Source organism: Nocardiopsis sp. FR4 (genome assembly GCF_009830945.1).
GTDB lineage: Bacteria > Actinomycetota > Actinomycetes > Streptosporangiales > Streptosporangiaceae > Nocardiopsis.
Window position 1 is genome coordinate 261,772 of record NZ_ML776455.1, and the last position, 51,517, is coordinate 313,288.

At 70.5% G+C, this 51,517-nt stretch carries 37 protein-coding genes, 3 rRNA genes and 1 pseudogene (1 of these 41 cut by a window edge); 26 read left to right on the plus strand and 15 right to left on the minus strand.

Annotated elements, in window-relative coordinates; genetic code table 11:
• On the minus strand, positions 1-1,067 hold the 5' portion of the coding sequence (locus FYW95_RS03425; RefSeq protein WP_159941517.1) for a S1C family serine protease. It extends 613 nt beyond the left edge of the window; the window shows 1,067 of its 1,680 coding nt (coding positions 1-1,067); the start codon lies at positions 1,065-1,067; the stop codon falls past the left edge of the window.
• A 259-nt stretch (positions 1,068-1,326) separates the two neighbouring features.
• On the opposite strand from FYW95_RS03425, the gene FYW95_RS03430 reads away from it, so the two are divergent.
• A complete protein-coding gene (locus FYW95_RS03430) occupies positions 1,327-1,932 on the plus strand; it encodes a response regulator transcription factor (protein WP_159941518.1) in 606 nt (201 codons plus the stop codon).
• Between the two features lie 42 nt (positions 1,933-1,974).
• Here the strand turns inward: FYW95_RS03430 and FYW95_RS03435 are convergent, their stop codons facing one another.
• On the minus strand, positions 1,975-4,152 hold the full coding sequence (locus FYW95_RS03435) for a SpoIIE family protein phosphatase (protein ID WP_159941562.1): 2,178 nt from the start codon (positions 4,150-4,152) through the stop codon (positions 1,975-1,977).
• Between the two features lie 448 nt (positions 4,153-4,600).
• Here FYW95_RS03435 and FYW95_RS03440 point away from each other — a divergent pair, with 448 nt between their 5' ends.
• On the plus strand, positions 4,601-8,932 hold the full coding sequence (locus tag FYW95_RS03440) for a HAMP domain-containing protein (protein WP_159941519.1): 4,332 nt from the start codon (positions 4,601-4,603) through the stop codon (positions 8,930-8,932).
• A gap of 6 nt (positions 8,933-8,938) precedes the next feature.
• Entirely contained in the window at positions 8,939-9,577 is a 639-nt protein-coding gene (locus FYW95_RS03445; RefSeq protein ID WP_159941520.1) for a response regulator, read from the plus strand.
• 13 nt (positions 9,578-9,590) lie between these two features.
• Here the strand turns inward: FYW95_RS03445 and FYW95_RS03450 are convergent, their stop codons facing one another.
• Entirely contained in the window at positions 9,591-10,763 is a 1,173-nt protein-coding gene (locus tag FYW95_RS03450) for a GAF domain-containing protein (protein ID WP_159941521.1), read from the minus strand.
• Between the two features lie 113 nt (positions 10,764-10,876).
• Here FYW95_RS03450 and FYW95_RS03455 point away from each other — a divergent pair, with 113 nt between their 5' ends.
• A complete protein-coding gene (locus tag FYW95_RS03455; RefSeq protein WP_159941522.1) occupies positions 10,877-11,647 on the plus strand; it encodes a GAF and ANTAR domain-containing protein in 771 nt (256 codons plus the stop codon).
• Between the two features lie 96 nt (positions 11,648-11,743).
• Entirely contained in the window at positions 11,744-12,091 is a 348-nt protein-coding gene (locus tag FYW95_RS03460; RefSeq protein WP_159941523.1) for an STAS domain-containing protein, read from the plus strand.
• Here the strand turns inward: FYW95_RS03460 and FYW95_RS03465 are convergent.
• Complete coding sequence (locus FYW95_RS03465; protein ID WP_159941524.1) at positions 12,081-13,055, minus strand: anti-sigma factor RsbA family regulatory protein; 975 nt, start codon at positions 13,053-13,055, stop codon at positions 12,081-12,083. The genes FYW95_RS03460 and FYW95_RS03465 overlap by 11 nt on opposite strands.
• A gap of 125 nt (positions 13,056-13,180) precedes the next feature.
• Complete coding sequence (locus tag FYW95_RS03470; protein ID WP_159941525.1) at positions 13,181-14,458, minus strand: glycosyltransferase; 1,278 nt, start codon at positions 14,456-14,458, stop codon at positions 13,181-13,183.
• 791 nt (positions 14,459-15,249) lie between these two features.
• Here FYW95_RS03470 and FYW95_RS03475 point away from each other — a divergent pair.
• Positions 15,250-16,011 carry a PP2C family protein-serine/threonine phosphatase gene (locus tag FYW95_RS03475; RefSeq protein WP_159941526.1) on the plus strand — a complete coding sequence of 254 codons (762 nt, stop codon included), beginning with the start codon at positions 15,250-15,252 and terminating at the stop codon, positions 16,009-16,011.
• A gap of 132 nt (positions 16,012-16,143) precedes the next feature.
• On the opposite strand, the gene FYW95_RS03480 is transcribed toward FYW95_RS03475, so the two are convergent.
• From FYW95_RS03480 to FYW95_RS03490, 3 genes are all read right to left on the minus strand, one after another.
• Positions 16,144-16,827: a copper resistance CopC family protein gene (locus tag FYW95_RS03480; RefSeq protein WP_159941527.1), complete on the minus strand. Its 684-nt coding sequence runs from the start codon at positions 16,825-16,827 to the stop codon at positions 16,144-16,146.
• 8 nt (positions 16,828-16,835) lie between these two features.
• Positions 16,836-17,465 (minus strand): copper resistance protein, encoded by a 630-nt coding sequence (locus tag FYW95_RS03485; protein ID WP_236567659.1) that lies wholly within the window; start codon positions 17,463-17,465, stop codon positions 16,836-16,838.
• 112 nt (positions 17,466-17,577) lie between these two features.
• Positions 17,578-17,847: a WhiB family transcriptional regulator gene (locus FYW95_RS03490; RefSeq protein WP_159941528.1), complete on the minus strand. Its 270-nt coding sequence runs from the start codon at positions 17,845-17,847 to the stop codon at positions 17,578-17,580.
• Positions 17,848-18,630: 783 nt separating this feature from the next.
• Here FYW95_RS03490 and ectA point away from each other — a divergent pair.
• From ectA to FYW95_RS03545, 11 genes and pseudogenes are all read left to right on the plus strand, one after another.
• On the plus strand, positions 18,631-19,128 hold the full coding sequence (gene ectA / locus FYW95_RS03495; protein ID WP_159941529.1) for a diaminobutyrate acetyltransferase: 498 nt from the start codon (positions 18,631-18,633) through the stop codon (positions 19,126-19,128).
• Positions 19,129-19,214: 86 nt separating this feature from the next.
• A complete protein-coding gene (gene ectB / locus FYW95_RS03500) occupies positions 19,215-20,480 on the plus strand; it encodes a diaminobutyrate--2-oxoglutarate transaminase (protein WP_160049979.1) in 1,266 nt (421 codons plus the stop codon).
• A gap of 132 nt (positions 20,481-20,612) precedes the next feature.
• Positions 20,613-21,026 (plus strand): ectoine synthase, encoded by a 414-nt coding sequence (locus FYW95_RS03505; protein ID WP_159941531.1) that lies wholly within the window; start codon positions 20,613-20,615, stop codon positions 21,024-21,026.
• Positions 21,027-21,492: 466 nt separating this feature from the next.
• On the plus strand, positions 21,493-22,332 hold the full coding sequence (gene ehuB, locus FYW95_RS03510; protein WP_160049989.1) for an ectoine/hydroxyectoine ABC transporter substrate-binding protein EhuB: 840 nt from the start codon (positions 21,493-21,495) through the stop codon (positions 22,330-22,332).
• Between the two features lie 7 nt (positions 22,333-22,339).
• Positions 22,340-23,068: an ectoine/hydroxyectoine ABC transporter permease subunit EhuC gene (ehuC, locus tag FYW95_RS03515; protein WP_159941532.1), complete on the plus strand. Its 729-nt coding sequence runs from the start codon at positions 22,340-22,342 to the stop codon at positions 23,066-23,068.
• Positions 23,068-23,706: an ectoine/hydroxyectoine ABC transporter permease subunit EhuD gene (gene ehuD / locus FYW95_RS03520; protein ID WP_159941533.1), complete on the plus strand. Its 639-nt coding sequence runs from the start codon at positions 23,068-23,070 to the stop codon at positions 23,704-23,706. Before ehuC ends, ehuD begins: the two co-directional genes overlap by 1 nt.
• The gene (gene ehuA / locus FYW95_RS03525) at positions 23,693-24,529 is read left to right on the plus strand and encodes an ectoine/hydroxyectoine ABC transporter ATP-binding protein EhuA (protein ID WP_159941534.1); all 837 of its coding nucleotides are present in this window, start codon (positions 23,693-23,695) and stop codon (positions 24,527-24,529) included. Before ehuD ends, ehuA begins: the two co-directional genes overlap by 14 nt.
• Before the next feature lie 193 nt (positions 24,530-24,722).
• Positions 24,723-25,661, plus strand: coding sequence for a CPBP family intramembrane glutamic endopeptidase (locus FYW95_RS03530; protein ID WP_236572034.1), 939 nt, complete (start codon positions 24,723-24,725; stop codon positions 25,659-25,661).
• A gap of 179 nt (positions 25,662-25,840) precedes the next feature.
• Positions 25,841-27,946 carry an RNA degradosome polyphosphate kinase gene (locus tag FYW95_RS03535; protein WP_159941535.1) on the plus strand — a complete coding sequence of 702 codons (2,106 nt, stop codon included), beginning with the start codon at positions 25,841-25,843 and terminating at the stop codon, positions 27,944-27,946.
• A 137-nt stretch (positions 27,947-28,083) separates the two neighbouring features.
• Positions 28,084-29,048 (plus strand): annotated as a pseudogene (locus FYW95_RS03540) (NUDIX domain-containing protein).
• A gap of 54 nt (positions 29,049-29,102) precedes the next feature.
• On the plus strand, positions 29,103-29,546 hold the full coding sequence (locus tag FYW95_RS03545; RefSeq protein ID WP_159941536.1) for an SRPBCC family protein: 444 nt from the start codon (positions 29,103-29,105) through the stop codon (positions 29,544-29,546).
• Positions 29,547-29,664: 118 nt separating this feature from the next.
• On the opposite strand, the gene FYW95_RS03550 is transcribed toward FYW95_RS03545, so the two are convergent.
• On the minus strand, positions 29,665-30,201 hold the full coding sequence (locus FYW95_RS03550; protein WP_160049980.1) for a hypothetical protein: 537 nt from the start codon (positions 30,199-30,201) through the stop codon (positions 29,665-29,667).
• A 274-nt stretch (positions 30,202-30,475) separates the two neighbouring features.
• Here FYW95_RS03550 and FYW95_RS03555 point away from each other — a divergent pair, with 274 nt between their 5' ends.
• Positions 30,476-31,171 (plus strand): M50 family metallopeptidase, encoded by a 696-nt coding sequence (locus FYW95_RS03555; RefSeq protein WP_159941538.1) that lies wholly within the window; start codon positions 30,476-30,478, stop codon positions 31,169-31,171.
• A gap of 131 nt (positions 31,172-31,302) precedes the next feature.
• Here FYW95_RS03555 and FYW95_RS03560 read toward each other — a convergent pair whose 3' ends face one another.
• The 3 genes from FYW95_RS03560 to FYW95_RS03570 form a co-directional block, all read right to left on the minus strand.
• Positions 31,303-31,656, minus strand: coding sequence for an STAS domain-containing protein (locus FYW95_RS03560; protein ID WP_159941539.1), 354 nt, complete (start codon positions 31,654-31,656; stop codon positions 31,303-31,305).
• 585 nt (positions 31,657-32,241) lie between these two features.
• The gene (locus FYW95_RS03565) at positions 32,242-34,596 is read right to left on the minus strand and encodes a hypothetical protein (RefSeq protein WP_159941540.1); all 2,355 of its coding nucleotides are present in this window, start codon (positions 34,594-34,596) and stop codon (positions 32,242-32,244) included.
• Positions 34,597-34,767: 171 nt separating this feature from the next.
• A complete protein-coding gene (locus FYW95_RS03570) occupies positions 34,768-35,877 on the minus strand; it encodes a CaiB/BaiF CoA transferase family protein (protein ID WP_159941541.1) in 1,110 nt (369 codons plus the stop codon).
• A 432-nt stretch (positions 35,878-36,309) separates the two neighbouring features.
• Between FYW95_RS03570 and FYW95_RS03575 the strand changes: the two genes are divergently transcribed.
• Together FYW95_RS03575 and rsmA are read left to right on the plus strand one after the other, a co-directional pair.
• Complete coding sequence (locus tag FYW95_RS03575; protein ID WP_159941542.1) at positions 36,310-37,149, plus strand: G5 domain-containing protein; 840 nt, start codon at positions 36,310-36,312, stop codon at positions 37,147-37,149.
• A 78-nt stretch (positions 37,150-37,227) separates the two neighbouring features.
• The gene (gene rsmA / locus FYW95_RS03580) at positions 37,228-38,109 is read left to right on the plus strand and encodes a 16S rRNA (adenine(1518)-N(6)/adenine(1519)-N(6))-dimethyltransferase RsmA (protein ID WP_160049981.1); all 882 of its coding nucleotides are present in this window, start codon (positions 37,228-37,230) and stop codon (positions 38,107-38,109) included.
• Positions 38,110-38,134: 25 nt separating this feature from the next.
• Here the strand turns inward: rsmA and FYW95_RS03585 are convergent, their stop codons facing one another.
• Complete coding sequence (locus FYW95_RS03585) at positions 38,135-38,386, minus strand: hypothetical protein (RefSeq protein ID WP_236567661.1); 252 nt, start codon at positions 38,384-38,386, stop codon at positions 38,135-38,137.
• Entirely contained in the window at positions 38,373-39,845 is a 1,473-nt protein-coding gene (locus tag FYW95_RS03590) for a PspC domain-containing protein (RefSeq protein WP_236572041.1), read from the minus strand. Before FYW95_RS03590 ends, FYW95_RS03585 begins: the two co-directional genes overlap by 14 nt.
• A gap of 219 nt (positions 39,846-40,064) precedes the next feature.
• Here FYW95_RS03590 and FYW95_RS03595 point away from each other — a divergent pair, with 219 nt between their 5' ends.
• Both FYW95_RS03595 and FYW95_RS03600 read left to right on the plus strand, forming a co-directional pair.
• Complete coding sequence (locus FYW95_RS03595; RefSeq protein ID WP_236567663.1) at positions 40,065-41,291, plus strand: ATP-binding protein; 1,227 nt, start codon at positions 40,065-40,067, stop codon at positions 41,289-41,291.
• A gap of 89 nt (positions 41,292-41,380) precedes the next feature.
• Positions 41,381-42,052 carry a response regulator gene (locus tag FYW95_RS03600; protein ID WP_159941545.1) on the plus strand — a complete coding sequence of 224 codons (672 nt, stop codon included), beginning with the start codon at positions 41,381-41,383 and terminating at the stop codon, positions 42,050-42,052.
• A 105-nt stretch (positions 42,053-42,157) separates the two neighbouring features.
• On the opposite strand, the gene FYW95_RS03605 is transcribed toward FYW95_RS03600, so the two are convergent.
• A complete protein-coding gene (locus FYW95_RS03605) occupies positions 42,158-43,087 on the minus strand; it encodes a nucleoside hydrolase (RefSeq protein WP_159941567.1) in 930 nt (309 codons plus the stop codon).
• A 190-nt stretch (positions 43,088-43,277) separates the two neighbouring features.
• On the opposite strand from FYW95_RS03605, the gene pcrA reads away from it, so the two are divergent.
• The 4 genes from pcrA to rrf all read left to right on the plus strand — a co-directional run bounded on the left by pcrA (position 43,278) and on the right by rrf (position 51,473).
• Positions 43,278-45,632: a DNA helicase PcrA gene (pcrA, locus tag FYW95_RS03610; protein ID WP_160049982.1), complete on the plus strand. Its 2,355-nt coding sequence runs from the start codon at positions 43,278-43,280 to the stop codon at positions 45,630-45,632.
• 657 nt (positions 45,633-46,289) lie between these two features.
• A 16S ribosomal RNA gene (locus FYW95_RS03615) occupies positions 46,290-47,824 on the plus strand.
• A gap of 327 nt (positions 47,825-48,151) precedes the next feature.
• Positions 48,152-51,244: ribosomal RNA gene (locus tag FYW95_RS03620) — 23S ribosomal RNA — on the plus strand.
• A 113-nt stretch (positions 51,245-51,357) separates the two neighbouring features.
• Positions 51,358-51,473, plus strand: a 5S ribosomal RNA gene (gene rrf / locus FYW95_RS03625).
• Together the 16S, 23S and 5S rRNA genes form the textbook arrangement of a ribosomal RNA operon.
• The last annotated feature ends 44 nt before the right edge of the window (positions 51,474-51,517 follow it).

Sequence of the window (51,517 nt, forward strand, 5' to 3'; positions counted from 1 at the left end):
CCGATCGCGACCACGTTCGCGCCGACGCCGACCTGGTCGGAGTCGCCGAGCGTGGCCGGGACGAGGTCGCCCCGCCCCTCGGCCTTGATCACCGCGATGTCGGAGACCGGGTCCGAGCCCAGGATCTCGGCGCGCGCGGAGGTCCCGTCGTTGAACAGCACCTCCAGGGCGCCGCCCTGGGCCGCGCCCACCACGTGGGCGTTGGTCAGGATCTGGCCGTCGGAGGAGATGATGACGCCGCTGCCGCTGCCGCTGCCGGTCTCGATGGACACCACGCTGGGCAGGACCGTCTCGGCGACGTCGCCGACGGCGCCCTGGGTGGCAGTGCCGCCCGTCTGCCCGTCGAGTGAGCTGATGGGCCCGCTCAGCCCGTTGGGGAACAGGTAGGCGGTGCCCAGGGCCGTCGCCGGGCCCACGATCAGGCTCGTGATCAGGGCGGTCACCGCGGCCAGGGTCACGACCTTGCCGGAGCCGCGCCCGCGCTCCCGTGCGGGGGGCGGGCCTCCGTAGGGATGACCGCCGAACGGGGGCTGGCCGCCCGTGTCCCCCGGTCCTCCCGGACCACCGGGCCCGCCGTATCCGCCCGCCCCGAAGGCCCCGCCGCCCCCGTAGTGCGGCTGGCCCGGGTAGGCGCCACCGGAACCGCCCGGGGCGCCCGGCCCGTGCGGACCGCCCTGCCCCGGGGGGACGTGGCCGCCCTGGTGGGCGGCGAACTGCTCGTGCTGACCGCTGACCGGGGCGCCGTAACCGGCCCCGGGCGGCGGGAAGGTGTAGGAGGCGCGCTCGGGGTCGTTGGGCCCGGTGGCCCAGCGCGGCGGGTTCTGCGCGGGCGCGAAGCCGGGGCCGGGGCCGGTGCCCGCGGACTCCGGCTCGGCCGCTCCGCCCGGATGGTCGCCGTAAGCGGCCCCGCCTCCGTCCGCGGCCCCCTCGGCGGCGGAGGAGTCCGCCCCGGTGGTGCTGGGCGTGCCCGCCGAACGGTCGGCGGGCTCGGCGGGACGGTGTCCGGGATACCCGTTCCCGGCCGCGGTACCGGGCTCGGTACCTGCACTCGGTTCGTTGGCGTTCAACGCGTCCTCCGGCTGACGGGGCGATGTTCTCAGTGACGTGGTCCATCATGCGCCGCATGGGTTAGAACAGGGTGAGAGCCCGATATACCAGGGTTTCGAGTCCCCTCGGCCCCGGGACGTCCGGCTCCGGGGCCGAACCCCCCGTGCGAAGCCTGGGCCCGTCCTCCCGGCTCGAACCGCCGTCTGCGCGCTATACGGCACAATGTCCGGAAACGATACCGTGTCGACGCCAAAGCGAGACACTGGAGAAGAGCCGACCTTGATCAAGATCGTGCTGGCCGACGACGAACACCTCGTCAGGGGGGCCCTCGCCGCCCTCCTCGGCCTGGAGGAGGACCTGGAGGTCGTGGCCGAGGTCGGCCGCGGGGACGAGGTGGTCGACGCGGTCCTGCGGCACGGCGCCGCCATCGCCGTCCTGGACATCGAGATGCCCGGCGGCACCGGGCTGGAGGTCGCGGCCCGGCTGCGCGAGAGCGCCCCCGACTGCGGTGTCCTCATCCTCACCAGCTTCGGCCGCCCCGGCTACCTGCGCCGGGCGCTGGCCTCGGGCGCGCGCGGCTTCCTCGCCAAGGACGCCCCGGTCGAGCAGCTCGCCGGGGCCGTCCGCCGCGTCCACCGGGGCGGGCGCTACATCGACACCGACCTGGCCGCCGCGGCCATGACCGGCGGGGAGAGCCCGCTCACCGACCGGGAGACCGAGGTGCTGCGCGCCGCCTCCGACGGCGCCACCGTCGCCCGCATCGCCGCGGCCCTCCACCTGACCCAGGGCACCGTGCGCAACTACCTCTCCAACGCCATCAGCAAGACCGGCGCCGACAACCGCATGTCCGCCATCCGCACCGCCCAGGACATGGGCTGGCTCTGAACCGTGCCCTCCCCGGGCGGCCGCCCCGCCCGGACCATCGGGTCAGAGGAAGCGCAGCACCAGCATCGCGGTGTCGTCGCTGCGCCCGCCCGGGGCGTACTCCTCCAGCTCCCGGTCGATCCGGCTGATCACCGCCTGGGCGGTCAGTCCGGCGCACCCGGAGAAGATCCGCTCCAGACCCTCGTCGCCGAGCATGTCGCTGTTGTTGCGCCGCTCGGTCACGCCGTCGGTCACCGCCAGGACCACCTCGCCCGGCCGGATGTCCACGTTCTCGGTCGTGAACCCCACGTCCTCGAACGCGCCCAGCAGCGGCTGCGAGGTGCCGAACGAGGTCACCTCGCCCTTCTGGTTGAGCCGCATCGGCAGCGGGTGCCCGGCGGAGACCATCCGCAGCCGCATCCCGCCCTCGCCGTCGGTGGCCGGGGTCATCTCCCCGTACAGCATCGTCAGGAACCGGGTCGAGGTGTTCTCGTCCAGGATCGCCATGTTCAGCCGCTGCATGATGTGCGAGGGCGTGAAGCCCTCCTTGGCCAGCGCCCGAAGCGTGTGCCGGGCCAGCCCGGTCACGGCCGCCGCCTCCGGGCCCGTGCCGCACACGTCCCCGATCGCGAAGCACCAGCGCCCGCTCGCCGCGAACACGTCGTAGAAGTCCCCGCCGACCACGTTGCGCTCGTCGGCCGGACGGTAGAACACCGCGTGGTCCACCCGTGGGATCACCGGCTCCTTCTCCTTGGCGGGAAGGAGGCTGCGCTGCAGAGCCTCGCTCATCGCCAGCTGCTTCTCGTGCAGCCGGGCGTTCTCCATCGCCGACGCCACCCGGCGGCTGAGGTCGTCGGCGACGTCCACCTCCTCGCGGGTGAAGTCGTCCGTCTCGTTCTTGCCGATCGTCATCCGCCCCAGCGCGCGCCCGTGCGCCACCAGGGGGATGCTGATCGCCGGGCCGCTCGCCAGCTCGCGGATCAGCTGCTCGTCCAGCCCCTCCTTGGCCAGCTCGGCCGGGGACCACAGCGGCTGCGGCTGGCGCTGCTCGCGCGGCGGCAGGCCGGTCAGCAGCGCCCGCAGGATGTCGTTGTAGTTCTCGTCGCTGTGCACCACGTGCGTCAGCTGGGAGGCGCCCATCTCGTTGACGGTCTCGACCGCGCACCAGCGCCCCAGCCGGGAGGTGATCAGCTGCGCGGCCAGCGCACCCGTCATCCGCTCGTCCAGGGTGCCCGCCAGCAGGTCGCTCGCCTCCGCCAGGAAGCTCAGCGAGGCCCGCCTGCTCAGCTCCACCTCCGCCAGGCGGGCGCGCTCCACCGGCAGCGCGATCAGGTCCGCGCCCTCCTGGAGCCGCTTGGCCGCCGAGGGGCCGAAGTGCCGGGCCCGCCGGGAGGCCACCCCCAGCAGGCCGGTCACCCGACCGTCCACGATCAGCGGGGCCGTCACCAGCGAGCGCATCCCCGCGCGGGAGAGCCTGCCCCGGCCCGTGCGGGCCAGCATCAGGTCGTCGTTGATCACCGCGCCCGGCTCCGGCGCCGCCGAGGGGAAGATCTCCTCGGTGCGCACCCGCAGGGAACGCCACTGCGCGCCGCCCGAGGTCAGGCCGACCGCGGCGCGCACCTCCCACATGGTCTCGTCGGGGGTGGCCAGGGTGATGTAGGCGGCGTCCCCGCCCAGCGCCGTGGCGGCGTACTCCACGGTGCGCTCCAGCAGCTGCGGAAGCCGCAGGCGCGCGCTCAGCGCGGCGTCCAGCGGCGCCCACGGAGAGGGGCGGCCGGGGCGCCTGGACCGCGAGGCGTTCCTGCGGGCCGGGGGAGACTCCAACGACGGCCGCTGCCCGGAGGCGTCCTCGATCCGGAACCACACGGCCTTGTCCTCGCGCCCGTAGCTGACGCCCCAGCTCGACGCGATCGCCGACGCCAGGGCCAGGCCCAGGCCGCCGCCGCGCCCGTTCTCCCGGGCCGCGGAGGCCTCCACCGACAGCGGTCCGGCCTGCGGCACCGCCCGCTCGGGCGCGGAGTCGGTCACCATGACCTCGGTGGACCCCTCGCCCCGGCGCACGGCCACCTCCAGGGCCGACCTCGCGTGGATGACGGCGTTGGTCACCAGTTCGCTCACCAGCAGGATCACGTCGTCGAGGGGAGCGGACACACCCCACGACAGAAGGGTGTCGTGAACGAACTCGCGGGCCGCCGCCGCGGTCTCCGGGGCGGGAGGGAACTCTTGTCGAGCGACCTTCAACGCGTCTTGTGCTGGCAAGCCGTCGGTGTCCTTCGTCACTGGGTGCGTGCGCGGGAAGCGGTGGTCAGTGCCACGATACGCGTGCTGTCGAGGTCGGCGCCGCCCGAAGCGGCGTTCGGGCGGCCGGGAGCCGGACGGCCGCGCGACCGGTCCACGGCGGCCCCGGGAGCACCACGGCGCCACCCGGCACCCGCGGGGGCGCCGTACCCGGGCGACCACCGTCTGTGCGACCGTGGGGAACATCGCCAACCCTCCTGTGCAGGTCGGCTTGGCCGGTTAGTGTAAGTCACCGACACATCCGCTTCTTTCGGGTGGTTCCCCGCACGGGTAGCGTGACGGGGTGTCACCAGGGGTACGCGGTCACGACCGCCTACCCCCGTTTCCGTGCCCGCCGACGGGGCCGGACCGAGGGAGCCGAGGTGGCAGAGCAGGCTGAGAAGGGGGTTCGATGCCCGAGGCGGTCAAGGAACTGGTGGCCGACGACCAGCTCGACGAGATTCTGCGTGCCCTGTACCGCATGCGCGACGGCGACTTCAGCGTACGGCTGAGGAAGCGCGGCGGCGGTGTCATGCGCGAGATCGCCTCGGTCTTCAACGAGGTGGTCGACCACAGCGAGCAGCTCAGTGACGAGCTCCAACGCGTGGGCGACGTCGTGCGCAACGAGGGCAGACTCAACGAGAGGGTGGCCGTCAACCCCTCCCGGGGGGCCTGGGGCGAGAGCGCCCACGCCCTCAACATCCTCCTCGACGAGGTCGCCGAACCGGTGACCGACGTGGCCCGGGTGCTGGACTCGGTGGCCGAGGGCCAGCTCAGCCGCCGCGCCTCCACCAGCGGACGGCGCGGCGAGCTCAAGGGCGACCTGCTGCGCCTGGCCACCACCGTCAACCGCATGGCCGACCAGATGAGCGGCTTCGCCGGCGAGGTGACCCGGGTGGCCCGCGAGGTGGGCACCGAGGGCAAGCTCGGCGGCACCGCCCAGGTCGAGGGCGTCTCCGGCGCCTGGCGCGAGGTCACCGAGTCGGTCAACCAGATGTCCTCCCGCCTCACCGACCAGATGCGCGACATCTCCGAGGTGACCACGGCCGTGGCCCGCGGCGACCTGAGCCGCAAGATCACGGTGGACGTGCAGGGCGAGATGCTCGACCTCAAGGACACCGTCAACACGATGGTGGACCAGCTGTCCACCTTCGCGGACGAGGTGACCCGGGTGGCCCGCGAGGTGGGCACCGAGGGCAAGCTCGGCGGGCGCGCCAACGTGCGCGGCGTCCAGGGCATCTGGAAGGACCTCACCGAGAACGTCAACTCCATGGCGGACAACCTCACCAACCAGGTGCGCGACATCTCGCAGGTGACCACCGCCGTGGCCCGGGGCGACCTCACCCAGAAGGTCCAGGTCGACGTCCAGGGTGAGATGCTCGCCCTGAAGAACACCGTGAACACCATGGTCGACCAGCTCGACTCCTTCGCCGACGAGGTCACGCGCGTGGCGCGCGAGGTCGGCACGGAGGGCAAGCTGGGCGGTCGGGCCAACGTCAAGGGCGTCTCGGGCATCTGGAAGGACCTGACCGACAACGTCAACTCGATGGCCAACAGCCTCACCTACCAGGTCCGCAACATCTCGCAGGTGACCACGGCGGTCGCCACCGGTGACCTCACCAAGAAGATCACCGTGGACGCCCAGGGTGAGATGCTCGACCTCAAGGACACCATCAACAAGATGGTCGACCAGCTGGACTCCTTCGCCAGCGAGGTGACCAGGGTGGCCCGCGAGGTCGGTACCGAGGGCAAACTGGCCGGACAGGCCCACGTCCGCGACGTGTCCGGGGTCTGGAAGGACCTGACCGACAACGTCAACTCCATGGCCAACAACCTGACCTACCAGGTGCGGCAGATCTCCATGGTCACGCGCGCGGTGGCCGCGGGCGACCTCACCAAGAAGGTCACGGTCAACGCCAAGGGCGAGATCCTGGAGCTGAAGGACACCATCAACGTCATGGTGGACCAGCTGTCCGCGTTCGCCGACGAGGTCACGCGCGTGGCGCGCGAGGTGGGCACCGAGGGCAAGCTGGGCGGCCGCGCCGACGTCAAGGGCGTCTCGGGCATCTGGAAGGACCTCACCGAGAACGTCAACTCGATGTCGCACAACCTCACCACGCAGGTGCGCAACATCTCCGAGGTGACGACGGCCGTCGCGGCGGGCGACCTGACCAAGAAGATCGACGTCAACGCGCAGGGCGAGATCCTGGAGGTCAAGACCACCGTCAACACGATGGTCGACCAGCTCTCCGCCTTCGCCACCGAGGTCACCCGCGTGGCCCACGAGGTGGGCAGCCAGGGCCAGCTGGGCGGCCAGGCCAAGGTCGAGGGCGTCACCGGAACGTGGAAGCAGCTCACCGACAGCGTGAACGGCCTGGCGGGCAACCTCACCACCCAGGTGCGGGCGATCGCCGAGGTCGCCAACGCCGTCGCCAAGGGCGACCTGACCCGCAACATCCAGGTCGACGCCCGCGGTGAGATGGAGCAGCTCAAGCACAACATCAACCTGATGGTGTCGAACCTGCGCGAGACCACCGCCACCCAGCGCGACGCCGACTGGCTCAAGTCCAACGTGGCCCGCATCTCCGGGCACATCCAGGGCCACCGCGACCTCAAGGAGCTGGCGCGCCTCATCATGACCGAGGTGACGCCCCTCATCGGTGCCCAGCACGGCGCCTGCTACCTGCCCGAGGACCAGGACGACCAGGAGAACTTCCTGTTCTACGCGGGCTTCGGCTTCGAGCCGGACGAGAGCCGCCGCCGGGTGCGCAAGGGCGTCGGACTGGTCGGCGAGGCCCTGGCCCAGCAGGTGGAGCAGCAGGTCGGCAACATCCCGCCGGGGTACGTCAAGGTCGAGTCGGCCCTGGGCGAGGCCTCGCCGCGCAACCTCTACATCCTGCCGATCATCTCCGAGGGCCGTCCCCTGGGCGCGATCGAGTTCGCCTCCTACGACGACTTCCGCGAGATCCACAAGAACTTCCTGCGCCAGCTCGTCGCCCTGCTGGGCACCACGATCAACACGATCCTGGCCAACAACCGCACCGAGGACCTGCTCGAACAGTCCCAGCAGCTCACCAGCCAGCTCAGGGAGCGTTCCAACGAGCTCCAGCGCCAGCAGGAGGAGCTGCGCGGCAAGAACGCCGAGCTGCGCCAGAAGGCCACCCAGCTGGCCAACCAGAACCGGGCCATCGAGCTCCAGAACCAGCAGATCCAGCGCTCCAGGAACGCCCTGGAGGAGCGCGCCCACCAGCTCCAGGTCTCCTCCAAGTACAAGTCGGAGTTCCTGGCGAACATGTCGCACGAGCTGCGCACGCCGCTGAACAGCCTGCTGATCCTGGCCCGCCTGCTCGCCGACAACGCCGAGCAGAACCTGACCCCCAAGCAGGTCGAGTTCGCCCAGACCATCCACAAGGCGGGCAGCGACCTGCTGCTGCTGATCGACGAGATCCTCGACCTGTCCAAGGTCGAGGCCGGACGCGCCGAGGTCCAGCCCAGCGAGGTCTCCATCGCCCAGCTCGTCGACTACGTCGAGGCCACCTTCCGCCCGGTCACCGGCGACCAGGGGCTGGCCTTCACGGTCGACGTGTCCCCGGACATCCCGGGCACCCTGTGGACCGACGAGCAGCGCCTCCAGCAGATCCTGCGCAACCTGCTCTCCAACGCGGTCAAGTTCACCCCGCAGGGCGAGGTGCGGCTGATCATCGAGCCCGCCTGGGCGCTGGAGGACACCGACCTGGAGATGTTCGTGGAGAACGAGGAGGTCATCGCCTTCACCGTCGCCGACACCGGCATCGGGATCGCCGAGGACAAGCTCCAGGTCATCTTCGAGGCCTTCCACCAGGGCGACGGGGGCACCTCGCGGCGCTTCGGCGGCACCGGTCTGGGGCTGTCCATCAGCCGCAACTTCGCCCGCCTGCTCGGCGGGGAGATCCGGGTGCAGAGCGTGCCCAACCAGGGCTCCACCTTCACCCTGCTGCTGCCCGTGCGCCTGCCCGAGGACGCCGGGGAGCGGGCCGAGGACGCCGGCTCCCTGGGCGGCGTGGACTCGCTGCCCGCGCTGGGCTCCGGCCGGAGCACGGACGCCGAGACCCTCGGCTCCTCCGTGCTCGACGACGAGTTCTCCATCCCGGACGAGGACTTCGACGCCGCCGTGGCGGCGCTCACCGACCTGTCCGAGGAGCCGCTGCCCACGGTGCCGGTGCTCAAGGTCCCCGAGCACCCCGCCCCGGGCGGGGCCGAGGAGTCGGAGGAGGCGGCCGAGCCGGAGGCGCGCACCGACCCCGAGCGGCGGGCCGTCCTGAGCGGACAGCGCGTGCTCATCGTCGACGACGACGTGCGCAACGTCTTCGCGCTCACCAGCGCGCTCGAGGCGCAGGGCCTGGAGGTCCTCTACGCTGACAACGGGCACGCCGGAATCGCCAAACTGGAGGCCAACGAGGACATCTCCCTCGTCCTGATGGACGTGATGATGCCCGAGCTGGACGGCAACCAGACCACCCAGCGAATCCGGGAGATGCCGCAGTTCGCCGACCTGCCGATCATCTCGCTCACCGCCAAGGCCATGCAGGGCGACCGCGAGCGCAGCCTCGCGGCGGGGGCCACCGACTACGTGACCAAGCCGGTCGACCTGGACCACCTGCTCGACGTCATGCGACGGTGGCTCACCGCCGGCCACGAGGCGAGTGACGGCGGTCAGAGCGGGGAGACCGACACCAGCAGCACCCCGAACGAGGACGTGGAGTAACCCGAAGTGACCCAGAAGGCCAACATCCTTCTCGTCGACGACCGAGACGAGAACCTGATCGCGCTGGAGGCCGCGCTCACCTCCCTGGACCAGAACCTGATCCGGGCCAACTCGGGTGAGGAGGCACTCAAGCACCTTCTGGGCACCGACTTCGCGGTCATCCTCCTCGACGTCGTCATGCCGGGTATGGACGGCTTCGAGACCGCCGCGCACATCAAGCAGCGCGAGAAGACCAAGGACGTGCCGATCATCTTCCTGACCGCCCAGGAGTTCGACCGGCACCAGGTCTTCCGCGGCTACGCCTCGCGCGCGGTGGACTTCCTCCTCAAGCCCTTCGACCCCTGGGTGCTGCGCTCCAAGGTCGAGGTCTTCGTGGAGCTGCACCACCTCAAGGCGCAGATGCGCGAGCAGGCCCGCGCCCTGCAGCGGGACCTGGGCCAGGAGACCGGTGAGTCCGGAAGGCTCCTGGCCGAGCAGCTGGCGCAGCGCGCCCGGCAGGTCCAGGCCGACCTCGCCGAACTGCGTGAGCACATCGTGGACACGTACCAGGACGTGGACCAGCCCCTGGTGGAGGGCGTGCGCCGGGTGGACGACTCGGTCTCGCGCCTGTCCACCCTGGTGGACACCCTGCACGGCCCCGAGTAACGGCCGCCCGGTCTCACCCGGACGGGCGCGGCGGCAGCGCCAGGCCGATGTGCTCGCCGATCTCCTCGATCAGGCCCAGGTCGGCCAGGCGGAAGCTGCCCCGGTTGCTGCGCCGGATCAGCGTGAGCGCGCCCCGTACGCCCCGGCTGCCGCGCAGGGGCACCGACAGCAGCGAACCCGCGCCCAGCATCGCCAGCAGCGGGGCGCCCGACGCGGCGTGGCCCAGCACGCCCTCGTCCTCGATCAGGGGGAACAGCAGCGACTGGCCCCGGCGCAGCACCTCGCCGGGGATGTCGGAGGCGCCGGGCGCGGCCTCGGTCACCGCCTCCTCCTGCTCCGCGGGCGCGTCGACCGGACCGGCGACCACCGCGCGGCGGGCCGCCTCGGGGCCGGTGGGCAGGTCGCACACGTCGACGACCACCCAGTCGGCGTAGGAGTCGGCCAGCAGCTCGGCGGCGTCGGCCAGCGCGAGCGGCTTCCCGGCCCCGCCCGGACCGGCCGAGCGCAGCAGCAGCCGGGTCATCCGGGTCAGCACGTCCAGCCTGCGCGCGGCCAGCACCACCACCTGGTCCTCCACCTCCGGCTCCAGCGGGGCGGGGCCCTCCTCCTCGGCGCCGTTCATCGGCGGCGACATCGCCACCAGGACCAGGGGGTGGGGCTCGGTGGGCAGCTCCAGCCGGGTCAGGGTCAGGTGCACGTCCTCGGCCCAGCCCCGCTGGGCCAGCCGCGACTCCAGGGAGGTGCTTCCCTCGCCGCGCAGCACCGCCGCCAGCCAGGACCGCATCGCCGCGCGCTTGCGCAGGTCCACGAAGTGCGCGAAGGGCTTGCCGGTGAGGTAGCCCGGGGCGCTGCCCAGCCGGGCGGCGCCCGCGTTGTTGATGCGCCGGATGTAGCCCTCGTGGTCCAGCAGCACCACGGGGACGCTCAGCTCCTGGAACACCGCGCGCAGCAGGGCCCGGTCGCCGCCGTCCTCGCCCTGGCGCCGCGGGCCGGGGTGGGCGTGCGCGCTGGCCAGCTCCGAACCGGCGTCGCCCAGCAGGCGCTCGGCGTACTCCAGCTCGGCCAGGGCCGCCTCCGCCGTGCTCCGGGCGTCGTCGGGATACATGGTGTGCGTGTTGCGCAGAGCGGAGATGCGTTCACCCAGGGCGGTGATCTCACGCTGCAACCCCGCGAGGTTGTCCGACACGCTCAGGTCTCCCGTCGTGGATGGGGTCTGCACCGAAGCTAACGGATGTCCGCGCCCACGGTCCTCCAAGGTTACGGTTAGGGGGGACCCGGACGCGCGAAGGAGGCCGGATCGTGTGGATCGAGCGCCTGGCCCGTGACATCGGCGCGCTGGGGCAGGAGGACGGCACCACCCTGGAACGCGCCCTGGACCAGATGAGCAGGGCGGCGGCCCTGGGCGTGCCCGGCTGCTCGGCCGCCCTGGTGGTGGTCTGGCGTGAGGTCGGGGGCCCCGACGGCTCCGTCCGCCACGTCGTCACCGACTACGGGGCCTCCCACGCCGACCTGTCGGCGGCCTTCGAGCACCAGTACACCAGCGACCAGGGGCCCACGGTCGAGGCCGTCCGCGACATGCGCCAGGTCCGGGTGGGCGACGTCCTGCGCGAACCCCACCGGTGGCCGCGCTACACCAGCATGGCGGTCCAGTGCGGCGACCGCTCCTCCATCACCCTGCCCAGCCCGATGCCCGGCGAGGGGGACGACCGGGTGATCACCTTCGGGGTGCACTCCGGCCGCGCGGACGCCTTCGACGAGGACGTGGTGGCGCCGCTGACCGCCCTGCTGGCCGAGCACGCCGCCGTGTCGCTCTACAGCGCCGGGCGCCAGGCCGACGCGGCCCGCGAGACCGCCCACATGCGCCGGGCCATGTCGGCGCGCACGGTGATCGACCAGGCCAAGGGCATCATCATGCACGCCCGGGGATGCGACGCCGACACCGCCTTCACCGCGCTGCGCGAGGTCGCCCAGCGCAACCGCAAACGGGTGGTGGAGGTGGCCCGCGACCTCGTGGAGGAGAACACCGGGCCGCAGCCGCGGCCGCGTCGCACCGGCGCGCCACGAGAGTGAACACCGGGGCAACACCGGGCGATGAGTCCCCAGCGTGATCGAAACGCGCCATGATGAGGGCTCGGGGCCGCCCCGGAACGACAAGGAGAAGCGACCGTGACGTCAGACATCCCGACCCGGCGCGAGGACGGCGTCGTCGTCGTCACCCCCGTGGGGGACATGGACGCGGTGACCTCTCCCGAACTGGCCGCGGTCCTGGACGGCGTCCTGGCCGCCGCGCCGCCCCGCGGGGTGGTGGTCGACCTGGCCAAGGTCAGCTTCTGCGACTCCCGGTGCATCGGGGTCCTCGTCTCCGCCTACCGGCAGGCCCGCGACCTGGGGGTGGGGCTGGTGGTCACCGAGCCCCAGCAGCAGGTCAACCGCCTCTTCGTGATCGCCGGGATCGACCAGGTCATCCCGATCATGGAGAGCACCGACGCCGCCGTGGACTCCCTCAGGGGCTGAGCGGCGCCGGCCTCCCGGCCTCCTCGGCGGCCCTGCGGGCGCCGATCCGGTCCACGAAGTGCAGCCGCACCAGCGACCCCTCACCGCTGCCGCTGATCTCCAGGAAGTCGCAGCTCTGCCTGGTGATCCACAGCCCGTACCCCCGCGCGCGCAGGCTGTCGGCAGGCCGGTACCCGGCCAGCGGGTCGCGCAGGCCCCCGCGTTCGTCGAAGACGTCGCACACCCACCGGTCCGGGGCGCGCCAGACCTGCACGGTGCCCTTGCCCGCGCCGTGCTCCAGCACGTTGGCGGCCAGCTCGTTGACCGCCACCACCAGGCTGTCGATCCGCTCCGGGGGGAAGCCCACGTCCTCGCCCAGCGCGGCCAGGTCGCCCCGCAGCCGGGGCAGGGACATCCCGATGTCCAGCCGGTGCACGGCACCGGCCACCGGCAGCGGGTCCGGCGCGACCGGACGGGCGCCGAAGGCCGCCGTGCCCCGGTACCGGGGGTTGGGGAGCGGCCCCGCGGGCCCCAGCAGCACCGGGTGGGTGGCGACCACCGCGGAGCGCGTGCGCGGGGTCAGGTCCCGCTCGTCGTGGGCGCACAGCAGCCGCAGCCGCTGCGGGGCCAGGGCCGTGCACAGCACCGATTCCAGGCGGTGCCACTCGCGCAGCTCCGTCTCGGAGGACAGGGGCAGCGGGGGCTCCGCCACCAGGACCACCGGGCCGGGGGCGTGGGTGAGCGCCAGGCGGTGCAGGGCCGCCAGGGCGCGCCCCGGCGCGTCGTAGAGCGAGTCCCGGTCCGCGACGCGCACGTGCGCGCGCTCAGCCGGGGCCAGGCCCGCGAGGAGCGCCTCGGCGCGGTCCGCCCTGACCGCGAGCACCGCGTGGGCGTTCTCGCGTACGGCGGACCGCAACCGCTGCCTGGCCACCTCGTGGAACCGCCGCTCACGGCCGAAGAGCAGTCCCTGGTGCTGGAAGGTCATGTGTGTGTGGTGTCCGCGCTCGGATCCGGCCCGGTGCCGTCCGAGCGCCACGGTCTGTGTACCCCTTTCGGCCCTTCCGCAACGGGGTCGAAGGGCCGGAGATAACGGCGCGGCACTGACACGGCTCAGTTCGAGAGCCCGGACAGCAGCAGGCCGTCCGTCTCGTCCTCGTCGGCCGTGCCGTCCTCGGCCTGCTGGGGCCGGGACCGCTCGTAGGCCAGCTCGGTCTCCACGGCGATCCGCTGCCACGTGAACCGGGAACGGGCGCGGTCCACCGCGGCGATGCCGTAGGCGGTGCTCATGGTGGGCGTGTTGAGGACCGCGCGCACCGCGCGGGCCACCTCGTCGGGACGGCCGAAGCGCATCAGCACGCCGCTGGTGCGGTGCAGGACCGCCCCGGGGGTCGCGCCGGTGGCGGTGGCCACCACGGGCAGGCCGCAGGCCATGGCCTCCAGGACGGCGCCGCCGTAGGGGTCGTAGGAGGCGGCGGAGACGTACACGTCCGCCGACCGCAGCAGGCGGGGCAGCTCCTTGCGCTCGACCGGCCCGGTCAGGTGGACGCGGTCGTTCACCCCGGCCTCCTTGGCCAGCAGCTCGACGCGGCGGGCGTTCTCGTCCAGGGCCACCTCGACGTCCTCGGCGGTGGAGACGAGCAGCAGCTCGGCCTCGGGCAGGCGGACCATCGCCTCCACGAGCCGCTCGGCGCCGCCCGCCTCGGTGAACGAGGTGACCGACACCAGGCGGGCGCGCTCCTCGCGGCGGGAGTTCCAGTGCTCGGCGGAGGCGCTGCCCTCCACGCTGAAGTGGTCGGGGTCCACGCCGAAGGGCACCACGCTCACGTGGTGGCGGGGCACGCCCAGCCGGGCCAGCTCGCCCTGCTGGTCGGTGGAGTTGACCAGGACGTGGTCGGCCCGGGAGGCCAGGATCGTCTCCATGCGGGCGCGCTCGGGGCGGTGGGTGAGGCCGGAGCGCTGCTCGCTGGCGTTGAGCGAGTGGAAGGTCTGGACGATGGGCGTGCCGCTCTGGTCGCGTTCGCTGTGCGCCTGGGCGTGCAGGGCGGCCAGACCGCTGGTCCAGTCGATGGCGTGCAGGACGTCGGGCGCGTCTTCGTCCAGGGCCGCGGCGAGGGCGGTTCCGAAGGCACCGGTGTGCTCGGCCTGCCGGTCGGCGGGGACCGGCCGGGCCGGACCGGCGTCCAGGTAGGCGACGGAGACGCCGCGCGCCATGCGCGTGCGGCCGTCGGGCTGGTCGGGACCGCTGCGGCGGACGTAGACCGTCACGCGGTGCCCGCGCTTGGCGAGCTGTCGGGACAGCGCGCACACGTGCAGGCTGGCGGGGCAGGCGGGTTCTCCCCGGTGGGCGGGGAGGGGGTTGGCGTGTTCGGCGACCATGGCGATCTTCACTGGGCTGAACTCCTTGGACACGGGTTCGTCTGGTGTCCGTCGTGTGCCCGGAGCGACTCCGGAGCGGGGATCGGAATCCTCCCGGGCGGGGACTGGGTCTGGGCGCCTCTGGCCGTGGAGCGGGTGCGCGACAGCGGCGAGGGGGGAGGCGCGGGGGTGCGGGCACGGGGTGCCCGGGGCGGAGGCCGTCCGCCAACACGAACAGCCGTAGGCGCGGGGCGCGTACGGCTGTGGCGGAACGGCGGGAAGGAAAAGGAGAAGAAGGGCAGACGCATGAGAACCACACCAAACGACCGGTCGGGAGGACGGTGCCACCGTGCGTAACCGGGTAAGGGCGCACGGGGCGGGTCGTGTGTGTCTGCGTCTTAGACACCCAACGGGGACCATTCTGCCAGACGGTTCCCGTTCCGACAACGGGAGGCCGATCCCGCACCACGGCCGAAGGGTGTTTCGGGTCTGGCCGTAACCCGGCGGCGCGTTCTCTGTACTGCGAATTCTCGGTAGAGGTGCACGGCCCCTGTCGGGTGGATGGCGCCGCCGCTACTGTCAGAGCGGAACACCGGACGGCGTGACCCGTGCCGACCATCCGGCCGCCGCGGCGCTTTCGGCGGCGGGAACCCCGGTCGGAACTGCGTATCCGGGTGTTTTCCGCCATGATGTACGCGGATTTTGACCCAGTCCGGCGGTGGCTCGGTACGGTGACAGAATCCAGACGTTGAACGGGACTCGACCAAGGTCCGGCGCGGGTCGCCGGACGCCGGCCACGGCCGACGAAACGGGAGGAAGGGCGTATGGGTGTCGCTGGTGGGGAAGTCATCGTCACGGCCCTCACGCACCGGGGCGCTATCCGTCCCGCCAACGAGGACGCCGTGGTCATGGGTGCCCTGACCGTCGCCAGTGCGAACATGACCTCGCCTGTGCGCTGTGTGCTCCCGGTGAGCGAGCCCGTCATCCTGGCGGTCGCCGACGGGATCGGCGGCCAGGCCGCCGGGGAGATAGCCTCCGAGCACGCGGTGCACCGCATGGCCGAGATGGGGCCGCGCCTGGACGGTCCCGAGGAGATCGCCCAGCTGCTGAGCAACATCGACGAGGAGATCAAGGACCACGCCACGCAGCACACCGAGTTCTCCGGGATGGGGACCACGGTGGCGGGCGTGCTGCTCAACAACGACGGCAACTTCTGGTTCAACGTCGGCGACTCCCGGACCTACCGCCTGGAGGGGCGCCGCCTGCGCCAGCTCTCCGAGGACGACTCACCGGCCCTGCCTCCGTCCGAGGACGGCCGCCCGGTCACCACGAACTTCATCACCCAGTCGCTGGGCGGCAGTTCGGGGGGCAGCATGGTCCCGCACGTGGGCCGGGACGACGCCGCCGACCCCAGCGCCTGGCTCATGTGCAGCGACGGCCTCTCCGACCTGGTGCTGCCCGAGGAGATGGAGCGGATGATCGCCGAGGCGGGCAGCGACGAGGCCGCCGTGCACGCCCTGTGGCAGGCCGCCATGGAGGCGGGCGGCAAGGACAACATCAGCATCCTCCTGGCCCGCCGCGTCTGAGGACCCGTCGCCCGGGGCCGTCAGCCCCCTGGCGGCCGCCGCGGCCGCACGACCACGTACAGGGGCCCCGCCCCGGTTCCCCGGAGACCGGGGGCCGGGACGGGGCCCCTGTACGTACCCCGGAACCGGGCCCTAGCCCTGGCCGCCGCCGGGACGGTTGCGCGTCCGCGCCGCCACGAGCACGACCGCGGCGATACCGCCGAGGGCCACGACGCCCACGACGGCCAGCGCGGCCCAGGACACGCCGGACCCCTCCTGGGACTCCCCGGCGGCGGTCGCCTCGTCGGTCGGCTCAGCGGCGGTCTCCTCCTCGGCCGCGTTCTCCTCGGCGGCCGTCTCCCCCGGCTCGGCTTCGGGGGCGGCCGCGGCGACGGCCTCCTCGGTCACCGAGAAGGCCAGGCTGCCCTGGATCGGGTGGCCGTCGGAGGAGACCACGCGGTACCCGATGGTGTACTCCCCGGCCTGGTCAAGGGCGGCCAGTCCCACGGACACGTCGTTGCCGTCGAAGGTGAGCGCGCCCTCCTCGTAGGTGGTCTCCCCGTCGGGGCCCGTGACGACCACGGCGCTGCCGCTGCCGCCCTCCATCGGGGGGTTGTTGAAGGTCAGCGAGACCTCCTCGGGAACGGTGTCCAGGGTCTGGCCGTCCTCGGGGCTGGAGTCGGTCAGGACGTCGTGCGCCAGTGCGGGCACGGGGGCCAGTGCCAGCGCCGCGGCGGCCAGCGGGGCCAGGAGCGCGGCGGCGGGCCGCGGGAGCGCGCGGCGGCGGGCCGCGGCGTCGTGGCCGGAGGCCCGGGAGGTGTTGCGGGTGGTGTTCATGTCTTCCCTCAGTGTTCGGTGCGGACCCGTGCGCGGTCGGTCGTCCCGCGCGGCCGGGGCCGGGGTGGATGCGGACCGGGGCCGGGGGAGGGGGGAGCGCGGGGGCCGTGCGCCGAGAGCGCGACGGCGCGGGGCGCCGCAGGCGTGGAGCGTCCGGTCGGCGGCGCGGAGGCGGGGAACGCGAGGGAGGGGGTGAGCCTCGAGGGCAGCGAGCGCAGCAGCAGGGCGGCCAGGAACCACAGCGCCGCCTCGCCGTGGGCCAGGAGGGCGGAGGCCAGCAGCGCCGCCCACAGGTGGGCGAACAGCATGCCCGGGGCCAGCCCCAGGACGTGCGCGAGCAGACCGTGGCCGGTGTGGCCGGTGTCCCGGACGAGGAGGGCGGGGACGGCCGAACCCTGGAGCACGAGGTGCAGCACCACCTGCGCGCAGGCCATGACGGCGAAGATGTCGCCGAAGCCGCGCATCGTGCGGGTGAAGCGCCACAGCACGGGGAACAGGACGGCCGTGGCCGCGGCGAAGCCGCCGGACGTGGCGGGGGAGGCGGCCCACAGGTTGTGGCCGCCCCAGGCCAGGGCGGTGCACGCGGCGGCGAGCAGGGCCGTGCGCGTGAGGCGGAGTGTGCCGTGAGCGGGTCGCACGAGAAGAGAACCTAAGGCCGCTCCGCGCGGTGCCGCAAGGAGTGGGGCGGGACACGGAACGGGGCCACCGGACGCGGTCCCCCGCGCTGCCGGTGGCCCCCGGGCGACGTGCTCAGTTCCGACCGGCCGGGACCAGCTCGCGGCGCATGTAGCGCCGCTCCTCCGGGGTGGTGCCACCCCAGACTCCGTGGGCCTCCCCGGCCCGCAGGGCCCACCGCAGGCACTCTTGGCGAACAGTACAGCTGCGGCAGACGGCGACGGCCTGCTCGGTGTCGGCGCGCCCGATCCCCGTGCTGCTCACCGGGAAGAAGATCTCCGGGTCGTAGGAACGGCAGTTGCCCTGGAGGACCCAGTCCTCGCTCTCGTGGTACAGGCGGTTCACGGGCGCCTCCGATCCGTGGCTGTGATCCGTGGTCAGCGGCCCGCACCGTGCTCTCACGGCGGGGTCGGGAACTCCGTCGCCCCACCGCACACGGGTGGTCCACCCGGGAATCGCGGTGCAGCGATGCGACCTAGTGTAGTACGACCTTGTGTAGTACTACGCGCAGTCTGCTGGAAAATCCGTGATTTCTCAAGCACGCTTCGGGTAGCGGGACCACGGGAGCCCCTCGGCGCACGGCGCGTCGGGCGCGGCCGCGGGCGGGGAAACCGCATCGGAACCGGTGTCCCACGGGGTCGCCCCGGGCCTCCGGGCGTACGGTGGGGCGCGGGCGGAGGACCCCCATGGTGTTATGTCTCGAGGTTTCCACCGAATTGATGTGACTTAACACACGCTTAATATTGCTTGTCCAGGCCCTATGTTTGACCGTGACTGTCGGCGCGCCCCCGCGCCGCTCCGCCCGTGCCCCGCGCTCCCGGCCCCTCCGGGTCCCGTGCCGCCGCGGCGTGAAATCCCTTGACAGACGGGAGGTCAGCCCGTGGTCGGACCACTTCCACGCGGCCGGTGAACGTCCTGGTCACAGCCTTGCGGTGCTGCTAAATAAACGGGCCATACCCAACCGGGGTCTGCTCAAACATTCGCGCGCGTTCTCGCCGAAACCTCATTGACGTTCGTTCGCTAAGTTCGATCGACGTGCCACATCTACGAACCAACCTCCAAGCACGCGACCGAACTGACGCCGGGGCCCCGGGCCCGGAGAACCCAGGGGCCGCGAGCCGTGGAGGCGTGCACCTGTCGCACCCGTCCCTGGAGGACGGGCCGCACATGTGGCGGCTGGCGGGGAGGAACGGCATGGACGTCAACTCGCCCTACGCCTACGCGCTCTGGTGCCGGGACTTCGCCGAGACCAGTGTCGTCGCCCGTGACGACGAGGGCCGCGTCGCGGCCTACGTCACCGGCTACGTCCGGCCCGACAGCCCTGACACGTACTTCCTCTGGCAGGTCGCCGTGGACTCCGCGTTCCGCGGACAGCGGCTGGCCCGCCGGATGCTCGACTTCATCGGTGACCGGATCGTCGAGCGCGGCCTGCGCTACCTGGAGGCGACCGTCACCGCGGACAACACCGCCTCCCGCGCCCTGTTCGCCTCGTTCGCCAGGGACCGCGGGGCCGAAGCCGTGTGGAGTCCGCTCTTCGGGGGAGAACACTTCCCCGAGGGAGACACCCCGCACGACCCCGAGGACCTCGTTCGCATCGGCCCCCTGGGCCCCGGACCGCAAGCGTGACCGACATCCGCACCGGATCCATCCACCCACCCCATCGTCCAAGCCATGAGCCCACGAACCTGGGGAAAGGAACCAAGGAACACACCATGGATACCTTCCAGCGCCTGGAGTCCGAAGTCCGCGGATACTGCCGGAACTGGCCGGTTGTGTTCGACAGGGCGGTCGGAAGCCACGTCTACGACGAGGCCGGCAAGCCCTACCTGGACTTCTTCGCGGGAGCGGGTTCGCTCAACTACGGGCACAACAACCCCGCGCTGAAGACCTCGCTCATCGAGTACCTGACCGACGACCGGATCGTCCACAGCCTCGACGCCTACAGCGTCGCCAAACGGGACTTCCTGGAGACCTTCGAGGAGGTCATCCTCAAACCCCGGGGCCTGGACTACAAGGTCCAGTTCCCCGGCCCCGCGGGCAACAACGCGGTCGAGGCCGCGCTGAAGCTGGCCCGCAAGTACACCGGTCGCGAGACCATCGTCAACTTCACCAACGGCTTCCACGGCATGACCCTGGGCGCCCTGGCCGTCACCGGCAACTCCATGAAGCGCGGCGGCGCGGGCGTGCCGCTGGGCCACGTGGCCACGATGCCGTTCGACAACTACCTCGACGGCAGGACGCCGGACTTCCTGTGGCTGCGCAGCCTGCTGGACGACAGCGGCAGCGGCCTGGACAAGCCCGCCGCCGTGATCGTCGAGACGGTCCAGGGCGAGGGCGGCATCAACGCGGCCAGCGCCCAGTGGCTGCGCGAGCTCTCGGACCTGTGCCGCGAGTACGACATCCTGATGATCGTCGACGACATCCAGATGGGCTGCGGCCGCACCGGTGACTTCTTCTCCTTCGAGGAGGCCGGGATCACCCCGGACATCGTCACCCTGTCCAAGTCCATCAGCGGCTACGGCCTGCCGCTGGCCCTGACCCTGTTCAAGCGCGAGCTGGACGTGTGGGAGCCGGGCGAGCACAACGGCACCTTCCGCGGGTTCAACCCGGCGATGGTGACCGGCGCCGAGGCCATGCGCCGCTACTGGACCGACGCCTCGTTCGCCCAGGCCACCAAGGCCAAGGGCGAGATGGTCGCCGCCCGCCTGGCCGAGATGGCCGCCGAGCACGCCGAGTTCGGCGCGCACGTGCGCGGTCGCGGCCTGGCCCGCGGCCTGGCCTTCGAGCAGACCGACATCGCCAAGAAGGTCGCGGCCGAGTCCTTCGACCGCGGCCTGCTCCTGGAGACCTCCGGTCCCGAGGACGAGGTGGCCAAACTGCTGCCGCCTCTTACCGCGACCGAGGAGGAACTGACCGCCGGGCTTGACATCATGGCTGACGCGGCCCGTGCCGCGGTCAAGGTGGCACAGCCCGCCTGATCGGGGAATTCCCGGGCAGAGGATCCCCTTCACACGGTACGGGGCCGGGCGGCGACCCTCAGGACGTCGTCCGGCCCCGCGCCGTGTCGCACCACCACCGAAAGGCGCCCCCGGGCGCGTAAGGAGAGACCAGTGATCGTTCGCAGCCTGGACGAGGTCAACGACACCGAGCGCGACATCAAGACGGAGACGTGGCGCAGCCGCCGGGTCATCCTCGCGAAGGAGAAGGTGGGTTTCTCCTTCCACGAGACCGTCCTGTACGCGGGCACGGAGACCACCATGTGGTACGCCAACCACGTTGAACTCGTGCACTGCATCGAGGGTGAGGCGGAGCTGACCAACGAGGAGACGGGGGAGAAGCACATCATCACCCCGGGCACCCTCTACCTCCTTGACGGCCACGAGCGGCACACCGTGCGCCCCAAGACGGACTTCCGCGTGCTGTGCGTGTTCAACCCGCCGGTCACCGGGCGCGAGGTGCACGACGAGAACGGCGTGTACCCGCTCATCGTCGAGGACGACGACACGGCCGGCTCCCCGGCCTGATCCGGTCGCTTCGACCCACACACCGCGCGGGCGGGGTCCTTCGGGCCCCGCCCGCGGCGGTTCCCGGCCCCCTCCGGCCCCGGCCACCCCAGCGTGACGGGAGTCGGAACCCAGGGTCACGAAGGCCAGGTGACCCGCACCGAGCTGCCCGAAGGCGCTGGTCACTCCCCGACCGCACATGCATAACCAGTGCATAACGGACCAAACGGGTCTCGTTACGGCCGGGTGAGTCCGGGGAGGGAGAACCCCGTACCAGGCCGCCGGACCCTGCCCCGCCCGGTGGTCGCCGCCGCGGCACCGCACCGCGGCCCGCCCACACCAGGCGTCCCACCAACCGAACGCGCGGCCCGCCCGCCGGGCCACGGCGCCGCGCCCGTGAGTCCTTCGAGGAGCAGTCGTGAAGAAGCAGGTACCAGCCGTACGCCGAGGAACCTGGGGCCGCCGGGACGCCTTCCGACTGGGAGGGATCGGCCTGGCCACCCTCGGCCTCGCCGCCTGCACCCGGGTCGACGGCGGCGAGGGCGAGGAGGGCGCCTCGACCCTGGAACGTCTGCGCGAACAGGGCTTCGTCGCGATCGGCCTGGCCAACGAGATCCCCTTCGGCTTCGTCGACGAGTCCGGCGAGCCCGCCGGGCAGTCCCCGGCCGTGGCCCGGGCCGTCTTCGAGGAGCTGGGCGTGCCCGAGGTCCAGGCCTCGCCGGTGAACTGGGACGGGCTCATCCCGGGACTGAAGTCCAACCGGTTCGACGTCATCGCCGCCGGCATGTTCATCACCCCCGAGCGCTGTGAGCAGGTCGCCTTCACCGAGCCGACCGCCACCTCGCCCGAGGCCTTCCTGGTAAGGGAGGGCAACCCGGAGAACATCCAGCACTTCACCGACTTCGCCGACAACGGCGACATCACGGTCGCGGTGCTCAACGGCTCGGTCGAGCAGACCTACGCCGAGCACTTCGGGGCGCAGAACATCCAGCTCATCGACAACCAGACAGCCGGCTACGAGATGCTGGAGTCCGGGCGCGTCGACGCGGTCTCCATGCTGAGCGTGTCCCACGAGTACCTCCTGAAGGACCGGGGCGGCCCCTTCGAGGTCACCGAGCCCTTCTTCCCCGAGATCGACGGCAAGGAGGAGAAGGGCTGGGGCGGCCTGTGCGTACGCCAGCAGGACAGCGCGATGCTGGAGGAGATGAACCGGGTCATCGCCGAGTTCAAGGAGAGCGGACGCCTCCTGGAGCTGGGCGAGGAGTGGGGCTTCACCGAGGCCGACCTCCCCGACGACACCACCACCGCCGAACTCTGCGAGGGATGAGCCCGCGGTGGACTTCCTGATCCAGCGACTGCCGCTCTACCTCGACGGCGCGTGGGTCACCGTTCAGCTCACCCTCGGCGGCTCCGCCCTCGCCTTCGTCCTGGCCATGTTCTTCGGGACCATGGGGACGATCCGGCACTGGCTGCCCCGGGCCGTCGCCACGGTCTACGTGGAGGTGTTCCGGGGCATCGCCGCCCTGGTGCTGATGTTCTGGATGGCCTTCGCCCTGCCCCAGCTGAGCGGTTTCCAACTGGACGACCGCTTCGCGGCGATCCTCGCCCTGGGCCTCAACGTGGGGGCCTACGGCGCCGAGGTCGTGCGCTCGTCCATCAACGCCGTGCCCCGGGCCCAGGTCGAGGCCGCGGTGGCGCTGAACTTCTCGTGGTCCCAGCGCATGCGCCTGGTCGTGCTGCCCCAGGCGTGGGCCCAGATGCTGCCCACGTTCGGCAACCTCGTCATCGAGCTGATGAAGGCCACCGCGGTGGTCTTCCTCATCGGTGTGGTCGACCTGACCGCCGTCGCCCAGCAGATGCGCCAGTCCACGGGTGAGACGGTGATCGCCTTCGTCGGGGCCTTCGTCCTCTACTACCTGATCGCGCAGGTGCTCATCCTCGGCATGCGACTGCTCGAACGCCGCGCCAACCGGAAGCTGGGCCGCACCTCGCCCGGCGGCGCCGGCCCGCTGGCCCTTCTGCGTCCCCCGGCGGTCGACACCAGGACGGGAGCGGGCAAGTGATGTACTGGGACTTCGAGTGGACCTTCCAGGTCATGCCCGACCTGCTGCGCGGGCTCGGGGTGACGGTGCAGGTCACCGTCTTCGGCTACCTGATCGCGCTGTCCCTGGGCCTGCTGATCGCCGTCGTGCGCCGCACGCCGGTGGTCGGGGCGGTCCTGCACGCGGCCATGGAGTTCATCCGGACGACCCCGCTGGTGATCCAGCTGGTGTTCGTCTTCCTCCTGGCGCCCTCCACCGTCTCCGGGATGACCGTGGGCATCATCGTCATCGGCGTGCACTACGCGGCCTACACCGCCGAGGTGTACCGCTCGGGCATCGAGGGCGTGGCCAAGGGGCAGTGGGAGGCGGCCCGCGCGCTGAGCCTGCCGTCCCACCGCACGTGGGGCGCCATCGTGCTGCCCCAGGCCATCCGCAAGGTCATCCCCGCGCTGGGCAACTACCTCATCGCGATGTTCAAGGACACACCGCTGCTCATCGCGATCGGCGTGGCCGAGCTGCTCACCCAGGCCCAGCGGATCGGCAGTGCCAGTTTCCGCGTCGTGGAGGCCTACACCGTGGTGGGATTCCTGTTCCTGCTCGTGAGTGTGCCCTCCGCGATCCTCATCCGACGACTGGAGCGACGCTATGCCGCCGTCTGATACCCCGAAGCACGAGCAACCCCAGGGTGTCGGGGGCGGGCCCGGGGACCAACCCCTGATCGTGTTCGACCAGGTGGTGAAGCGCTTCGGCGACCTCACCGTGCTCGACCACCTGGACTTCTCCGTCGCCCCCGGCGAGCGGGTCACCCTCATCGGCCCGAGCGGCTCGGGCAAGACCACCATCCTTCGCCTGCTGATGACCCTGGAGAAGGTCACCGAGGGCGTGATCTGGGTGGACGGCGAGCCCTACAGCCACATGCGCCGCGGCTCGCACCTGTCCCCGGCCAGCGAGGGCTACCTGCGCCAGCGCCGCAAGCGCGTGGGCATGGTGTTCCAGCAGTTCAACCTGTTCCCGAACATGACCGTTCGGCAGAACATCATCGAGGCACCCGTGCACGTGCTGGGCAAGCCCAAGGACGAGGCCAACGCCCGGGCGGCCGAACTGCTGGAGATGGTGGGGCTCAGCGACAAGATCGACGCCCATCCCACCCAGCTCTCGGGCGGGCAGCAGCAGCGGGTGGCGATCGCCCGCGCGCTGGCCATGAGCCCGGAGATCCTGCTGCTGGACGAGGTCACCTCGGCGCTGGACCCCGAGCTGGTGGCCGGCGTGCTGGACGTGCTGCGCGAGATCGCCGAGACCACGGACATCACGATGCTGTGCGTGACCCACGAGATGACCTTCGCGCGCGACGTCTCGCACCGGGTGCTCATGTTCGACCAGGGCCGGATCGCCGAGGAGGGGCCGCCGGAGCAGATCTTCGGCGATCCCAGGGAGGAGCGGACCAAGTCCTTCCTGAGCTCGGTCCTGGACAACGGGCACTGACCGCCGCCCCCTCCGTGCCGCGCGGGCCGCTCCCGGAACCCTCCTGGAGCGGCCCCGCGCCGCCACGGCACCGTCCTCCGGGAGGAGACGCCGGGTACTCCGTGGCAAGACAACTGACGACATACCGTAGTCATTAAGTCGCTATTAGTTTCCCCTTGGGCAGAATGAGTCTTCTGAGACAGGGGGGACTCTTGTGACGATCGTGCGAAGATGGGGGCTCACCGGCTGGGCTCTGCTCGCCGTGGTGCTCCTGGTGGTGCCGATGCTCACGCACCCCGCACTGCGCGCCGACGTCCTGGGGGACTCGATCGTCCTCTTCCTGGTCGCCTGGTCGCCCATGCTGGTCGGCGTGGTCATGGCCTGGGCCATGGTCCGGGGCTTCGGCGCCCGCGAGCAGCTGGACCGCCGCGTGAGCCAGGCGATGGACGGGCACCCCATCAACCGCGAACTGGTCTGGCTGGCGCTGTTCCTGGTCTGCTTCGTGCTGTCGATGGCCCTGCTGTCGTTACTCTTCCGCGTCTACGGGGCGCAGATCGGCGCGGACCTGGCCATGTCCGCCTCCCTCGTCTCCCGGCTGCTGTTCCTGTTCACCCTGCCGCTGCTGGTCATGGACCGCTCGGGGATCACCGTGGACGGCAAGGGCACCGCCATGCCCGCGATCGCGCTGAAGGTGGCCGAGGCGTGGCGGTGGCTCGGGCTGGTCCCGGTGGCGATCGCGCTGAGCCTGGTCGGCTACCTGATCATCCCGCACGGCGGGGTGCCCGCGCTCTCCTTCCCCCTGTTCGGCTTCGTGCTCGCCTTCGCCGTCATCGCCGTGTGCGAGGAGATCTTCTTCCGGGGGATGATGCAGACCCGCCTGGAGATCCTCATGGGCCGCTGGGGCGGCATCGTGGCCACCTCGGTGGTCTTCGCCGTCACCTACGCGGTCATCCAGCCCTATGACGCGGTCTCCCAGCTCCCGGGCGAGGGCCTGGTGTACAACACCGGCCTGGCCGTCCTGACCTACGCCGCGGCCAGCCTGTTCTACGGCTACCTGTGGGCGTGCTTCCGCAACACCTGGCTCCAGGTCGGGATGCGCATCGGCATGTTCGTGATGATCATGCCGCCCGACCTGGACCTGCGGGTCGGGTGACCGTACGGCGGCGCCGGGGTGACACGTTGCGGTGCGGCAAGTCGGCCCTGGTGGGAAGGGGAAAAGCCCGGTGTGAGTGGGCATATAGGTAAAGAAGGTACATAGCGGCCTTGTTGTGGTCACTTTCCCCTCACTGGGTTGTCACCGCAGGGTCATGGGAAAGGGGGATTCTGTCCACTGTGAGCACGGAATCAGCGCCAACACCAGCGGATACCTCCACCGAACCTCCCGAACTGCCCCCCGACAGGTTCATGGACCGCGAGGAGGGATGGCTCCGGTTCAACCAGCGGGTCCTCGAACTGGCCGAGGACGAGGACGTCCCCCTGCTGGAGCGCGCGCGGTTCCTGGCCATCTTCTCCAGCAACCTGGACGAGTTCTTCATGGTGCGCGTCGCCGGACTGAAGCGGCGCCTGGCCACCGGCATGTCGTCCTCAAGCGGGCACAACCCCCGCGCGCTGCTGAACGGCATCTCCCGCTTCACCCACGAGCTCATGCTCCGCCAGGCCACCTGCTTCCACGACAGCGTCGCGCCCGCGCTGCGCGAGGCCGGGATCCGCGTCGTGCGCTGGGCCGAGCTGGAGGCCGACGAGCGCGAGGACCTGCACGGGTACTTCCTGCACTCGGTCTACCCGCTGGTGACCCCCTTCGCGGTCGACTCCGCCCACCCCTTCCCCTACGTCTCCGGCCGCTCACTCAACCTCGCGGTCGCCGTCCGCGACCCCCTCGACGGGCGGCACATGTTCGCCCGGGTGAAGATCCCCAGCTCCCTGCCGCGCTTCATCGAGTGCGGCGGCGCGGGCAGCGGCCGCTTCGTCCCGGTGGAGGACATCGTCGCAGCCCACCTGCCCCAGCTCTTCGAGGGCATGGAGATCCTGGAGCACCACGCCTTCCGCGTCACGCGCAACGCCGACCTGGAGGTCGACGAGGACGAGACCGACGACCTCGTCACCTCCCTGGAGAAGGAGCTGCTGCGCCGCCGCTTCGGCCCGCTCGTGCGCCTGGAGGTCGAACAGGACATCAGCGACGACGTCCTGGACATCCTCACCCGCGCGCTGGGCGCCGAGGAGGGAGAGACCTACCGGGTCCCCGGTCCGCTCAACCTCGCGGGCCTGTCCCAGATCGCCGACAGCGACCGGCCCGAACTGCTCTTCCCGCCCATGGTCCCCGTCGAGTCGCGGGCCCTGGCCTCCGGCGACCTGTTCGCCGCCGTGCGCGAGCGCGAGGTGCTCGTCCACCACCCCTACGAGTCCTTCGCCGCCACCACCGAGCGCTTCCTGGCGCTGGCCGCCACCGACCCCGAGGTCGTGGCGATCAAGCAGACCCTGTACCGCACCAGCGGCGACTCGCCCATCGTGCAGTCCCTCATCGAGGCGGCGCGCGCGGGCAAGGAGGTCGTGGTCCTGGTCGAGATCAAGGCCCGCTTCGACGAGCAGAACAACATCCAGTGGGCCCGCAAGCTCGAACAGGCGGGCTGCCACGTCGTCTACGGGGTGGTCGGCCTCAAGACCCACTGCAAGCTGTCCATGGTCATCCGCCGCGACGACGACGGCATGCTGCGCCGCTACTGCCACGTGGGCACCGGCAACTACAACCCGAGCACCGCCCGTATCTACGAGGACCTCGGCCTGTTCAGCGCCTCGCCCGAGGTGGGCGAGGACGTCAGCGAACTGTTCAACAGCCTCACCGGCTTCTCGCGCAGGAAGCACTACCGCCGCCTGCTCGTGGCGCCCGCCGCCCTGCGTGAGGGACTGCTCGAACAGATCGCCGTGGAGATCGACAACAGCCTCAAGGGCGAGCCCGCCCGCATCCGGATCAAGGTCAACTCGCTGGTCGACAAGGAGATCATCGACGCCCTCTACCGGGCCTCGCAGGCCGGGGTCCATGTGGACCTGTGGGTGCGCGGCAGCTGCGTGCTGCGCGCCGGGGTGCCCGGACTCTCCGAGAACATCCGGGTACGCAGCATCCTGGGCCGTTTCCTGGAGCACTCCCGCATCTTCGTCTTCGCCAACGGCTGGCGGCCCCAGGTGTGGATCGGCAGCGCCGACCTGATGCCCCGTAACCTGGACCGGCGGGTCGAGGCGCTGGTCCGCGTGGCCGACCCGGAGCAGTGCCGCCGCCTGGTCCACCTCATGGACCTGGCGATGGCCGACACCACCTCCTCCTGGCGGCTGGAGCCCGAGGGCACCTGGACCCGCGTCACCCGCGGCGCCGACGGCCGCCCGCTCACCGACCTGCAGGACAGCCTGCGCGGTGACCGCCACCTGCGGGTGGTGGAGGGCGTCTGAGCGGCGCGACGGTCGGTCGGCAAGAGGACGGTGGCACAGTGGGCAGTGGCGTGGCGAACAGCGGTGACGTGGAGGGCGCGGGCGTGGGACGGACCGGGGCCGACGGCGGGACCGCCGGGGGAGACGTCGAGGGCTCCGTGGACGGCACGCGGGCGAACGGCGTCGTGCGCCGCACCGCGGTCGGCGGTTTCCTGGAGCCCATCCGGGCGGCGGGGGCGCTGCTGTGGCGCCCGGGTCCGCACGGCCCCGAGGTCGTACTCGTCCGCAGACCCGAGCGGGGCGACTGGAGCCTGCCCAAGGGCAAGCTCAAGAAGGGCGAGCACCCCCTGACCGGAGCGGTCCGCGAGGTCCGGGAGGAGACCGGTCTGACCCCCGTGCTGGGGCGCAGGCTGCCCCCGCAGCGCTACCTCAAGGACGGTTGGCCCAAGCAGGTGGAGTGGTGGGCGGCCACCCCCGCCGATCCCGGAGGCGAGATCGACTACCCGCCCAACGAGGAGGTCGACCTCGTAGAGTGGGTCGACGCCCGGGAGGCCCGCGAACGGCTCACCTACGACCACGACGTGAGCGTGGTGGACGACTTCCTGGCCGGGCCCCCACCACCTTCCCCGTGATCCTGCTGCGGCACCTGTCAGCCCGGGAGAAGCGCGGCTGGGAGGACGACGACCTCCTGCGCCCCCTGGACAGGGCCGGACGGGCCGACGCGCTGGAGCTGCCCCGGGTGCTCGCCGCCTACGGGCGGCCCCGGGTGGTCACCTCGGCCGCGGCGCGCTGCACCGAGTCGGTGCTGCCGTACACGGTGGAGTACGAGGTGTCCGCGCGCACCGAGCGCGCGTTCACGGTCCACGCCGAGGCCGCGGACCCGGAGGCCCACGGTGTCGAGGAGGCCCGGGAGGCGTTCGCCCGGATCCTGGACGAGGGGCTGCCCACGGTGGTGTGCACGCACGGCGAGCTCGTACCGCACCTGATGACCGAGGCCTTCAGCCGCCTCGGCGCCCCGTTCACCCAGCAGCTGAGCCTGCGCAAGGGCTCCTTCTGGGTCGTGCACGTGGCGGCCCCCGACGGGGGACTGGCGTCGGTGGAGCGGCACGCCGTGCGGGCCTGAGTTCCGGTTCGGGGCGCCCGGTCGGGACACGGCGGCCGGTGACATGATGTGGCCATGGCCAAACACAAGGTTTCGCGCAGCGTCGTCGTGGACGCCCCCGCCAAGCGGATCTTCGACATCATCGCGTCACCGGCGCGGCACGCCGAGTTCGACGGGTCGGGCACCGTGCTCGCCAACCTCTTCGGACCCGAGCGTCTGCGGCGGGGGAGCGAGTTCGGCATGGACATGGAGATGTTCGGTGTCGGCTACCGGATGACCAACCGGGTGGTGGAGTACGAGGAGGACCGCCTCATCGCCTGGCGGCACTTCGGCCCGCACCGCTGGCGGTACGAACTGGAGGAACTGTCGGAGGGAGGCACCCGGGTCACCGAGACCTTCGACTACTCCCGGGGGTACACGGCGTTCTATGTCCTGATGGGGATTCCCGCCCGGAACGCGCGGGGTATCGAGCGGACCCTGGAGCGGCTCAAGGCCGTCGCGGAGTCGTACCGGGACTGACCCGCCCACTCGGAACCGGGCTCCGGCACGGAGCGCCGCCCGCGGCCGAGGCCGCGGGCGGCGCCGCCGGATGGTCGGAGCCGCTAGTCAGCGGCACAGGCGGACCCGGACGTGAGGATCAGTCCTCGTTCTCCGCCTTCTCGTCCTCCGCGTCGTAGCCGTTCCAGTCGTTGTGGCCCTTCTTGCCGTCGTGCTTGCCGTCGCGGTGGTCGTGGCCCTTCTTGCCGTCCGAGTCACCGTGGCCGTGGCCGCCGTCGCGCTTGCCGTCGTGCTTGCCGTCGCGGTGGTCGTGGCCCTTCTTGCCGTCCGAGTCACCGTGGCCGTGGCCGCCGTCGCGCTTGCCGTCGTGCTTGCCGTCGCGGTGGTCGTGGCCCTTCTTGCCGTCCGAGTCACCGTGGCCGTGGCCGCCGTCGCGCTTGCCGTCGTGCTTGCCGTCGCGCTTGCCGTCGCGCTTGCCGTCGTGCTTGCCGTCGTGCTTGCCGTGGCCGTCGCAGTCGCCGTGACCGTGGTCCTTCTTGTGGTCCGCGTGCGACGTGCTCCAGCCGTGGCAGTGGCCGTCGTAGCCCTTGTCCTCGTCCGCGGCGGCGGGCGAGGAGAAACCGATGGCGGCACCGGCGGCCAGGGTCATGAGGGCGAGTCCAGCGATACGTTTCACGGTAATCCTTGCTTTAGGTAGCGAAAACATAACTGCCAGTGATGAAGATAGGTCGGCGATCCCTCTTTGGCCAGTTCATCTGTGTCGAGAAGCAGGATTGGTTTTCGGAGCGGTCCGGTTCCGCAGGAAAGGCGCGTGACTCCACCAAATGCCCTAAAGTTCGGCAAGGGCCCAGTTCCGCGCGTCTCCCGGCAACCGTGACGCGGACCGGCGGGGCCCGTGGGAAACGGTCCGTTCGAGCCAGCAGGAGTCGGGAGCAGCGGTGGGAACAACCTTGGGTGACGTCTGGCGTGAAGTCCTCTCCGTCCAGCCCGAGCCGGAGCGGTGGATCGTCATCGGAGCGGCGGTCCTGGCCCTGGCGTCCGTGCTGCTCACCCCGCCGTGGCGGATCGCCCGCAACGTCGTCACCATCGCCCACGAGGGCGGACACGCCCTGGTGGCCCTGCTCAGCGGCCGTCAGCTCACCGGTATCCGGCTGCACTCCGACACCTCGGGGGTGACCGTCTCACGCGGCAGGCCCACCGGTGTCGGCATGGTCCTGACCGTCTTCGCGGGCTACGTCTCCCCGTCGCTCATCGGCCTGCTCGGCATCCTCATGCTGATGTCGGACCGCATCACGGCACTGCTGTGGCTGAGCATCGTCGTGCTCGCCGCCATGCTGCTCATGATCCGCAACATCTACGGCGCGGTGTCGGTCGTGGTGACCGGTGCGCTGGTGTTCGGCGTCAGCTGGTTCACCCCCCCGGAGGTCCAGGCGGCCTTCGCCTACCTCTTCATCTGGTTCCTGCTCTTCGCGGGGGTGCGGCCGGTCCTGGAGCTTCAGTCCCAGCGCAGGCGCAACCCCTCGCCGCATTCCGACGCCGACCAGCTGGCACGGCTCACCGGGGTGCCCGGCACCCTGTGGGTCGGGGTCTTCCTCCTGGTGAACACCGCCGTCACCGCCCTGGGCGTGTGGCTGCTCCTGTTCTGAGCACCTCGGCCCCGGAGGGGTCCGGACACACGAAAGGGGCGCGGCCTTCCGGGTCGCGCCCCGTGCTGTGTCCGTCCCGAACCCGTGCCGCGGGAGCCGCGCCGGGGGTCCCGCGGCACGGCGCGGTGCGGTCAGCCCGCGTGCGGAGCGGTGAGCGCCTCGGAGACCGTGTCGAAGACGGGGATGCGCGTGTCGAGCGAGGTGACCCGCAGGGTCTGCAGCACGCGCTGGATGGGCGAGGCGATGGCCAGGAGGGCCCGCTGCTCCTTGGCCGCCTTGTGCGCGCGGATCAGGACGCGCAGGCCGCTGGAGTCGATGAACCGCAGGTCGGAGCAGTCCAGGACCACACGGCCGAGGGGCTGCGTGGTGATGGCCTCGGTCACCGCCTCCTGGAAGCGGTCCTCGGTGGCCATGTCGATCTCACCGTCGAGCGCCAGAACCCGTCCGGCCTCGTGCAGGGTGGAGGAGATGGTCAGGTCGGGCATGGCGACTCCGGCGTGTTCGGGACGTGCCCGACGGGTCGGCGCGGCGGGCCGAACGCGGCTCCACGAGCGCGTGCCGACCGGTGCGTTCTTCGCGTTACCGCGGTGGCCAAGCTGATGGTTCATCAATGTCCTTTGTGTGCCCCGGAGCGGGGGTGAAACGCCCTTCTCGCCTGGATCTGCTGACAAGCCTCGCCAAGTGCACGGCTGTCCAGGGAACGTGCGGACCTGGTTCGGAGTTCCTGGACCCGCCGTGTCGGCCGGGATGACGGTGCGGACGGGCGGTGCGTCGGTGGACGCGTACTGCCTCGGGCCACTCCCGGCCCTCCGCCACTGCAAACCCACCCGAGGGGGCGGGCATTCCCCATCCGTGCTTCGGAACGGTGGCCGGAGCGGTGGTGTCGGGGCCGCTCCCGCGTCCCGGGCGGCCGTCCCGGTCCTGCCCGGGGCGCAGCGTGCTCAGCGCGAGCTCAGCGCGAGGACCGCCCGACCACGGACTTTACCACAGCGCCGTGGCCGATTCGTGACTTGAGCGACGCAAGGTCGTGCTCGCGCGTTTCGCTCTTCCTGTGCTTGATGAGGTGAGGATCACGTCCGCTGGGCGTTCTCGGCGTGTTCGACGCCGGGTGTCCGGTCCCCGTCCCGGCGCTGCAGGGCCCACACGCACGCGGACAGCGTCAGCGGCACCGCCACCGTCAGCGCGATGGCCGGGATCGCCACCCCCGAGTCGTTGACCGCGAAACCCACCAGCGCCGTCACCAGGGAACCGGTCAGTCCGGCCCGCAGCGTCGGTGCGTACTCGTAGGCCCCCTGCAGCGCGCCGATCCGCCAGTGGATCGGCCGGTGCAGCACCACGAACAGGAACACCAGGGCGCACGCCGCCAACAGGGTCAGCTGCCAGTTGCCCAGCGTCCCCAGCATGGCGCCGAGCTTGCGGGTCACCACCGCCACCGCCTCGCCGCTGGCCACCTGACCGGCGAACGCCCCGAAATGGCTGCGCTCCTGCGGCGGCCGCAGGTGGTCCAGCCACGCCATCACCGAGATCGCCGCCACCGAGGCCGCGCCCACCGCGAGCAGGCGGGGCGGGGTGACGCGGATACCGGCGATCATCATCGTGGTCACCGCCAGACCGGGGATCAGCGCGATCACCCCGCCGAAGTCGGTGCCCAGCCCCGGCCAACCCACGATCAGCACCGACGCCGACCCGATCACCAGGGTGGTGGCGACGGCGGCCCGGCGCCTGCCCCGCGAGATCAGCTCGTGGGAGATCCCGGCCACCGCCATGAGCATCCCGGTGGCGAACGTCGCGAAGGCGATGTTGCCGATCCCGTAGAACCGGCCCGCCACGATCGGTGAGTAGCCCGTGGGCGAGTTCATCTGCAGGTTCGCCCCGAAGCACAGGTCGAGGAAGAGCACCGCGGTGGTCGTGCCCGCCACCACCGTCATCGGGCCCAGGACGGTGGCCCGCCACGGTCCCGCCATGGCCAGTGACACCACCAGGGCGTCCGCGACCAGCACACACGCCAGCAGGGCCAGCGGCGGCACGGGCGAGGCCCACCAGGGGATGAGGTTGGCCAGGTAGCTGGCCACCGGGAAGGCGGCCCCGGCCAGCGCCACGATCCGGGTCACCGACAGCACGCGGGCCCGCTTGCCCCGCTGGCGGGGGGAGTAGCGGTGCAGCGCGAAGGCCGCCGCCGCGTAGATGAGGAGCTGGACGGCGACCAGACCGCTGAAGAACCCCGGGATGGCCGCGCCCACCACGATCGCCGCGGTGTTGAACTCCACCAGCCGCCCCACGGCCTCCTCCGTCTCCGAGGGCCGCTCCGTCAGGTGCCAGGGGCGCCCGCCGGTGGGCGGGGTCGGCCGGAGCCCCAGCGCGGTCAGCAGGGTCGGCGTGGTGTCGGTGAGTACGACCAGCCCGGCGCGGCGGGTCGACTCCGAGGCCAGGAACGACTCCGCCCCGATGAGGCCGTTCTCGGCGACGTGTCCGGACATCGCCACCGTGAGCTGGGAGGGGCCGGTGTCCATGGAGACGCCGACCACCATCAGGGAGGAGCCGACCGGCAGCGCTCCCTCCAGGAGCCGCAGCCGTTCGTCCAGCGCGGCCAGCGCCTTGTCCCGCTCCCACTCAGGCACGTCGTCGGGGTCGGGCTCGGGCGGCTCCTCGTCCGCCGCCCCGGGACCGTCCGCCGCGGCCGGCTTCCCCTCCTCCTCGGTCGGCGAGTCCGGGTAGACGGGGTAGAGCCTGGTCAGCTCCGGCAGCTCCACCGCGACCAGGCTGGCCCCCTCCAGGAGCTCGGTGGTCAGGGCACGGACCCCGTCGACGTAGTGGTCCACCCGTCCGGAGGTGTCGGCCACGCCCAGGGCCGCGCCGTGCCCCACGGCCAGGGTGGTGCCGCCCGCGTCGCGCACCGTCTGCCCGAGCAGGCCCACCGGCGCGCCGAAGGGGGAGCCGGCGTTCTGGGTGACGTAGGAGTCGAACTCGGGGATGACCGCGCCCGAGCCGTCGGGTTCGGGTTTCGGGGCCGCCTCGCACACGGTGAAGCGGTGCCGCAGGGACAGGGCGCGCTGCCCGGCCGACACGGACAGCCACCCGTCGGTGGGACAGGTGCGCGAGGTGGCGGTGCGGATCGACACGTTGCCGATGGACCCCTTGTCGGCGATCTCCCACAGGGTCGGTGTGTTCTCCGGGGTGACGTCCTCCCACAGCAGGCCGGGAACCCCCACGAGCACCACGGGGCCGATACTCCGGTCGACGTTCTCCGCTCCGGTCCGGTCCGGGTGCGGGATCTCGGAGCCGGCGCCGCCCCGGGCGACCGCGGTGCCCGGGGTGTTCACGACGGCCGCGGCGGGTGGGGCGGCGCCCAGCACCGCGGCGGACAGCAGCAGCGCACCCAGACGCGCCCCCCAGCGCCTTCCCGCTGTGACGAGCCGTCGTGGCATGGCGGACCCCCCGTCGCGCGCTCACCCGGACTGGTCGCTCACCCTAGCCACTTCCCGTGCCGGTCCGGGGGATTCGCGCGTCCGGGCGTGTGCGGGACCCGGGTGTGGACGGGATTCGGACGTGCGCGGGACCCGTGCGGGTCCCGGGTGCGCGCTCCTTGGCGGGGCCCGTCAGGCTCCGGAGGCGCCCCCGGCCAGGCCCCACTCCCGCAGCGTCCGCTCCGTGTCGGGCAGCGGGCGCCCCCGGGTCACCCCGCCCGGGGTGCGGTCGAAGCGGGGCGCCGGGCCGGGCACCACCCGCCTCCCGTTCCGGATGAGCGAGCCGCGGGCCCGCACGTGCGGGTGGTCGGGGGCCTCCTCCGGGGAGAGCACCGGCATCACACAGGCGTCGACGCACCCGAACACCTCCCCCCACTCGTCGCGGGTGCGGGTGCGCAGGACCTGGGCGAAGCGGGCGCGCAGGCGGGGCCAGCCCGACCGGTCCCACTGGTCGGGCAGGTCCTCCCCGGCCAGGCCGGTGCCCTCCAGGAAGGCGGCGTAGAACTGGGGCTCGATACAGCCGACCGAGACGTGGCGCCCGTCCGCGCACTCGTACACGTCGTACCAGGGGGCGCCGGTGTCCAGGTAGTTGGTGCCGCGCTCGTCGCGCCAGGAACCGCGCGCGCGGTCCTCGTGCACCATCGACATCAGCAGCGCGCTGCCGTCCACCATCGCCGCGTCCACGACCTGCCCCAGACCCGAGGTCTGGCGTTCGACCAGGGCGCTGAGGACGCCGGTCACCGCGAACATGGTGCCCCCGGCGAAGTCGCCGAGGAGGTTGATCGGGGGGACCGGCGGCCCGTCCGCCCGGCCGATGGCGTGCAGGACGCCGTTCACGGAGATGTAGTTCATGTCGTGCCCGGCGGCGCGGGCCAGCGGACCGTCCTGCCCCCAGCCGGTGATCCGGGCGTAGACCAGGCGGGGGTTGAGCTCCCGGCAGGTGTCGGGGCCCAGGCCCAGGCGCTCCATGACCCCCGGGCGGAAGCCCTCCAGCAGGACGTCGGCGCGGGCGACGAGGTCGCGGGCGAGGGAGCGTCCCTCCTCCGACTTCAGGTCGGCGGGCAGGACGACGCGCCCCTCGCTCAGGTGCGGGCCCGGGGCGCCGGCGTTCATCGCGTCCGCGGCGGCGGGGCGGTCGAGGCGGATGACGCTGGCACCCAGGTCGGCGAGGAGCATCCCGGCCATCGGCGTCGGGCCGATCCCGGTGAACTCGACGACGCGGATTCCGTTGAGGGGGCCCATGGACGGTCTCCAGACGGGACGTGGTCGGTCTGCGCGGCGCCGGTCGCGGCCCGCGGGCGGCGGTCCACAGAACAGAACGGCGTTCGGTTCATTGTGCAGGTTCGGTCCCCCGTGCGCCACAGGGGAGTCCGGGGCGTGTCCGCGACGGGAGGGGCGGGGCGGCTCCTCGCCGGAGAACGGGCGGCATGAAACGGAGGAAAAGAAATGAAGGTGCGAATGCCCGCACTTCGGGCGCCTTTTCGGTCAGGAAAAAAACCGAAGCGATAAAGGGTATTAATGTGTCGGTGCCCGCTGGGAGAGAAGCGCGAGCCGATGTCGCCCCACGCAGCCGCCGTGTGCCGACGCCACCGGCGGGAGAGGTCCCGAAGAACCGCCTGCGCCGGGCGGAGTGCGGGGAACCCGACGAGCTTTCCTAAAAAGGACGAATTCGCCATGCCCCGTGTTTCCGAGAAACGACCGCGCCGCTCCCGGGGGCGACGGCGCTCCCGGTCCGGCCTTCCGCGCCTCCCCCTGCGCCTGCCGGTCGCCGCCGCTGCCGTGGCCGGAGTCCTCGCCGCCGCCGGGGGCACCGCCTTCGCCACGGACAAGGAGGTGGTCCTGGACACCGACGGCCGCGAGCGGACCGTGCGCACCTTCGGCTCCACCGTGGGAGACGTGCTCGACTCCGCCGGGGTAGTGCCCGGAGAGCACGACGTCGCCACCCCCGGCCCCGACGCGCCCGCCGAGCCCGACATGGTCGTGCGGATCCTGCCCGTGCTCAGCGAGCCCGTCACGGAGGAGGTGGCCATCGAGGCCGCGACCGTGGAACGGAAGAACCCCGACCTGCCCGAGGGCGAGCGCGAGGTGGTCACCGAACCCGAGGACGGCCTGCGGGAGGTCACCACCGCCACGGTTCTGCGCGACGGCGAGCGGGTGGAGCACGAACTCCGCGACGAGGTCGTCACCGCACCGGTCGAGGGCCTGGTGGAGGTCGGCACCAAGGCGCCCGAGACCGCCGGGGCGGACACCGGCGGGGTGCCGGACTCCGGCCTGAACTGGGCAGCCCTCGCCCGCTGTGAGTCCGGCGGCGACCCCGGTGCGGTCAACTCCGACGGGGGCTACTACGGCCTCCACCAGTTCAGCACCACCACGTGGCAGGCCATGGGCGGCAGCGGCCTGCCCTCCGATGCGACGCCCGCCGAGCAGACCCGGCGCGCCCAGCGGCCGTACGACAGCGTCGGCGGCGACTGGCGGAGCCAGTGGCCGCACTGCGGCAGGTACCTCTTCGACTGAGCCCCCGGGGCTCCGGGGCCCTCCCCGCAGCGGCCCGGATCCTCCGCACCCGGGTCAGTGGGCGGGAGCTGGCAAGATGTGGGGGTGACACAGACACCCGCGCCCGATGACCGCTCCCGCCTGCTCACCCCCGCCGACGTGCGGGCCCTCGCCGACCGGTTCGGGATCCGGCCCACCAAGACGCTGGGCCAGAACTTCGTCATCGACCACGGCACCGTGCGCCGCATCGTCCGGGTCGCGGGGGTCACCGCCGAGGACGTCGTGGTCGAGGTCGGCCCGGGCCTGGGCTCCCTCACACTGGCGCTGCTCCCGCACGTGCGCCGGGTGACCGCGATCGAGATCGACCCGGCACTGGCCGCCGCGCTTCCGGACACCGTCGCCGAGCACGCCCCCGACCTCGCCGACCGCCTCACCGTCGTGCCCGGCGACGCCATGCGCGTCCCCGAGGTGCCCGGGCCCGCGCCCACGGCTCTCGTGGCCAACCTGCCCTACAACGTCTCCGTCCCCGTGCTGCTGCACCTGCTGGAGCTCCTGCCCAGCCTGCGGCGGGTCCTGGTCATGGTGCAGTCCGAGGTGGCCGACCGGATCACCGCCCCGCCGGGCGGCCGTATCTACGGGGTGCCCTCGGCCAAGATCGCCTGGTACGCCCAGGCGCGCCGCGCGGGCGCGGTCGGGCGCAACGTGTTCTGGCCCGCCCCCAACGTCGACTCCGGCCTGGTCGAGCTCATCCGCCGCCCGCAGCCCGCCACCACGGCCGACCGGGCGGACGTCTTCCGGGTGATCGACGCCGCCTTCGCCCAGCGCCGCAAGACCCTGCGCGCCGCCCTGGCCGGATGGGCCGGATCAGCCCCCGCCGCCGAGACCGCCCTGCGGGCGGCCGGGGTCGACCCGACGGCGCGCGGCGAGTCGCTGGACGTGACGGCCTTCGCCGCCATCGCCGAGCACCGCCCCCGGGACTGAACCGGGGCGCGGGCCCGCCGCGCGTTCACTCCCCGGCCCGGTGCCCCGACCGCGGTTCCGGCTCCTGCTCCGGCTGTTCCGGCCGCACCCGCTCCGGACGGGAACGGGTGAGCGCGCGGGCCACACCCGCCGTGCCCAGCCCCGCGGCCAGCAGCGGGAGCACCCACAGCACGTTGAACTCCCAGTCGCCCGTGCCGCGCACGACGAACGCGACCGCCAGTCCGAGGAACAGCAGTCCCGCGATCAGCGAACCCCAGTCAGCCCTACGCCTCGCCATGCCGTACCTCCACGATTCCGAACAGCGCGTCGGTGCGCACGTTGATCACCGGGGGATCCGCCGCGTCCTCCCCGGCGGGTTCGTAGACCTCCTCGTGGGACATGGAGTACCCGACCGCGTCCTCCCTCCCCGATCCGGGATCCACCGCTCCCAGGCCGACCCGGGAGTCCACCACCACGCGCGCGCCCTCGGGCAGCAGCAGCTGCGTGTGGCCCACGGCCACCCGCACCGACACGTCCACGGTCCCGCCCGAGACCAGGTCCTCCAGCCCGGTCAGGTCCACGGTCCCCGAACCGAGCGTCAGGCGGTGCTCGTTCGCCTCGGCCGCGGCCACCGTGGCCGGGCGCCAGGTCTGCTCCCCGACCCGCACCCGGGTCAGGTCGGTCACCGACGCCAGCGTCAGCACCAGCGCGGTCACCAGGCCCAGGAACATCAGCCCGCGCGGGTTGCCCACCCGGGTACCGGCCAGCGCGTACACGCCGACCACCGCCAGGGCCCCGGAGAGGAACAGCACCCCCGTCTCCGGGCCGAACAGCAGTGAGGCGGTCCGCGCGCTCCACAGCGAGGACGACCACCCGTAGGCCCCCAGGGCGGTCACCACGGCGCCCGCCACGATCGTCCACAGGGCGAGCGAGGCCAGCGGCAAGCCCCGCCCCGCACACGGTCCGGATCCGCGGCCCTTCCCTGCGTCCTCCTCGTCCTCGTCGCTCCAGTCCCGGCCCGCGGCCCTCGAGGCCCGTCCGGCGGCGCGCTCGGAGACCACCGCCAGGTCCACCGGCCCCCTGGGCGCCGACGCCCACGGCTGGGCGGGGTTGTAGTAGGCCGGTGCCGGCTCGGGGGACGGCGTCATGGGCGGCGGCTCCGAGGAGCGCAGGTCCTCGCGCAGCCGGACGAACGCCGCACGCAGGTCCACACCCCGGTTCCGGGCGACCAGCAGCCCCAGCACCAGCGGCACCGCCAGCACCAGCGTCGACCACCCCAGTCCGCCGACCAGACTCCACACCGTCGCGAACCCCAACCCGACCGCGAGCAGCTTGGGGACGGTCCGCGGCGGAATGCTCCGGTTGAGCATCTGCTCGAAGGTCGCCGGACCGCCCCGAGCGTCGCGCATGAGCATCCACGCCGCGATGTAGAGCAGCAGGCCCGTCGCCATGGCGAACGCGGTCAGCGCGAAGGCGGCCCGCCACACGACCGGGTCGGTCCCCGTGTACCGGCCCAGCCCCGCGCACACACCGGCGAACACCCGGCTCTCGTCGTCGCCCTTGCGCAGCTCGCGCTCGGGCGGGACACCGTCCGCCGCCGAGGCGCCGTGCGCCGGGACCCCGGGCGCCGGACCCGCCGGGGCACCGCCTCCGGGAGCGGCCCCACCGGAACCGGTCCCCCCGGAAGCGGCGCTCCCGGCACCGGGCCTCCCGGAACCGCCTTCTCCGGGGCCCTCCGGCATCGGATCGTCAGCCATCGTCACTCACCGCGCTCTCCTCACCCACCCATGGTCACCCGGAACCGCCCACCAGCACATCCGGGACGACCCTGAACCCACCCTGACCGGTACCGGACCACGACCGGGGCGCGCCCCCGATGCCGCCCCCCGCCCGGTGGGGGCATCCTGGAGACCAGGAGACCCATGCGGCGCGCGACACCCCCTCCCCGCCGCACGAACGAAAGCGGTGATCGGTCGGTGACAGTGAAGCCCTCGGACGCCCCGCGGCTCACCCGCGCGGTGGACGGAAGGCTCCTCGGCGGCGTCGCCGCGGGACTGGCCCGGCACCTCGGCCTCGACCCCGTGGTCGTCCGCCTGGCCTTCATGGCCCTGTCCGTGGGCGGCATCGGACTCGCCCTCTACCTCGCCCTGTACTTCTTCGTACCCGCCGACCCCGTGGAACGGGAGGGGCGGGAGGAACCGGGCGGACCGGACGGCCAGAGCGCGAGCCGCGACCGCAAGGGCCGCGACATCTCCCAGATCATCGCCTACGTCGGCCTGGCCACGGGGCTGGGCTTCCTGTTCCTGCTCTTCGGAGGGGTCTTCGACCCGCTCCTGTGGTTCGTGGTCTTCGGCACCCTGGGCGGCGTCATCCTCTGGCAGCAGGCCAACCCCTCCCAGCGCGACGAGTGGATGACCTCCACGGTCGGCGGCGCGGGCGCCAAGGGGGTCATGCGCGCGAGCGCCGGGGTGCTGCTCGTCGTCGTCGGCGTCATCGGGTTCCTCGTCTTCCAGGAACAGCTCCAGAACGCCCGCGCCGGACTCACCTTCGCCTTCACCGTGCTCGCGGGCATCGCGCTCATCGCCGCGCCGTGGATCATCGGCCTGGTCCGCGAACGCGACCAGGAGCGGCGCGAGCGCATCCGCAACGCCGAGCGCGCCGAACTCGCCGCGCACATCCATGACTCCGTCCTGCACACCCTCACCCTCATCCAGCGCCGCGCCGAGGACCCCCGCGAGGTGCAGCGCCTGGCCCGCGTCCAGGAACGCGCCCTGCGCAGCTGGCTCTACCAGCGGCCAGCCGACGCCGAGACCACCGTCTCTCCCGCCCTCGAACGCGTCGCCGCCGAGGTGGAGGAGCAGCACGGCGTGCCGATCGAGGTGGTGTGCGTCGGCGACTGCCCCATGGACGACGGGCTGGCGGCCATGCTGCGCGCCGCCCGGGAGGCCATGGTCAACGCCTCCAAGTACGCCGGCACCGACGCCGTCTCCGTGTTCGGCGAGGTCGACCGGGAGGAGGTACTGGTGTTCGTCCGCGACCGGGGCGCCGGGTTCGACATGGACGACATCCCCGAGGACCGCATGGGCGTCCGCGGCTCCATCCTGGGCCGCATGGAACGCCACGGGGGCACGGCCCGGATCCGCACCAGCCCCGGCGAAGGAACCGAGGTGCAGCTGTGCATGCCGCGCATCCCGGAGGTCTGAGGCCCCCGCGCGGGCGGGACGGCGGCCGGATGCGGTCAGCAGGACACGCGGCTACCCCCCGCTCCGCCGACGTGGGTAGAGTCCACGGTGTGGCAGACGAGAACACGCACCCCAGTGACGGCACCGCGGTTCCCCGCGTCGTGATCGTGGACGACCACCGCCTGTTCCGCAGCGGTGTGCGCGGCGAACTGGGCGACGCCGTGAACGTCGTCGGCGAGGCCGGGGACGTCGACAGCGCCGTCCACGTCATCGCGGAGCAGCAGCCCGACCTCGTCCTGCTGGACGTCCACCTGCCCGGCGGCGGCGGCGTGGAGGTGCTGCGCCGAGTCCTGGCCCAGCACCCCCAGATCCGCTTCCTGGCCCTTTCGGTCTCCGACGCGGCCGAGGACGTCATCGGGGTGGTGCGCGGCGGCGCCCGCGGCTACGTCACCAAGACCATCTCCGGCCGGGAACTGGCCGACGCCATCGTGCGGGTGGCCGACGGGGACGCGGTGTTCTCCCCGCGCCTGGCCGGGTTCGTGCTGGACGCCTTCTCCGCCACCGACGCGCCGCCCGTAGACCCCGAGCTCGACCGGCTCACCCAGCGCGAGCGCGAGGTCCTGCGCTACATCGCCCGGGGCTATGCGTACAAGGAGGTCGCCAGGGAGCTGTTCATCTCCGTCAAGACCGTGGAGACCCACGTGTCCTCGGTGCTGCGCAAGCTCCAGCTGTCGAACCGCCACGAGCTGAGCCGCTGGGCCACCGCGCGCAGACTCGTCTGACCCCCGAGCCGGGGAGGAACGGCGCGGGCCGGGAGCCGACCCGCCCGGCTCCAGCCCGGCCCAGGGCCGGAACCGGGCCCGAGCCGGCCCGCGCGCCGGGTGCGCTCAGCGCAGGGCGTCGAGCATCCGGCCCAGGAAGTCGGCCTCCGACACCCCGGTCACCACGCGCGCGGGACGGCGGTCGTCCCCGGCGGGGCGCGGACGCAGGTCGGCCACGGTCATCCCGCGGGTGAGCGAGCCGCGCAGCTCCACCCGCAGCGGCGCCTCGAAGGCCTCCGTCACCAGGTCCGGGTCCACCAGCACCGCCGCCGCCAACGGGTCGTGCATCGCGCACTGGCGGACACCGAAGACGCCCGTGTAGAAGTCCGCGTAGTAGTCCAGGAACGCCGAGGTGCGCTCGGCGCGCTCCCCGGGGACAGTCTTGAGCTCGGCCAGCCACTCGGGCGTGGCCACCGTCTTCATGGTGATGTCCAGCGCGACCAGGTCCAGCTCGAACCCGGCCGCGAACACCGCCTCCGCAGCTTCGGGGTCGTTGGCGATGTTGGCCTCGGCGTGCGAGGACACGTTGCCCGCCACGCGCACGGCGCCGCCCATGACCACCAGGCGCCGCACCAGGCGCGGCAGTTCCGGCTCCAGGCCCAGCGCGATCGCCAGGTTCGTCAGCGGGCCCACCGCGAGCACGTCGATCCGCCCCGGGCTCTCCCGGACCAGCCGGACCAGCAGCTCGGCGGCGCTCTCCGCCACCGGCTCGCCCGCGGGTTCGGGCAGCTCCACGTCGCCCAGGCCGTTGCCGCCGTGCACGTGCGGCGCCAGGCGCGGGGGCTGCACCAGGGGACGCGCGGCGCCCACCGCCACCGGTACGTCCGGACGGCCGTACAGCTCCAGCAGACGCAGCGCGTTGTCCGCCGTCACGTCCACGCTGTTGTTGCCGAAGACCGCTCCGACACCGACGACCTCCACCTCGGGCCGTGCGGCCAGGTAGGCGAGCGCGACGGCGTCGTCGATCCCCGGGTCGCAGTCGACGAACACACGCATGGTCAAGGAGACTCCCCCCGAAACACGAGACGGTTCCCCTCCGGGAACCCGTACCGAAACAGACTAAGCCGCCGATCAGGGCGGTTTCTCCGCGCATCGTGCCCGGTGGCCTCCCCGAGCGCGCCGGACGGCGGAGCCCGCCCCGTGGACGGGGACCGGCACGTCACCGGGCGGTCGTAACCTGGGAGACGTGTCCTCCCAAGAGCAGCTTCTCGAAGGTCTGAACGATCCCCAGCGCGACGCCGTCACCCACAGCGGCTCCCCGCTCCTGATCGTGGCGGGCGCCGGGTCGGGCAAGACCCGGGTCCTCACCCACCGCATCGCCTATCTCATGGCCGAGCGCGGGGTGCGCCCCGGCGAGATCCTGGCCATCACCTTCACCAACAAGGCCGCCGCCGAGATGCGCGAACGCATCCAGGCGCTGCTGGGCGTACGCGCCGCCAACAGCATGTGGACCATGACCTTCCACTCGGCGTGCGTGCGCATCCTGCGCCGGGAGGCCACCCGGCTCGGCTATCCGAGCAGCTTCACCATCTACGACTCCGCAGACTCCGCGCGCCTGATGCAGCTGGTGTGCAAGGAGATGGACCTGGACCCCAAGCGGTTCCCCCCCAAGGCGTTCTCCGCCCAGGTGTCCAACCTCAAGAACGAGCTGGTCGACTACGACACGTTCGCCGGGCAGGCCCAGAACGAGCAGGAGAAGAAGCTCGCCGAGGCCTACCAGCTCTACCAGCGCCGCCTGCACGAGGCGGGCGCCATGGACTTCGACGACCTCATCATGATCACCGTCAACCTGCTCCAGATGTTCCCGGACGTCGCCGAGCACTACCGGCGCCGCTTCCGGCACGTCATGGTCGACGAGTACCAGGACACCAACCACGCGCAGTACGTGTTCGTCCGCGAGCTGGTGGGCGCGGCCGAGGACTCCGACACCAGCGTGGTGCCGCCCGCCGAGCTGTGCGTGGTCGGCGACGCCGACCAGTCCATCTACGCCTTCCGCGGCGCCACCATCCGCAACATCCTGGAGTTCGAGCGCGACTTCCCCAACGCGCGCACGATCATGCTGGAGCAGAACTACCGCTCCACGCAGACGATCCTGTCCGCGGCCAACGCCGTCATCGACCGCAACGAGGGCCGACCGGCCAAGAACCTGTGGTCCGACCAGGGCGAGGGCCCGGCCATCACCGGCTACGTCGCCGACAACGAGCACGACGAGGCCGCCTTCGTGGTGGGGGAGATCGACAAGCTCACCGACGACGGGACGCTCACCCCCGGCCAGGTGGCGGTGTTCTACCGGACCAACGCCCAGTCCCGCGTGTTCGAGGACGTGTTCATCCGGACGGGGCTGCCGTACAAGATCGTCGGCGGCGTGCGCTTCTACGAGCGCAAGGAGATCCGCGACATCCTCGCCTACCTGCGGGTCCTGGCCAATCCCGAGGACACCGTCAGCCTGCGCCGCATCCTCAACGTGCCTAAGCGGGGCATCGGTGCGCGCGCCGAGGAGTCGATCGAGCTGTTCGCCGCCCGCGAGCGCGTCTCCTTCGCCCAGGCCCTGCGCCGAGTGGACGAGGTTCCGGGTATGGCCGCCAGGTCTGTCAAAGCGGTCCGCAACTTCACGGCCCTGCTGGACGAACTGGCGGAGACGGTGCCGGAGGGCACGCCCGCCGAGATCGTCGAGGCGGTGCTGAGCAAGACCGGGTACCTGTCCGAACTCGCCGAGTCCAAGGACCTCCAGGACGAGAGCCGCGTGGAGAACCTGGAGGAGTTCGTCGACGTCGCCCGCGAGTTCGAGCACACCTTCGCCGCGCTGCTGGAGGAGGAGCCCCCGGACGAGGAGGGCGGCGGAGAGGACGGCGCCGCGGGCGCGGTCGATCCGGGGCCTCCCACGCTGGTGGACTTCCTGGAGCGGATCTCCCTGGTGGCCGACACCGACCAGATCCCCGACGAGGACGAGGAGGGCGGGGTGGTCACCCTGATGACCCTGCACTCGGCCAAGGGGCTGGAGTTCCCTGCGGTCTTCCTCACCGGTATGGAGGACGGGGTCTTCCCGCACACCCGCACACTCGGCGACAAGGCCCAGCTGGAGGAGGAGCGCCGGCTGGCCTACGTGGGACTGACCCGGGCCCAGCGGCTGCTCTACGTCAGCCGCGCCGCGGTGCGCAGCGCCTGGGGAACGCCGTCCTACAACCCGGCCTCCCGCTTCCTGGACGAGATTCCCTCCTCCCTGGTGGACTGGCGGCGCGCCGAGTCCACCCTGGCCGCCCCGCCCAGCCGGAGCATCGGGGGCGGCCGTGGAGCGGGCGGTTTCGGCGGCACCTTCGGCGGCGGGCGCTCCTCCGGCCGCGGCCCGGGCAGGGCGGCGAGGCCGGCCAAGGAGGCTCCGACGCTGAGCGTGGGGGACCTGGTCAACCACGACTCCTTCGGCATGGGCCGCGTGCAGCTGGTGGAGGGCGCCGGCGACAAGACCAAGGCCCGCATCGACTTCGGCGCGGACATCGGGGAGAAGGACTTCCTGGTCAAGTACGCGCCGATCGAGAAGCTCTGACTCTCTCCCCAAGCCGGGTGCCCGGGAACCGCTGCCGGTCGTGTGGTCGTCCGTCCCGTTCGGGGTAGGCCATGTAAGACACGACACCGGCAAGGTTCGGCAAACAGGTCCCAAGCACTCGGCGACGGGGGTAGTCTTGGGGAAGACCGAGCGAGACGGACGCGATTTCCTCGCGGACGGGCCGGTCAACCCCTTCTCCACGTCGGACTGGTTCGAGCAGTGCTCCGAACCGGGTAGGCTCGGAGAGCACTTCCACGGAAAGCCCCTCCGGGGCCGCTCGCGGAAGCGCAGCAGGAAAAACGGGTCTTTACCCCGGACCAGGAACACCGAAACCGCCGGTTTGGCGGGGCACGGAACACCTGATAAAGTAAAGGCACAACAAAGCGGAAACGCACACAGCGCCTTCCACGGAAAAGCGACAGACCGGTTTCGGCGGGTCGGGCTTGTACGGGAAGAGCGGTTGTTTCTTGAGAACTCAACAGCGCGTGTTTGATTTTCTTTAAGCCAAGTTTGTTTTGGCCCCGTCACACGAGCCCCTTCGCAGGGGGGAGTGTGCGAGGTTCCTTTGATTAGCCGGGGAGACCCGGTTGGTCAGGATTACTTCTAGGTTTACCCGCCCAGGGCGGTCCTCGGACCGCCGGGCCGGGTTGAGTGACCTTTATGGAGAGTTTGATCCTGGCTCAGGACGAACGCTGGCGGCGTGCTTAACACATGCAAGTCGAGCGGTAAGGCCCTTCGGGGTACACGAGCGGCGAACGGGTGAGTAACACGTGAGCAACCTGCCCCTGACTCCGGGATAAGCGGTGGAAACGCCGTCTAATACCGGATACGACCTGTCGCCTCATGGCGGTGGGTGGAAAGTTTTTCGGTCGGGGATGGGCTCGCGGCCTATCAGCTTGTTGGTGGGGTAACGGCCTACCAAGGCGATTACGGGTAGCCGGCCTGAGAGGGCGACCGGCCACACTGGGACTGAGACACGGCCCAGACTCCTGCGGGAGGCAGCAGTGGGGAATATTGCGCAATGGGCGAAAGCCTGACGCAGCGACGCCGCGTGGGGGATGACGGCCTTCGGGTTGTAAACCTCTTTTACCACCAACGCAGGCTCGGGGTTTTCTCCGGGTTGACGGTAGGTGGGGAATAAGGACCGGCTAACTACGTGCCAGCAGCCGCGGTAATACGTAGGGTCCGAGCGTTGTCCGGAATTATTGGGCGTAAAGAGCTCGTAGGCGGCGTGTCGCGTCTGCTGTGAAAGACCGGGGCTTAACTCCGGTTCTGCAGTGGATACGGGCATGCTAGAGGTAGGTAGGGGAGACTGGAATTCCTGGTGTAGCGGTGAAATGCGCAGATATCAGGAGGAACACCGGTGGCGAAGGCGGGTCTCTGGGCCTTACCTGACGCTGAGGAGCGAAAGCATGGGGAGCGAACAGGATTAGATACCCTGGTAGTCCATGCCGTAAACGTTGGGCGCTAGGTGTGGGGACTTTCCACGGTTTCCGCGCCGTAGCTAACGCATTAAGCGCCCCGCCTGGGGAGTACGGCCGCAAGGCTAAAACTCAAAGGAATTGACGGGGGCCCGCACAAGCGGCGGAGCATGTTGCTTAATTCGACGCAACGCGAAGAACCTTACCAAGGTTTGACATCACCCGTGGACCTGCAGAGATGTGGGGTCATTTAGTTGGCGGGTGACAGGTGGTGCATGGCTGTCGTCAGCTCGTGTCGTGAGATGTTGGGTTAAGTCCCGCAACGAGCGCAACCCTTGTTCCATGTTGCCAGCACGTAGTGGTGGGGACTCATGGGAGACTGCCGGGGTCAACTCGGAGGAAGGTGGGGATGACGTCAAGTCATCATGCCCCTTATGTCTTGGGCTGCAAACATGCTACAATGGCCGGTACAATGGGCGTGCGATGCCGTAAGGTGGAGCGAATCCCTAAAAGCCGGTCTCAGTTCGGATTGGGGTCTGCAACTCGACCCCATGAAGGTGGAGTCGCTAGTAATCGCGGATCAGCAACGCCGCGGTGAATACGTTCCCGGGCCTTGTACACACCGCCCGTCACGTCATGAAAGTCGGCAACACCCGAAACTTGCGGCCTAACCCCCTTGTGGGGAGGGAGTGAGTGAAGGTGGGGCTGGCGATTGGGACGAAGTCGTAACAAGGTAGCCGTACCGGAAGGTGCGGCTGGATCACCTCCTTTCTAAGGAGTCTTTTTCAGGCCAACGGTTTTGTCTAGGTGTTGGCCGGACTCGAAAGTGGACCCGGTGGCCGCCCTCGTTGGAGGGTGTGCTGGCCGGGATGGTTTGAAGAGAATCGGACTTGGCCTCGGGCGGCTAGAAGCGTCCGGGGGCGCGCTGTTGGGTGTCTGAGGAAGCAACCTCGGCCTGGGCTGTCTGTGACGGTCGGGGTTGAGCTGTTTCCCGCTGCCGCCCCTGAAGAACTCTCCATGGTTGTGGATGTGGTACCGGGGTTTGCGGTTGGTGTTTTGACTTGTGAATAGTGTGCGCGAGCATCTTGTTATCTGTAGTGGCCAAGTGATAGTGGCACACGGTGGATGCCTTGGCACCAGGCGCCGATGAAGGACGTGGGAGGCCGCGATAGGCCACGGGGAGCTGTCAACCGAGCTGTGATCCGTGGGTGTCCGAATGGGGAAACCTAGCCCGAGTTGTGTCGGGTTGCCGCTGCCTGAATGTATAGGGCAGTTGGTGGTGACGCGGGGAAGTGAAACATCTCAGTACCCGTAGGAAGAGTAAACAACAGTGATTCCCCTAGTAGTGGTGAGCGAACGGGGAAGAGGCTAAACCGCAGGCGTGTGAGAGACGGCAGTCGTTGCGTGTGCGGGGTTGTGGGACATGTCTGTCTGGGTCTGCCGGCCCGGAGCGTTGAGGGGTCTCGTAGCTGAATCCGTTGGGAAGCGGTACCGGAGTGGGTGAGAGTCCCGTAGGTGAAGCGAGGGTCTAGGCGTTGGGTGTGTTCCCGAGTAGCGCGGAGCCCGTGAAAGTCCGTGTGAATCTGGCAGGACCACCTGCTAAGCCAAAATACGTCCTGGTGACCGATAGTGCACTAGTACCGTGAGGGAAAGGTGAAAAGTGCCCCGGTGAGGGGTCGTGAAATAGTACCTGAAACCGTGTGCTGTCAAGCCGTCAGAGCTGGCCTTTTGGGGTTGGTGATGGCGTGCCTTTTGAAGAATGAGCCTGCGAGTCGTGGTGTGTGGCGAGGTTAACCCGGGTGGGGTAGCCGTAGGGAAACCGAGTCTGAAGAGGGCGTTGGAGTCGCATGCTGTGGACCCGAAGCGGAGTGATCTACCCATGTCCAGGGTGAAGCGGGGGTAAGACCTCGTGGAGGCCCGAACCCACCAGGGTTGAAAACCTGGGGGATGAGGTGTGGGTAGGGGTGAAAGGCCAATCAAACTCCGTGATAGCTGGTTCTCCCCGAAATGCATTTAGGTGCAGCGTCGCGTGTTTCTTGCTGGAGGTAGAGCTACTGTTTGGCTGATGGGCCCGACAAGGTTACTGACGTCAGACAAACTCCGAATGCCGGTGAAGTGAAGCGTGGCAGTGAGACTGCGGGGGATAAGCTTCGTAGTCGAGAGGGAAACAGCCCAGATCATCAGCTAAGGCCCCTAAGCGTGTGCTAAGTGGGAAAGGTTGTGGAGTTGCTGAGACAACCAGGAGGTTGGCTTAGAAGCAGCCATCCTTTAAAGAGTGCGTAATAGCTCACTGGTCAAGTGGTTCTGCGCCGATAATGTAGCGGGGCTTAAGCACACCGCCGAAGCTGTGGAGCCCGGGTTTTTCCTGGGTTGGTAGGGGAGCGTCGTGCATCCGGTGAAGCTGCCGAGTGATCGTGTGGTGGAGGGTGTGCGAGTGAGAATGCAGGCATGAGTAGCGAGAGCAGCGTGAGAAACGTTGCCGCCGATTGACTAAGGGTTCCTGGGGCAGGTTAATCCGCCCAGGGTGAGTCTGGACCTAAGGCGAGGCCGACAGGCGTAGTCGATGGATAACGGGTTGATATTCCCGTACCCGTGCACGAGCGCCCAGTATCGAATCAGGTGATGCTAACCACGCTGGTGGTGGTGGTTCCCTTCGGGGGACTGCTTCTTACTGGTCTGGGATCCGAGCTTGTAGTAGGTAAGTGATGGGGTGACGCAGGAGGGTAGCTCTACCCGGCGGTGGTTGTCCGGGGGTAAGCGTGTAGGCTGGTGTGTTGGTAAATCCGCATGCTGTGTGGCTGAGACGTGATGCCGAGCCGTTTTTGGTGAAGTGAGTGATCCCATGCTGTCGAGAAAAGCCTCTAGCGAGTTCGTGTGTGGCCAGTACCCTAAACCGACGCAGGTGGTCAGGTAGAGAATACCGAGGCGTTCGGGTGAACCATGGTTAAGGAACTCGGCAAATTGTCCCCGTAACTTTGGGAGAAGGGGAGCCCTGTCTGGTGAAGGTCTTTGCGGCTGGAGCTGGGTGGGGTCGCAGATAGCGGGGGGAAGCGACTGTTTATTAAAAACACAGGTCCGTGCGAAGTCGTAAGACGCTGTATACGGACTGACGCCTGCCCGGTGCTGGAACGTTAAGAGGACTGGTTAGTCGGGTTTCGGTCTGGCGAAGCTGGGAATCTAAGCGCCAGTAAACGGCGGTGGTAACTATAACCATCCTAAGGTAGCGAAATTCCTTGTCGGGTAAGTTCCGACCTGCACGAATGGCGTAACGACTTCCCCACTGTCTCAACCATGGGCCCGGTGAAATTGCACTACGAGTAAAGATGCTCGTTTCGCGCAGCAGGACGGAAAGACCCCGGGACCTTCACTATAGCTTGACATTGGTGTTTGGGATGGTTTGTGTAGGATAGGTGGGAGCCGGTGAAGTTGCCACGCTAGTGGTGATGGAGGCGTTGGTGAAATACCACTCTGACTGTTTCGGGCATCTAACTTTGGACCGTGATCCGGTTCGGGGACAGTGTCTGGTGGGTAGTTTAACTGGGGCGGTTGCCTCCCAAAGAGTAACGGAGGCGCCCAAAGGTTCCCTCAGCCTGGTTGGTCATCAGGTGTTGAGTGTAAGTGCACAAGGGAGCTTGACTGTGAGACGGACGTGTCGAGCAGGAGCGAAAGCTGGGACTAGTGATCCGGCACCGGCGTGTGGAAGCGGTGTCGCTCAACGGCTAAAAGGTACCCCGGGGATAACAGGCTGATCTTCCCCAAGAGTCCATATCGACGGGATGGTTTGGCACCTCGATGTCGGCTCGTCGCATCCTGGGGCTGGAGTTGGTCCCAAGGGTTGGGCTGTTCGCCCATTAAAGCGGCACGCGAGCTGGGTTTAGAACGTCGTGAGACAGTTCGGTCCCTATCCGCTGTGCGCGTTGGAGACTTGAGAAGGGCTGTCCCTAGTACGAGAGGACCGGGACGGACGAACCTCTGGTGTGCCAGTTGTTCTGCCAAGGGCATGGCTGGTTGGCTACGTTCGGGAGGGATAACCGCTGAAAGCATCTAAGCGGGAAGCTTGCTTTGAGATGAGGTCTCCTGCCTCCGTGAGAGGGTAAGGCTCCCTGTAGACGACGGGGTTGATAGGCCGGGTGTGGAAGCCTTGTGAGGGGTGGAGCTGACCGGTACTAATAGGCCGAGGGCTTGTCCGCTGCAGATAATTGGGTGCTCGCGCATACGTGTTCACATGGTTGCTTGCCTGTGGCTACTGTTCTCCCCGGGGGTGGTTCCTGGTGTGGGGGGTGGTGGTTGTGGGTGTTGGTTTCCGTGGTGGTTATTGCTGGAGGGTCACACCCGGTCTCTTTCCGAACCCGGTCGTTAAGTCTCTTTGCGCTGATGGTACTGCCCTGTGGTGGGGTGGGAGAGTAGGTTGCTGCCACGGTTTGTTGTGGGGGGGTCGTCCTTTGTGGGCGGCCCCCTTTTTTT

What these genes read in the sequence shown, in the direction of transcription:
- FYW95_RS03480 (WP_159941527.1), bottom strand. Translation starts at nt 16,827, where the DNA reads ATGAACACCACCCGCAACACCTCCCGGGCCTCCGGCCACGACGCCGCG.
- FYW95_RS03545 (WP_159941536.1), top strand. Translation starts at nt 29,103, where the DNA reads ATGGCCAAACACAAGGTTTCGCGCAGCGTCGTCGTGGACGCCCCCGCC.
- FYW95_RS03465 (WP_159941524.1), bottom strand. Translation starts at nt 13,055, where the DNA reads ATGACCTTCCAGCACCAGGGACTGCTCTTCGGCCGTGAGCGGCGGTTC.
- FYW95_RS03440 (WP_159941519.1), top strand. Translation starts at nt 4,601, where the DNA reads ATGCCCGAGGCGGTCAAGGAACTGGTGGCCGACGACCAGCTCGACGAG.
- FYW95_RS03560 (WP_159941539.1), bottom strand. Translation starts at nt 31,656, where the DNA reads ATGCCCGACCTGACCATCTCCTCCACCCTGCACGAGGCCGGACGGGTT.
- FYW95_RS03590 (WP_236572041.1), bottom strand. Translation starts at nt 39,845, where the DNA reads ATGGCTGACGATCCGATGCCGGAGGGCCCCGGAGAAGGCGGTTCCGGG.
- ehuA (WP_159941534.1), top strand. Translation starts at nt 23,693, where the DNA reads ATGCCGCCGTCTGATACCCCGAAGCACGAGCAACCCCAGGGTGTCGGG.
- FYW95_RS03570 (WP_159941541.1), bottom strand. Translation starts at nt 35,877, where the DNA reads ATGGGCCCCCTCAACGGAATCCGCGTCGTCGAGTTCACCGGGATCGGC.
- FYW95_RS03585 (WP_236567661.1), bottom strand. Translation starts at nt 38,386, where the DNA reads ATGGCGAGGCGTAGGGCTGACTGGGGTTCGCTGATCGCGGGACTGCTG.
- ehuD (WP_159941533.1), top strand. Translation starts at nt 23,068, where the DNA reads ATGTACTGGGACTTCGAGTGGACCTTCCAGGTCATGCCCGACCTGCTG.
- FYW95_RS03565 (WP_159941540.1), bottom strand. Translation starts at nt 34,596, where the DNA reads ATGCCACGACGGCTCGTCACAGCGGGAAGGCGCTGGGGGGCGCGTCTG.
- FYW95_RS03575 (WP_159941542.1), top strand. Translation starts at nt 36,310, where the DNA reads ATGCCCCGTGTTTCCGAGAAACGACCGCGCCGCTCCCGGGGGCGACGG.
- FYW95_RS03475 (WP_159941526.1), top strand. Translation starts at nt 15,250, where the DNA reads ATGGGTGTCGCTGGTGGGGAAGTCATCGTCACGGCCCTCACGCACCGG.
- ectB (WP_160049979.1), top strand. Translation starts at nt 19,215, where the DNA reads ATGGATACCTTCCAGCGCCTGGAGTCCGAAGTCCGCGGATACTGCCGG.
- FYW95_RS03605 (WP_159941567.1), bottom strand. Translation starts at nt 43,087, where the DNA reads ATGCGTGTGTTCGTCGACTGCGACCCGGGGATCGACGACGCCGTCGCG.